We start from the raw sequence: 49893 nt of genomic DNA, 5'->3' as shown, positions 1-49893 counted from the left end.
TTTTGACTACTAAATACCCGCCTGCTAAGCGTTTTCTTTTGTTGATCGATAAGCGCTTGTTCTGCATTTTGTAAGTGTGCAACCATTTGCAATTTTGTTTCTTCATTTTGGATCATGGCTAGCATGCTTTTTATACGCGCCTGTAATTCAGCAATATTTTTTAAATCCGCTGTTGCATTTATTTTTTTTACGAGTTTTGAGATTTGTTGAAAACGATTTTCTGCTTCCTCAAAAACTTGCAAACTTATGGCTTTATCAATCGCTGCTGCACGTCTGATACGCTTAGTGATAGCAGAACGGTCGGCTTCATTTTCTTGGTGCAGAATCTTTGGAAGTAATTGAGCTACATCTGGATGATTGTCATAAATTGACTCTGGCTTCTTAAGAAAAAAACTGTTGAGAGTTACCAGCATATTTGCAAGTTCTTCAGCACTTAGTTTTTGACTTCCCGTTATAGACCCATGTATCTTCTCTAGTTGAGCAAGTTGTTTCTTTAAGACTTCGAGGAAGGCAGGGGTTGTTTGCACTTTCGGTGGTGGTGGTGCTGGTTTTTTGGGAGGCTGTGGGTTTGAAGATTGGAAATAATGCCACCATCCAATCGCAGCCATCGGTATTAACTGAGCTATTGCTAGATTTGAACTCCCCAAAGTTAAAGTTACTGCTACTATTATTGAAATGACCTGTTCCTTCATGCTTCCCTACTGCCATTTTTTATGTGATGGAAAAAAACTGGTAATCATTTTGTATGGCTTTTGCATTATCTCAAGTTGTCTCTTTAAGAGCTCGTAGGTCTTTTCCAACAGTAATTCCTCTTTTGAAACTAGGCATTCATAACGATAGTTCCGAGAATTCCAATCGTATTTGGAGCACGCATATACCAAATTCTGCCCCCCCAAAATTATTRCTACTGCTATCRAAATAACCTGTTTTTTCATRTTYCTCTCCTGTCGCTTTTTGCGTGATGTAAAAAAATCGGYAACYATATTGCYGRATCATCACCYACTTCTGCGATAATGCTTTCAGCTAATTCTGCGTTATCCGGTGTTCCTGATAACACTAAGAGCTCGTCACTAAAGTCGTGTTCAATGGYCGTTCCATCRCTTGTCATACGGAATTTACCGAGATCCAATTCCGCAAGCGCAGATTGATCTCCCTGCTTAATGAGAAATTGGCGACTAAACTCACCAAGCCCTTTAACGAGTTMAAATTCAGTATYTGTTAATTTAAAGCCTTTTGTATAATCTTCATAATTTGCTTTGRGGTTGGCTAGAAAAATATAAGTCGCACATTGYTGAATRAGTRTYTTGGCAATATTACTTYCCAAAGCATYGCTAGGCTCTTGTGTTGCGTAAACAAAAATACCATTTTGTTTACGGATAGTCTTTTGTTTATTTTTCGCCAAATCTTCAAAGTATGGATCTTGCAAAGGCTTCCAAAACTCATCAAAAATATACATAAACCGCTGCCCGCTAATCATACCTTCTGTACGGTAAAGCAGATACATCATCACCGGAGTGCGCGTTTCCAAGTTATCTAAGAACTCTGTGATATCAAAGCCGTAAATTTGATGGCTTGAGAGATCGAGAGCATCATGAGGATTATCAAACAACCATCCATAATCACCCCCTTCACACCATTTAAGTAAGCGAGCGTGCACAGATGGTGTTGCATTATAATCACTTAAATGCGGATTTGGTAAGAATTGTATCAGAAAAGATAAACGACGCAGCGATGGGTCAATGTTATTGCTCATAACAGACATAACAGCTTTATCAATTTCTGTCTCGTCGTGATGTGTGATCTCGCCACCAGCTTCTACCAATTTTTTAACAAACTGTTTCAGAAAAATCAGATTTTCTTGTGTGGGAGGAAGTTGAAATGGATTAAAACCACTTGATTTGCCCGGTTTGAATGCTAAATACCTCCCGCCCATCGCTCGAATGGCAATTTCCATACCGCGATCTTTATCAAAAACAACGGTTGTCGGCTTAAATTTTTGCGCTTGTGCTAACAAAAAACTGAGCAGCACAGTTTTACCAGACCCAGATTGTCCGATAAGCGCGGTATTACCGAGTAATCGCTTATCGGTTGAATCCTCTTCAAGTTTGGAGGCATGAAAATTAAAATAAAGTGGCGTTTTACTGGTTGTTTTAAGAATTGTAACTGCTGGTCCCCACGGATTTTCAGCAGGCTTTCCCGACATAAAGTTATGAAAAGATGAAAATGATAAAAAGTTCAATGATGTAATTGGGGCGGGGCGGGGTCTCCATTTCCAATTGCCAGGAAGCTGTGCCCAATAGCCAGCTTCTATCGCTAAATCCACAGGCTTAGGTAACACTGCAACGTCTAACAGTATTGCACTTGCTTTGGCCATATAGTCGCGAACTTTTTGAATTGTATCACCATAGATGGTCAATGTACAATGATGTTCTCCCATGACAAAATGACCACTGATAAGTTGATTTAGTGCTTCGTCAATTTGTGCAATTTGGCTTGTTGCCACATCACGTGCATCAATAAGATTGCGCTGATGCCTCTGTAAATAGTCTTTAGCAGCATGTCGAGAGAGCACCGAAAAACTCTGCGTCAATATGAACTCGAAGTCACTTTCCAGCAAAACATTCAGCTGTCCTGGTTTGGTTGTTGCGTCGTATTCTTTAATTTCCAACATTCCAAAGCGACGCATCCCATTGGTTGTGTGCAGCTCACCAAAAGCACCCCATTTGGAAAAAAATGGTCGATTGATAGACATGTAGTCAGAAAAACGATCATGGCAAATTGGCATAGGATGATGTTCACCATTAACAAGCATTCCAAGGAACTCAAGAGCAGAAGAATAAACATGCCCATTGTTTTCATAAACACCAAGAAGCTCTACACCATAATGCTTTAAAGATTGCCCTAAAGCATGATTAATGTCGTTAAGTTCTTTGATACATGAGTCTTGTCGCCTTTTTTTTTGATCAAGGGGTTCGCGCTCATGTTTAGAAAAGAACGACATAACTTTATCTGCTATCGGTTGGAAAACGACAGTCAGATATAGATCATTGACCATCAAATTGTAACCAGAAAAACTTTTTCGATACTTTTCATCCAGTTGATAGCAAAATATTTGATCAAATGTTGAATCAGGATATTCATAAACACGGCGGCGCACGATATGCGTCCAAAATGATAAATTAGCCGATGCAATACCCCGTAGAGTATTATTAAGCTCTTTTGTCCATTGAAAAATATCCTCTTCTGAAGCGCTTTGATGTGAACGTCCGTCAATTTTCCAAACTGATAAATATTCCGCATTCTTAGTAGAGATAATCGTATCGGTAATATGATGTGAATAAGGGAGGAACAGGCTTACAGGTGTCTCTGATGCAAGACGCTTGCTGTTTTCAACAGCTGTCATGTTTATCTCCTTTTACTATAGTTAGAGGGACTATAACTTGATGCGCCCCAAAAACCTTTATTGCGATTGCGAAATTTGGTGTCGATCCATAACCACCAGATACGAAACGCTTTATCATCGTTTTTAGTGATTTGAGCCATAATGAAGCACAGCGGTGGTGCAATAACCCACAAAAAGATATTTATTGTCATAGCAATAACAGCTACGCCCATAATCATAATAATAAGCGGCATCATAGGAACACCCCACATTGTTGGAACACGCGTTGCTCCTTTGAATAAGGGAAATTCTTTTTTCTCTTGTGAATGCATAGGTCTCTCTTACGACTGGAGATAAAATAATATGTTAGTAATATAAAAGGCTGCACCAGCAATAATGACACTGAATGCCCATCGCATAAATGTAGCTCTTGTAATGATGCGAAATAAATAAATAAGCAAAAAAAATAAAATAAGAACGGCAGCAACAATAGGAATAAGTACACTTAATCCGTATTGCATCCCTATGAAAACCTCTAAATTCTTTGTTATCGTTTGAGCATGTACAAATCGAGATATTAATAACATCACTAAAGTGACGACAATAATGCTAATTTTGTCGCATCTCTCTAATCGAAAAATGTCCAATTTTAATCGAAAAATGTCCAATTTTTTCATACCCTGTACCACTCTTTAATTTAAGCCGTTATAAATAAAACCATCTTCCTAATACGGGTATATTATTACTACTATACACCCATAATCAGCAAACATTTGAAAACATTATGTATTATATAGATTCACATCTACGACTTGAAGAACAGCGCAGCAAGTTGGGTCGCTGAGCCTGCGATGATAACACCAATAGCCCACCGTATAAATGTATCCTTTTCAATATAACGCCCTGCATAACCAATTGCTAGGCACAAAAGTATAACAGCAGCAGCAACAGGAATAATGTTTTTAAAAAGATCATCTCTCAGAGCCTCTAAGGCATCTTTAGCATGATCTAAACTTGCATATGCAGGTTGTATTATAAAAAATACAATTATAACTGCAAAAATTACTATGTTTCTATTTATATTTTGTAATGAGACATCAATCAACTTTTTCATATTCTGCTCTTATCAAGTTTCACGAACACTTCACATTTTTTAATACAACAAAATATTAACATAATATATTCAAATTTATTAAATATAAAGGCTTATATTAAAAACATTATGTATTATATAAATTCACACCTACGGCTTGAAGAACAACGCAGCAAGTTGGGTCGCTGAGCCTGCGATGATAACACCAATAGCCCACCGTATAAATGTATCCTTTTCAATATAACGCCCTGCATAACCAATTGCTAGGCACAAAAGTATAACAGCAGCAGCAACAGGAATAATGTTTTTAAAAAGATCATTTTTCAAAGTCTCTAAAGCATTTTTAGCATTTGTTAAGCTCGCTTGAGCACACGCAGAATTATTCGTAAAAAATACCGTTAGAGCCGCAGAAATTGCCGTTATTTTGTTGTTATTTTTTGACTGGAGGTTAATTAGTTTTTGCATATTGTTTAATCTCAACAAATTATATTTGATATAAATAACTTCTTTATGGAATAAAAAAATTCTATTGATGTGTACCTAAAGCATCGAAATCTATTTTACGAAAAAATACCTCATACTTCAAAAGACTTATGAATTTTTAAGTAATAAACTGGCAAGTTCAGCCGCTGAACCTGCAACAACAACCCCAATCCCCCACCGTATAAACGTCTCTTTTTCGATATAGCGTCCTGCATAACCAATTGCTAGAAACAAAAGTATAAGCGCAGCAGCAATAGGGACAATCTTCTTTAAGTCTGCCTGGAGCGTTTCTAAAGCCGTCTTTGCGTTTGTTAACCCATTTGCTAACACAGGATTGGACATAAAAAATACTGTTATAACTGCAAAAAATATAGCAATCCTATTGTGAGCTGTTGTGTGAAAAATATTTAACTGTTTCATGCTTTTTATCCCAATTAAGATTAAAACTTCCACAAATAACCCCTCTTTCATGAAGAAACTTAAAAAGATATTTGGGATCGGCCCAAGTTCTTAGTTTTCCTCTTTGTGTAAGCAATGTATATTTATTTGGTTTTCCGGTAACCGGATCATCGGCAATAAACGTAAAATACCACTCCCTTTCAGAACGCATTACAACTGTAATCTCACGCGCTTCCCCCCGACTAAGTGCTATATCAACGCTGTTTTGCTCTATCATTTTCATTTTTTGCCCTCAATTAGAATAGATTCTATCCAATCTTACTAATTAGAGCTTTAATATTTTCTTATCTAGCCCTCATTATACCATCCTATTCAAATTCTAGTTTTTATTTGTTAAAATACCAGTTATCACCTTAGCTGCTTTGTCGACGAAGAAGAATCTTCCGCAGAAAAAGCATCACGACCACTACTTTCTTTATGCGTAAACGCATCCTCTAATTCCTCTGAAGAAAGAGGAAGGGAACCCACTTGAGTTCCTACTTCTTCTTTTTTTAGCCTTATAGATTCTTGTAAATCCTCACCTCTTTGTTTATCAGCCTTCACCTTAGTATATGAATTAACTATCTGCGCACCAGCACTACCGTTTAAGTTTTCTGCGTTGTAAAAACTTAACGCGGACTGCAAGCTTACCTTTCCAAAAAAATAATTCGATCTTGTCTGTTCATAACAGTAAGTTAAAGTATTTTGCTCAGCTGCAAGATTCTTGTAAAAATCAAATACCTTAAAGAAAGAAAACCATTCCACATCTTTGACATCAATTTGCTCAAAAACTATGTCAAAATTATGTCTATTTCGTTTAAACTGTTCAGTTGTTGCTGTTTCTTTGGTTTTTTTTCTAAGCGAAGATAGTTGACAGAATAGTTTATCATCATGACCTATTATATAAACACAACCCCGTGCTCTTTGTTCAATAGGAGTTGAAAATACTGGGTGCGGGGCATTGGGTATGTATGCCGCAGCAGATATTGTGAAATCTGGGACAATCATCAGCAATACACCTTATTATAAAGAATTTTATTGATATAAATGCCAGTTTTACTGGGCACGTTTTCTCGCTGTTTCTTGATTTTACAAATTTGCAAAATGGAATTGTTTAGCTTAGAATATTCCCTGTTATTATTGTTTTTTTCTTTTCTAAGAAGATTGCTAATATCTTTGAATATCCAACAAACAAGATCAATCGATGGTATAAAATAGGTCAAACGACGCCAATCAATATTATTGATATGACGGAAAAAAATGCGGGCTTTAAGTAATAATGGTCCTTGAAATTTTATTGAAGTTGCTTGTTTTATATGATTTTTTAGTTGTAAAAAACGTTTCAAAGAGCATTTATAAGAAGTGAAAATTTGTTTTATAAGAGAGTACCTCTTATTATTATAATGAATTATACCCTCATTATAGGGGGAGGGCTTGTTCTTTGCTGCATATTGCCATAGTTTATAAAGCGATAATATATATTTACCTTTGACTACTGATTCATGAGAGTCAGAGAGGTGTGATGACGTTTGCGTACTACATTTTATAATTTCAGTCATTGAACTGAAAAAAAATGCAGTGCTGGAAACTGCGACACGAATAAATAATTCTTTGTGGTACACAACACATCTCCGTCAAAGTGATATATTTATCGCAATTTTAATTTCGATAACAAATGGACGAAAATTGTCTATAATTGTGTTTAAAATATGACAAAAAATAATTCTTTTTTGCAAGGGGAGTAAATTAAGGTGAATGATCTCAAAAATATGAATTTTGATGAACTACAAGAGATGCGTACACAAATTGATGTGGAATTGAAAAAACGCCAAGCAAAGGAAAAGCAAAATGCACGAAAAAAAATTCTTGAAATTGCTAATATCCATGGAATTGATATCGCTGATCTTGTGAGCAAAGAGCGTCATTATAGGAATCCCAATAATCAATGGGAATTATGGAATGGGCGTGGACGTAGACCTAAGTGGATTAAAGAGTGGTTGGAGAATGGGTATACACTTGATGAACTCGAAGTAACATAACACATGTGCGATATTTATAAGGAAAGGGAATATCAAGAGATATGTATGTAAAAAATAGGCTTTTTAGCTCATTTGATTGTATAAACATACTGAATGGATGTATGAGCCTATTGAGTTGTCACATAAAATAGTAAAAAATATGGACAAAGCTATCTGAATGTAAAAGGTATTGTTGTCGTGAGTCGGCATCATCATTATGTTTGCCAGTTTAAAATGTTATAATTGCTTTTGGCTTTTTGAAAGAGGGGGATGTTTTAATTCTTTGTGTATAATTTTACGTTGCCCTTTTTAGTCTAGGCAAATAAACGGTTTTATTGATTTTTTACAAAAAGGTTGAAATCAGAAGAGTTTATTGCGTCAGAAACATACAAACATCGTTGTTATAACAGCATTAAATCGCATACACATGCTTGTACCATTGAAGAGGCAGATCAACATTTGTTAGCTTAAATATTGTGACAGTTCTTTGTCTAGACGGTTTATAAAATGCATTTTTAGTCCTTGTCTATACAGTTTTACCCACATGCTCCATCTGCTTGTGATGTGCAAGAGACATGAGATTGGAAATGAGAACTCTTACGGTATTCAGGATTCTAAGTAACGATAAATGATCGTTATAAATCGATTTGTTATTTGATTCTAATCCAATATGTAAAATAATAATTTTATCAATCAATATGTTAATAAATTAACATTCTTATATTTTTACAATACTTATTCTATAGAGTAAAAACCTGATGTTCTGGATTTTGTTGGTTTTTTTTCTGTAAAATTATTATGTGAGGCATTCGCTTTATTTATGATCGTTCGGATGATTGTGATGAGTGAGCGTATAGAAAATAAAAATCTTCTATGGTGGGGTAGGGGGTTAATAGGATTTTGCGGTATGTTTTGAAGTGTCTGTGATTAAAATTCATTGATGGGCATTTATGAATGAAAAGTGCACTGAAAATAAAAAACTGGATCGTTTTTTATTTTTTCTTTTATGCTGTGGAATTTAAGAGAAAATACACAAGTTTACAATTGTGTGTGATGGTGTAGAGTGTAGAAAACTTTGTGGTATATCGAAATGTTTTTTCTAAAATCGCATAGCATTTCACAATAAGTTTTACAGGATTTGTCTGATAAATAGAACGCCATTATTTTTGCAAATTTACAGGCTTTTTAAAAGAAACGTCTTCAATGCAATTTAGCTTATTTTATGGCGCTTCTCATGAATAGTATAACGTAACAGTCTTTACAAATAATATAAAATCCATTGTTCATCATCATTTTTACTTCAATAAAAAATATAAGTTTGCGTTATGATACATTTTGCTAACTTTCAATGTTTGGGTAGTCCTTGGCACAAGGGATGTGGCATGAGAGGCTTTGTTTACTTTCTTCAATGACCTTTTATCCATATGCTAATCGCATTTGTGATGTGGCAAAGGGTGATTTTGATTGCTTCAATAGGAGATAGATTAGACATGAGGGTATTTTGCGAACTACAGCTTTCTCATTCAGCATGAAAACAATATAGTCTTCATTATTAAGTCAAAGTTATGTCTTATAAGAAAGTATTGTTTATTTTGTTATGCCTTGAAAGAGCGTCATTTGAAGTGTGATAAGATCGCTTTCATGATATTTTTGCAGGGTATGGTGAATATTCTTAAAGTATGGCTTGCTTGTTTTGCTTTATGGTAAGTGATGGAATACGGGAGGGGAAAATCAAGGGAAACTTACGCGACAAGAAACCGGATTGTTTACAGATCGGATTGAATGGGAGTTTTTGTTCTTTGAGGGGGAAGAAACCAAAGGGTGTAAAAAAGTGAAAGGGTGTGAATTTTTACTTAAAGTGGAAGGCCGTGTAGGAGACGGGGCGCGTTTGGGGTAAGGCCAGCAGCTTCTTGAATGAAATATTTTTTTATTTTTGGCATTTGATTGACGATTCCAAGACCAGTATCGCGAAGCATCCGTAAGAGAAGGTTATCGTTAGAAAAGAGTTTATTAAGCCAATCATTGCTTAAAGCCATACGAACAATTTCAAAACGTCTCCAGTTTTGGTAGCGCTCTAAAGCGGTGAGGGAACCAATGTCAAGACCCAATCGTGCTGTTTCAATAATCACTTCAGAAAGGGCAGCGCTATCGCGTAATCCTAAATTGAGTCCTTGTCCTGCAATGGGGTGGATGGTATGGGCAGCATCTCCGACGAGAGCAAAACGGGGCTTAATATATTGACGTGTTAAAGAAAGGTTTAGGGGAAAAGCTTGACGTTCACCATTCCAAGAAAGTTTTCCTAATCGATGACCAATGCGTCTTTCGAGTTCTGTTTCAAAAATAAGTGCATCAGCTTTGAGGTAATATTGCGCAGTTTTATGGTCTTCATTCCATACAATGGCGGATCGGTTTCCCTTGAGAGGGAGAAGAGCGAAAGGGCCGGCAGGCAAAAAATGTTGAATTGCTTGACCATTATGGGGTTTTTCATGCTCAACTGTGCAGATGATGGCTGTTTGTTTATAGGCATGAGAAAAGTTTTTAAGACCTGCTTTTTGGCGTAATTTCGAATGGGCTCCGTCGGCTGCAATAAGCAATTTTGTTTGCCAAACCTCTTCATTATTTAAAGTGGCAGTTGTGTGTTGGTTGTCTTGATGAAAATCAATGACACGCGTGTTTGCTATAACAGGGATATTGAGATCTTTTACACGTTTTTTTAAAGTGTTGATGAGTTCTCTATGTTCTATCATAGTTGCAAAGGGCTCATCGGGGGTGATGTCGCCTTCAAAGGTTAAAAGAGTTGGTTTGACAGGATCACTTATGCTTGTATCTGTGATGATCATTGAGTGAATGGGTTGCGCATAGGGTTTGATAGGTTCCCAACACTGCAATTGTTTTAACATACGAACAGCAGCAGCAGCAAGGGCTATCGTTCGTATATTAGAAGCAGGAATATCTCCTTGTGGAGCAGAATCAACGATTTTTATTTTCAAATTAGGAGCTGTTTGCTTGAGTGCTATTGCGAGTGTTAAACCGACAGCCGCTCCCCCTGCAATGAGAAGATCACATTGCTTGATTTTATGAGCTTTTATTTTTTTATTGGTTTTTACATCTTTATGGTGATTAGAATACACAATATTTCTTCCATTATTTACGGGGCTTTTTCCATTATTTACGGGTTTTTTCCCATTGTTTCAAGTTTTCTCCCTGCTTTATAAAGATGAGGTTTTTCTTTGGGTGTCAATCTGATGACAGATGAGCGTTTTAGAGTTTTTTTGCTTGACTTGTGTGACTCACTTTACAGATTTATCGGATCAGCCTTTTTTGAATGTTTCCTTCATCTCTTTTTACACTTGGTTGATAGAAAAGAAAACTAAAATTAGAAAAAGATGGGGGGCTTTTTAATTTGTATGAATGTCCTTTAATATACTTGTGCTGAAGGGTACATTGAGGAGGATAGATTAAGGAAAATTTGTTCATTCGTGATGGTTAAAACAGTATTAATATTTTACTGTTACCGTAGTGTAATGTGACCTTTTGTTTAGGAGAGTGATAGGGCTTATGTAAATCTTACAACCCATGTAAAACTTTACACATGAGGTGTTTTTTTGTTGTGCGTGTAATAAATATTTTAGGGTAGGACTTTTTTCGTGCTTTATGAAGGATTGTTCCTTACGGTGGTGGTGTATGGGCGACATAAAGTGGAAAGAAGTGGAAAAAATAGAACGCGTTAGATTAGAAATTGGATTGTTGACAGATGACCATGGACAGATCGGCGCTGAGTGTGAGCTTCGTCCTTTTTTAGGAGAGGGAGAAAGTTATAACTCTTTAAATGTGAAAGTTTTGTATTTGGGATTGATGGATGCACCGAAACTCTTCTCCTTATGATTCATTGGAAGCGCGAGATTCTCAAGGTTTTCGGCTTATTGAGATGTTTTTACGTCAGATTGGCGTGTTTATTGGGCTTGGGCTTTTGGGCTTTATTATTTTTTGTGTGTTTGCTTTGGCGACGTGGAATGTTGCTGATCCCTCTTTAACCCATGCAAGTACAAATGAGGTTACAAACTTTATGGGGTGGTTGGGGGCGATTTTTTCAGATTTTATTATGCAGTTTTTTGGCTTGGCAAGTCTTGCTGTTTTATTGCCACCATTATTTTGGTCTTTTCTCTTATTGGCACAAAAAAATATCTACAATTTGTCTTTGCGCTTTTTTTTGTGGGTGATATCAACAATTTGTTTTTTAATGGCTTTTGCTCTTATAACGCCTGTTGCTTCTTTTACTTATTGGCCATTACCCATGGGGTTGGGAGGGGTGTTAGGGGATAAAGCTTTAAGTGTTGCTTCTTCAATCTTTCCTCTTTTTCTGTCTCCGTTTTATACGGTACTCTTCAGTGTTGTTTTTATCCTTTTAGGCTTTTTCACTGCCGCTTTTGCTGGGAATGTGATATGGCGGCGTCGAACAAAGAAAAGAAAAGAAAAAAGCATTCCAAAAAGCAAAATCGTTGAACCGGTTTTTGAGATAGAGGAGGATGTGGAATATGTTGCTGAGGAAGATCGTGAGAAACACAGTTTTTTTGCGACAACTTTTGGTGCTCTTTTACATCTTTTTTATTGTTTACAAGCGCGTTTTTTTCGCCTTTTCTGTTTCAAAAGGCCTTTTCAGAGTAAGGGGCAAGGCAAGGCATCTGATCGGATTGAACCAACTTTTGGGGGCGAAGAAGAAAAGTGTGCGGAAAATCAAAATAAAGCCTATGCTTCTTCTTCTGTTAAAAGTCGAAAGTCTTTAACAGCTTTTTCAAATGGTGGTTTTGTTCTTCCACTTTTGGATTATCTATCAGTTCCGCCTCTGTCTGTGAGGGATGCAAAACTTTCTCCAGCTGCTTTAAAAGCAAATGCTCAGGAACTTGAAGGTGTTTTGTTAGATTTTGGGGTCAAAGGAAAAATTATAGATGTTTGTCCTGGACCTGTGGTCACTTTATATGAATTTGAACCGGCAGCAGGCATTAAGTCTTCTCGTATCATTAGCTTGGCAGATGATATTGCGCGTTCGATGCGTGCGATTTCTGCGCGTGTTGCTGTGGTTCCAGGGCGCAATGTGATTGGAATAGAATTGCCCAATGCAAAGCGTGAGATGGTTTATTTAAGGGAGATTGTGCAAGCGCAGGAATTTGTTGAAAGTAAAGCAAAATTAGGGCTTGCTTTGGGCAAGACAATCGGGGGGGAAGCTATTATAGCGGATTTAGCAAAAATGCCGCATCTTTTGGTTGCTGGTACAACAGGATCGGGAAAGTCTGTTGCTATTAATACAATGATTTTATCATTGCTTTATCGGATGACGCCTGAACAATGTCGTCTTATTATGGTGGATCCGAAAATGCTTGAACTTTCAGTTTATGATGGCATTCCCCATTTGTTAACACCCGTGGTGACAGATCCTAAAAAAGCAGTGATTGCGCTTAAATGGGCTGTTCGTGAAATGGAAGAGCGCTACAGTAAAATGTCAAAACTTGGTGTTCGCAATATCGATGGGTTTAATACTCGTCTTAAGGAGTCGGAAAGTCAAAAAGAGACAATGGTGCGTACAGTTCAAGTGGGCTTTGATCACGATACTGGTGAACCTCTTTATGAGACGGAAACGCTTGATTTTAGTCCTATGCCCTATATTGTTGTTATTATTGATGAAATGGCTGATTTGATGATGGTCGCTGGTAAAGATATTGAAGGCGCGGTTCAACGTTTAGCACAAATGGCACGTGCCGCCGGTATCCATGTGATTATGGCGACACAGCGTCCTTCTGTTGATGTTATTACTGGAACGATTAAAGCCAATTTTCCTACACGTATTTCTTTTTCCGTCAGTTCAAAAATCGATAGTCGAACAATTTTAGGCGAACAGGGGGCAGAACAATTATTAGGGCAGGGAGATATGCTCTTTATGATGGGAGGAGGACGTATTCAGCGTGTGCATGGACCTTTTGTTGCAGATGATGAAGTGGAGCAGGTTGTTGCGCATCTTAAAGCGCAAGCACGACCGGATTATTTGGAAACAATTACCCAAGAAGTTGAAGAAGATGGTGCGGATGTTGCTTCAGATTCTCCTTCAGCAGATGATCCCTATAGTCAAGCTGTTGCTATTGTTCTTCGTGATCGTAAGGCTTCAACCTCTTATATTCAACGCCGTTTGGGTATTGGCTATAACCGTGCTGCAACATTGATTGAGAGGATGGAAGAAGAAGGTATCATTAGTCCAGCAAATCACGCAGGGAAACGAGAAATTTTAGTCCCTGCCGAAGAAGAACGCTTTTGAAAAGTTTTTATAATCGCCTTTAAAAAATATATTATAAAACAGTCCATTATTTTTCGTTATCTTATGACACTATAAAATCCAGTGTCGTTTGACAGTTAGGTTTTGCATTAAGTGGGAAGAGGTGGGATTAGTGAAAAATACGTGATAATTTATTGTTTTTATGTATAACTTTTACCATTAAATGCGCGTTTTGTCAAAATAGATTTTGACACCTAAAATGGTCAAAAAACGCGAAAAATGGTAGAAATTGTGATTTTGTAGAAAAAATAAGAGAAGGCTTTGAAAACCCTTTGAGAACCTCTTAAAAACCCTTCGAAAAAAATAAATTGATGCAAAACTTGCTGTCAAATTATGCAAAATCCGATGACAAGCTGCATACTGTATCTATAATATATGCGTTTTCAATATTTAACAGCCTTTAGCACTTGAGGTGATTCACAAGAAGCTATTCTTTATCTTATATCATTTTACCTACACGTTAATCTTGTTTGTAATGTACAAGATAAGTAATTTGAATTAATTTAATATGAGAGAGTATGTGGTGAGAGGATGTTACAGTATTTGGTGTTATGATTTCAGTTAAATAATGATTTATGATGATAAATCATTATGTTATGCATATAAAATAGTGTCATTGTGGGAAGAAAGCATGCGAAGCTCGATATTTCAGTGTTTTTGCTGTTCTAGATCTTTCGATCTTACGGCAAAACCAGTTGCGTCATGTGATTTTCCAGTCTGCTTTTATATAATACATTAATTTATAATGATAGTTTAATTTCTTGTATATTGGGTGAGAATACCGAATATCGTAAGGTTCTCTTATTTAAAACCTATTCCATGTTGAATCAACCAAAACCATTTTCTTGCACGCCATAATGGGATGAGTATGTGGATAAAACTGTACAAGAAAAGACTAAAAATGCTTTTTATGAACGCTCTCAAGTGCCAAGAGCTGTCGCAATATCCACGAGTTGGCAAAGTGTGTGATGGTGCCAGCTCATTCCTTCTTAAGCGTAAAGATGGAGGTGCTTAATGGATTTTATACCATTCACAGACACCGTTTTGAGATGGGCTTGGGTGCATTTTGAGACTTGCGTGCGCTTTAAGAGATGTTTTTTTAAAAAAAGCCCGTGAATGTGCAACTGGATGGCGTTTTGTTTTTTGCTAAAGTCATGATTCCATTAAAGAGCGCGATAAACAAAAGTGTGGGGCAATAAGCAATTTTCATTATTTAAAAGATATTGCTTTGGGCACTTTTGAAAGCTGTAAAGCTGAATTAAAAGGAGATGAGAAAGATGGTCAATGGTTTTTACTTTTATGCCTGTAGGACAAGGGCGTGTCTGTCGCGTCCTTAGTTTAAGTGAATGATATGGAATGGGAAGCCAAGTAAAACCTGCTAAAATTTAAAAAATTTACAGAACGGTTCGGTTGAGAATTTCTATTCTTTTTTGGGGGAGGAAGTCAAAAAAACGTTTTTGCTCCTTAAAAGAACTTTCAGGTTCGTGAGCAATATGTTTAGGATTTAACTCCGTAGGTGTATTGTCTATAATGCATATTTTTTCAAAGGTTAGGGGAGGGAAAGAATATATTATGCGTTTAGAAAATTGGAAAAAAATAGAAAATTTGAGTGTTTTTTGAAACTCAAAAGCAGACTGGTTATTTGGAAACGATACCGTAAGAGATTACAAGAAATAAATAAAGATGTTTCTTTGGCTTTTTCTTTAGCAGATGATCCCTATCGTCAAGCTGTTGCTATTGTTCTTCGTGATGGTCAAGCTTCAACTTCTTATCTTCGACGCCGTCTGGGTCTTGGTTATAATCGTGCCGCGACATTGATTGAGAGGATGGAAGAAGAAGGTATCATTAGTCCAGCAAATCATATGGGTAAGCGGAAGGTTTTAGTTTCTGCCGAAGAAGAACGTTTTTGAAAAATCTTTTGATAGTTTTTTTAAACAATATCTTTATCTTATAAAGCAGGGTATTTATTCACTATGGGTGGCTTAATTATAAATGATAAAGTCAATTGAATATTGTTTGGGAGCATTTTTTATGAAAAAATCTTTTTTACCGCAAAGAAGAGTCTTTGGGTTTGTGGGGTTTCTTATTTTTGGGTGTTTAACTTTTCCTGCTTTTTCACAAGCATCTAATAAGGTGGCAAAAGCGCAAAATATTGCCAACCACTTTGCGGCAATCAAAACAATGACAGGTGACTTTATTCAATTTAGTCCGAAGGGGAAAATGTCTCAAGGAACATTTTATCTTGAGCGTCCAGGAAAAATTCGCTTTATTTACAAGAAAATGCCTTTACAAATCATTGCAGATGGTCAATTCGTGGGCATTAACAATCGGGCTTTAAATACTTGGAACTTTTCACAACTTTCGCAAACGCCAATGAAGTTTTTATTGGCTGATAAAATTGACGTATCATCTGGGCGTTTGTTGGCATTTCGCGAAGATCCAGGCGCCGTAACGCTTGTTCTGCGTGATAAAACAATTGGGGCAGGGCAAATAAGGATGGTGTTTGATTCTAAAGGATCTGCTTTGCGGCAGTGGACAATTGTTGACCAACAAAACTTGGAAACAACAGTGCAGATTATGAATGTGCAAACAGGCGTTCGTTTTGCTCAAGGAATGTTTACACTTCCTTCGAAAAAATAAAATAATAGGGTCATATCATTGGGATTGAAATAGATGTTTTTTCGTATTACGACTTGGAATATTAATTCTATTCGTTTGCGCCTTGCACAGGTTTTTCAGTATTTGCAACTCTTTCCTGCCGATGTTTTGTGTCTACAAGAAACAAAATGTCCTGATGCTTTATTTCCAGTGGAGGCTTTTGAAGCAGCAGGATATAAGTATATCGCACTGAATGGACAAAAATCTTATAACGGGGTGGCGATTGTTTCTCGTTTGCCTTTTAAAAAGGTGAACAAGCGTTTCTTTTGTCAAAACCAAGATTGTCGCTATATCTCAGTGATTGTGGAAGCCTATGGGAGAAGCTTGCGGATTCATAATTTTTATGTTCCTGCTGGAGGTGATATTCCTGACGCTTTGGTGAATGAAAAATTTCGTTATAAGCTTGATTTTTTGGAAGAAATGTCTTGTTTTCGCGCCGATCAGGAAAAGGGGGTGTCTTCTCTCTTGCTAGGTGATTTGAATATTGCTCCTTTAGCAGAAGATGTCTGGTCCCATCAGCAACTGTTGAAGGTTGTAAGCCATACACCCATTGAAACTAAGCGTTTACAAAATTTGCGCTGTCAAGGTGGATGGGTTGATCTTATGCGGTTGCATATTCCTGTTCCTGCTAAACTTTACACATGGTGGAGTTATCGTGCTCGCGATTGGGCTCTTACGGATTATGGGCGGCGGCTTGATCATGTTTGGTCCTCTCAAGATTTAGCGCCTTTTATGGCGAATCTTTCAACTTTTCGTGATGCGCGCGGGTGGGAACGTCCTTCAGATCATATTCCTGTGCAAACTGTATTTGATTTTTCACGTTAATTTTGAGATAACAGGTAAATAAAATATTAATATTACATAATGATTCTGAAAAAATGCGGGAGACTTGATGCATATAAAAAATCTCAAAAGGGGCGCTTCTCGCGGATTATTTTCTAGTGTTTTGCTGTGTTTTCTTTTGTCGGGATGTATGGTTGGTCCGAATTATCATAAAACATCTTTTTCTGTTCCAGCGCGATGGGGACAGCAGTCTACACAGATATCAGGGCATTCAATTGCCCTTGCAGGATGGTGGCAGCGTTTAAATGATCCGGTTTTAAATGCGTTAATGGATCAGGCAATTTCTGGAAATAATAATGTTGCGGTTGCCAAAGCTCGGGTTCGTGAGGCTCGTGCAAGCTTAGGGCAAGCGGTGGGATCTTTGTTGCCAAGTGCGTCAAACACAATTTCAGGAACCCGTAGCGGATCTGGACAATCTGATACATTAAATCAATATCGTAGTGGATTTGATGCAAGTTGGGAGCTTGATTTTTTTGGAGGGCATAAGCGAGGTGTTGAAGCCGCACAGTATGGTCTTGAAGCGGCAGTGGAAGATATGCGTGCGACGATGGTTATATTGTTAGGGGAGGTGGCAACAAATTATGTTCAAATGCGCGGTTGGCAACAAAAATTGTTGATTGTACGGCAAATTGCTGCGGCACAACGCAAAACATATGAGTTGATGCGTGCTAAATTAACAGCTGGTGATGTTTCAGAGCTTAATGTTTCAAATGCAAAAGCGCAAATGGCTAATACAGAAGCCGATATCTCTCAGATGGAAGCAAATGTAGCCATGAGTATGCATCGCCTTTCTGTCTTAACAGGTCATGTCCCTACGGCTTTAAAGGATCTTTTGCAAAAAAATGCCAAACACGTCAAAATTCCACAACCACAATGGCCAATACCAGCAGGAATTCCAGCAGATATTTTGTTGACGCGTCCTGATTTACGACGGGCAGAGCGCCAATATGCACAAGCCACAGCGCGCATTGGTCAACGTGAGGCAGAACGTTATCCGTCGCTTACATTAACGGGGAATATTTCAACAGCAGCAACAGCAATGGACCAATTATGGAAAAGTTCAACCATTGGTTGGTCTTTTGGCCCCGGTCTTCGTTTTCCCTTCTTTAATGGAGGACAGATTGCAGCCTCTGTTGCGATGGCAAGGGCACAGCGTGATCAGGCCTTTATTACTTATCGGGCGGCTGTGTTGGGGGCTTTGGAAGATGTTGAAAACGCGCTCGTGCGATTAACAAAGGAACATCAGCGTCTTGAAAAGCTGGTCGTTGCAAATAAAGCTTTTTTGCATTCTTTAAAACTTTCACAAAGTCTTTTTGAAAATGGTAATACCAGTTTTCTTGAATTATTAAATGCTGATCGTTCCTATTATTCTGCGCAAATGGCACTTAAAGATAGCCGCATTGCTCTAGCTACCCAATATATTGCTCTGATGAAAGCATTAGGGGGTGGATGGGATGGTGTTGTTGATGTATCACGTCCAGAAGTTGTTGATGGTGTTCCCCATTCGCTTGCAAAGGTAAGGCAATGAAAAAAAGTTTCATCAAAAATTTCATTACAAAACGCAAAAAACTTTCATTTTTTCTTATTTCTCTCTTCATTATCATTTTATTGTGGCTGCGTTCTGTTTTTTTGGGAACATCTACACCAGTGTATATGACAGCTGTGGTGAAGCGTGGTGATATCGAGAAAAGTGTTTTGGCTTCTGGACTTGTGCGTCCTTATCGGTTGGTGGCGGTTGGGGCGCGTGCTACGGGGCGCGTGGTTTCCATGCATGTTTTTCCGGGTAGTATTGTCAAAGAAGGGGATCTATTGGCAGAAATTGATCCTACAGATCAAGAAAATGATCTGAAGAGAAAAAAAGCAGTATTATCGCGTTATTATGCGAATTTAGTAGAACAAGAAGCTTATCTTTCTCTTGCACAGAAAAATTTAGAACGGCAAAAAAAGATGATCGAATCACGTGCAATTTCAAAAGCTAATCTTGATGATGCGGCAACACAAGTGAAAATACGTGAAGCACAAATTGCTCAACTGCGTCAGCAAATTGTACAAGCCCAAATTGATGTGGAGAGCGCAGAGGTTAATCTCAGTTATACACGGATAACTGCTCCTTCAGCGGGCACGGTTTTAGCAACCGTTGTTGAAGAAGGACAGAATGTTAATGCTGTTCAGTCGGTGCCTACAATTGTTATTTTAGGCGATTTATCAAAGATGACAGTCAAAGCGAAAATTTCGGAAGCTGATATTCTTAAAGTTCGCGTTGGGCAACCTYTTTATTTTACGGTACTGGGAAATTCAAACCGCCGTTATAAAGGGAATTTAGAAAGGGTTGATCCGGCTCCTGAATCCATTCGTGCTGATGTAAGTATTAACCCTGGCGCAGGAGGTTCTAACTCTCTCTCACCTTCAGCGATTTATTATAATGGGATTGTGCATGTTGATAATAAAGACAACTTTTTGCGAACTTATATGACCGCTCAAGTTCATATTATTTTAGGACGTGCTCGGAATGTTTTATTGGTTCCAAGTGATGCTTTGCGTGATGAAACTAAAGAACACAAAGCATGGGTTTCATTGTTGGTGGGGGGCAATAAAGTGGTGTCAAAACAAGTGACCGTGGGGCTTAATAACAAAGTGATGGCAGAGATTGTTTCAGGGCTTGAGGAGGGGGATGTGGTTATTACTGGTTCGCGTGATGGTGTGATGCTAGAAATTCCTGATGAACACAGTGAAGATGAGAATTAAGCTATGAAAACAGAAAAAGCAGATGCTATTTTCGTTTTAGAAAATATTGTGCGCAAATTTCCTGCGGGTGAAACATTTGTTACTGTTTTGAAAGAGATTAATCTAACCATTAAACGTGGTGAAATGGTGGCGATTGTAGGGGCTTCCGGTTCTGGAAAGTCCACATTAATGAATATTTTAGGCTGTCTTGATCGACCAAGTTCTGGTCGTTATTGGATTTCAGGAAAAGAAGTAGATTCTCTTTCTGCTGATGAATTATCCGCTTTGCGGCGCAATCATTTTGGATTTATTTTTCAACGCTATCACTTGTTGAATGAATTAACGGCTCTTGGCAATGTTGAAATTCCAGCTATTTATGCAGGCTATGCACCGGATGTGAGAAAAAAACGTGCTCAGGATTTGTTAGTACGCTTAGGGATGGGAGAGAGAGTCAACCATCGTCCTAATCAGCTTTCAGGAGGGCAGCAACAACGGGTATCTATTGCGCGAGCATTGATGAATAATGCGGAGGTTATTCTTGCTGATGAGCCAACCGGTGCTTTAGATAAACATAGTGGGCAAGAGGTCTTGCGTATTTTGGATGAGCTGCATCAAGAAGGGCGCACTATTATTATCGTAACACATGATATGCAGGTGGCTAAAAGAGCAGATCGTATTATCGAAATCAGTGATGGGGAAATTATTGCTGATAAGCTTTCAAAAGGCGCAAAAACAAAAACGAATGTTCAACCTCTTCAGGAGCAACGGAATCTAAAAGATCAAAAAACACTGGGGTATTTTCGTTCTTTTGTTGAACGTTTTCGTGAAACGTTTGTGATGGCTTTGTTGGCGATGAATGCACACCGGATGCGGACTTTTTTAACAATGCTCGGGGTCATTATCGGTATTGGAGCGATTATTGCCATGGTGGCTTTGGGAAATGGAACGCGGGAAAAAATACTAGAAAATTTTAAAAGCTTGGGCTCCAATACCTTGACAATCTTCCCTGGGAAAAGTTTTTCTGATCCACAAGCAGTGAAGATAACGAGTTTGGTGGAAGCCGATGCAGAAGCCCTTTCTGATCTCCCCTATGTTTCTGGTGTGACACCTCAGATTTCAGCGAATTCTACCGTTCGTTTTGGTTCTATTGAAGTGAATGCTGTGATTTCTGGGGTGGGAGAACAATTTTTCCAAACACAAGGGCTTAAGGCTGTGGAAGGGCAGTTGTTTGATCAAGAAAGTGTGCGTGAGCGCGCTGTTGATCTCGTCATTGAAAAGGAAGCTGTTGCTATTCTTTTTCCTCATAGCCATGAGAGCCCACTTGGAAAAGTGGTGCATGTGGGAAAAGTGCCTGCCCGTATTGTTGGGGTGGTTGATCCGAAAAATACTGGAGGTAACTCAAATACGTTGCAGATTTATTTGCCCTATACAACCGTGCAAACGCGTTTTCTTGGAACAACGCGGGTTCGTGCTATTATGGTTAAAATTGCCGATGAGGTTGATTCACATCTTGCTGAGACTATGGTTAGGCGTTTTCTCATTATGCGTCATGGTGGGGAAGATTTTTTCATTCGAAATTCAGAATTTTTCCGTGAACGTATTAGGGAGAGCACACATATCCTAACGCTTTTAGTGTCTTCAATTGCAGCGATTTCACTGATTGTAGGGGGGATTGGGGTGATGAATATTATGTTGGTCACGGTTTCTGAGCGGATCAATGAAATTGGGGTGCGTATGGCTGTTGGGGCACGCCAAAGTGATATTTTACAACAATTTCTCATTGAAGCAATTTTAGTGTGTATGATTGGAGGTGGCTTGGGAATCCTCTTGGGATTTTCTATTGGGGGATTATTTTTGCTTTTTAAGGCGCCGATACATCTCATTTATACACTTGATTCAATTATTATATCGCTTACTTTTTCCACCCTCATTGGAATATGTTTTGGCTTTTCGCCAGCGCGACAAGCTTCACGGCTTGATCCTGTTGTTGCACTCTCGCGTGATTAAGTGCTCATTAAGGCATGTTTGTGGTTCTATCTGCTTGGGTATAAGCGTTTTTGAAGCAAAATATGGATGGGCAAAAGTTTGATTATCCGCTGCTTTTCTCTTAGAAAAAGCTTCGTTCGTTCAGTGAGATATACCATTAGACTTATGAAGTTTTTTTAGCATAATACTTCATGTGAGGTGTTGCTGATCTAAGATCTGTAAGACTCCTTGAGGAATTAAGTGTTTTGAGAATGTGTGATGAATATTCTTGAATCTTACTTGTCTTTTTTTATAGGGTAATTCCGTTAAGGGAAAAGCTAAGTGGAATTTGCTAGAATTAAGACTATTGATGACTGAATTGAGTTAAGAAATTTCGTCTTTTGAGATTTAAAAAGAAAGCTAAATAGAGTGCGCGATGACTTTTAAGATTTAATCTAAAAAGGAAGGGGAAGTGGAATATGTATCTGCTAACAAACAAAAAAGTTGAAAGCAAAAATAGCTTAAATCTCGCCTTTCTAAAAAAACGAATTGATATATGAGGCATGTTGATTTCTATACTTTTCTTTTTGTTTATTCGTAGATTGGTTCTTTTTTTCACAAATTGTATGGCATTAGGAGGGGCATTGACTTTTTATAGCAGTCGAAGGAGTGTTCGTATGCGTAACTTGTTTTTATGAAAGTGTGGAGCGAAAATATGGGTGCCTATGAGGATCTAGCTTTCTCTGGAAGATGAGATGAACACACCTATGGGCTTATGATGGTGAGAATATTAATCACTGTATTTGTTATTTTGTGTATCGGTATCGCAGGACATTGGTTTTACAATATATTTTTATTGTGTTGAGCACCAGACGATATTGAACTTAAACTTTTTAAAGAGAGACCCCTTAAAAGAAGTTTGCAAAAATAATGAAACAAACCTCCATATTCTCGTGAATGATATACATTGCCTCATGTTTTTTTAGGGCGAGACGCTTTTTGCAGGAAACAGAACACTGCAAACAGAATATTGTTGTACATTCATGCGCTTGTTTTGGGGAAACGTCTTTCAATGGACTCTAATTCATTTTTCGATGATGTTGGTGAAGGGTATCATGGTAAAGTCATGAAGCCCACCATCTTTATGCTTGATCAGGAATAAACAGGCATCGTCATATACTGCCTCAGAATGTTGCAGTCCTTAGTATCAAAAGGGTGTAAACTTGAAACTCTTAAGAGGCATTTCTCGTTCTTTCTTTATGGTTTTATTTACAAGCCCGTCCCGTTTGTAACGAGAAAGCAAGTATTCAATATACATGGATTTAATATGAGAGAACCTAAGATATTCGAGACTCTTATTTTAAGATGCTTGATTTTTATCTTTATTAATCAAGGTGTTGCCTTATGGTAAAAATATGATTGCAAAATTTGGCTTATTTGTTATTGAGTTTGTGGGGTGGTTTTAAGATTTTCTTGTATAGCCTTTTTAAAAGATTTTCGGAAAAAACGTTATGAAGATTTATCTCTTGTGGTTTTGTAAAGGATCAGTGCAAATTGCAGGTGTTTAAGCTTTATGCAAACAAATTATGATGGCACTCAAGTTTTAAAACGTAATCTGATATGTCGCCATTTTTTGTTTCTTCATGCGAGATACTTATCTTTCTTTAGAATATTTATTTAAGACACCGCTTTTTTACTCTCTCTCATAACTTGGGAGATGAAGGATAAACAAGCTGTTTTAGTTTTGGGGATAAAGATATTGTTAGGTGTTTCGTAGGGAGGTGTAATCTTAAAAACCAAGACTTGTTTGTTTTTTCATGAGATGCGGGTTTCATTTCATGATTTTGGTAAGTGGGATAAACAAGTTTGAGAGGCGGAAGGCTTCTCATTTTGAGTGATGTGTGAATGAAGAGAGCTCTATTTAATCAAAAAGCATAATCTCATATTTAGCAGGAGCGAGACGGAGTAAGAGAGCATCATAAAACCAACTAGCAGTTAGGCTACCGAAAAGAAAAATAACCATGCCAATGATTATTATTGGGGCGTCTTTGCCTAATATTTCTGATCCTATCATGCTTCCAAAAAAGAAAAAAAGTAACGATAAAGCTGAAGCTCCTGCGAAAAAGTTTAATACGGAAAGAACCGGTCTGCGAATGAGCAAAAGAAAAAGAAAGATGTAAAAAATTAATATTTTGGATTTTCCGACGAATATTATACGCATTGTTTTTTGTAGAATGCGATGTTTTTTGTGTAGAGTTTCTTCCTTAGCATTTTGTGTGTTTTCAGGTATCGTGTCCATTTCCCCCCTCTCATTTCTTAAGCTAAATCCTAAAATTATCGCGCATTCTATTTTGTCTTTTTACAAAATGCAAAAAATATTTTTAACATCATCACACACTCTTTTTATTTCCATAAGAGGGCAAACATCATGAAATACATCATATGGTTTGGTGGGGGATATCAAGCGATTCCTCATATCATGTCGCCAAGGATAGAAAGAACGTCTTAAAATTAAGGTATTTTAAATCTTTTGGGTAGAACAAGAGGCATTTATGAATTTGTCTAGATTCTATAATTGAAAGTATTTAAAATTGGGGGAGAGAGCATGACGCTACAATCGCTTTTACAGACCTATCGTGATGAAGCGCGTACAAAACGGGATAAGGGCACGTATTTTGAGCGTTTGGCTTTTGCTTATCTGACACATGATCCTCTCCAGTCTGGGTGTTATGAAAAGGTTCAAACCTTTAAAGACTGGGCGCATGAAAATGGTTGGGATGGTCGTGATACCGGCATTGATCTTGTAGCAAAACTTCGTAATGAAGGGGGATTTGCGGCAATCCAATGTAAATTTTATGATGCAGAATATCGAATAAAAAAAGCAGATATTGATAGTTTTATCTCAGCATCCGGTAAAGAGCCGTTCAAGCGGCGTGTGATTATAGACAGTACCATCAATGCTTGGACTGATAATGCGGAAACAATGATACGGGGGCAAAAAATTCCTGTTACACGGATTAATCTTTCCGATTTGCAAAAAAGTCCAATTCGTTGGGAGACTTTTGCTGCTAAAGGCAAAATTGTTTTGGGGGATAAAAAGAAGCTGCGTCCCCATCAGCAGGAGGTATTGCGTTTTGTGCGTGCGGGGCTTGTGCAAGCAGATCGTGGTAAGCTTATTATGGCTTGTGGAACCGGTAAGACATTTACCAGTCTTAAAATTGCTGAAGATTTAGTCGGTAAAGGGAAGTTTGTTTTATTTCTTGTTCCCTCTTTGGCTTTGATGTCACAGACGGTGCGTGAATGGACAACGGATGCAGAAATTGGATTGCGCTCTTTTGCTGTCTGTTCCGACATACAAGTGGGTAAGCGTCGTAAAAATAGTGATGATGTTGCTGAAATTGATGTGTTTGATCTTGCTTTTCCGGCGACAACTGATGTAGCAAAACTAGCAGAACAGGCGGGCAAGAGTGTTGCAGATAAGATGAGTGTTGTGTTTGCAACTTATCAATCTATTCAGGTGATCGCGGATGCACAGAAAAATCATGGTTTTCCAACATTTGATCTTATCATTTGTGATGAAGCGCATCGTACAACGGGCGCAACACTGGTTGGCGAGGATGAATCCAATTTTGTGAAGGTGCATTCCAACGATATCATTCGTGCTAAAAAGCGCCTTTATATGACAGCAACACCCCGTATTTTTGGTGATAACGCAAAAAGTCGAGCTTCTGAAGTCAATGCTGTCCTTGCTTCAATGGATGATGAAAAGCTTTTTGGTAAAACACTTTTTTATCGGAGCTTTTCATGGGCTGTACAAAATAACCTTTTAACGGACTATAAGGTTATTGTCTTAGCAATGGATGAAAAATTGGTCAGTTCCGCTGTTCAAAAACGCCTTAGTGATCGCGAGTCTGGGCTTATTCTTGATGATGCAACAAAAATTATCGGCTGTTATAAGGCTTTTACCAAACAAGATATGAAGGCTGATGTTGGGGCTGATCCATATCCGATGCATCGTGCTTTGGCGTTTTGCAAAACGATTGAAAGTTCTAAAATGGTTCATCGTGAATTTTCAGCGGTTGTTGAGGAATATCTTGAGTATACTCAAGGAAATTATACTCAAGGGAATGCGGAAAACGAGAATTTTTTAAAGTGTGAAATTGAACATGTTGATGGCAAGTTTAATGCGAAGGATCGTAGTGCACTGCTTGATTGGTTGAAAGCGGAGAGTGGGGATGATGTTTGTCGTATTTTGACCAATGCGCGTTGTTTGTCTGAGGGGGTGGATGTTCCAGCTCTTGATGCCATTATGTTTTTAAATCCACGCAAGAGTCAGATTGATGTTGTGCAAGCGGTTGGGCGGGTGATGCGTCGCTCTGAGGGCAAAAAGATGGGGTATGTCATTTTGCCAATAGGTATTCCCTCTGGGATTCCAGCAGAACAGGCTTTAAATAATAATGATAAATATCGGGTTGTTTGGCAAATTTTAAATGCTCTGCGTGCACATGATGACCGTTTTGATGCGACGATTAATAAGGCATCCTTGGGGCAAGATATCAGCAATGTGATTGAGATTATTGGGGTGACGCAAAGCACTGAGTTACAAGCTGTTACAGCTGTTGTCGATAATCTTCCTTTTCGCTCACAACCTGCACATTCGGGAATTGGAAGTGCTGAGTGTGATTTCCTTTTTGCAGAGAACCCGCAAGGAGAGTTTTCTTTCTCTGTGGATGAGTTTTCGCGTGCCATTATGGCAAAGATTGTCAAAAAATGTGGGACACGGGATTATTGGGAGGATTGGGCAAGTAATATTGCGGAAATTGCTAAGAACCATATTGCACGCTTAACAGGTATTCTTGCGGAACCAGAGACTAAGGCGCGTCAAGCTTTTGATCGGTTTTTATCAGAATTGCGTGATGACTTAAACGATACGATTACAGAAGCTGATGCGATTGAGATGTTGGCACAACATATCATTACGCGTCCTATCTTTCAGGTTTTGTTTGAAGGCTATGAGTTTACGCGTGAGAACCTTGTCTCGCGTGCTATGCAACGGATTCTTGATGTGCTTGATGAAGCCAATCTTGATAAGGAATCCAAAGATCTTGAAAAATTTTACGCCAGTGTAAAATTACGCGCCAGTGGCATTACCGATCCACAAGCAAAGCAGAGGTTAATTGTAGAGCTTTACGATAAATTTTTTCGTTATTCTTTTCCACGAACAGTAGAAAAACTAGGTATTGTTTATACGCCCGTTGAGATGGTGGACTTTATTCTGCACTCCGTCAATGATGTCTTGCAAAGTGAATTTGGGCAAACGCTTGGTTCATCGGGTGTGCACATTATGGATCCCTTTACTGGAACGGGGACTTTTATCACACGGCTTTTGCAATCAGGCTTGATCAAACCAGAAGAAATGAAGCACAAATTTTGTCATGAAATTCATGCCAATGAAATCGTGCTTTTAGCCTATTACATCGCAGCCATTAATATTGAGACAACTTATCATGGTCTGATGGGGGGTGATTATGTTCCCTTTGAAGGAATTTGTTTGACCGATACATTCCAACTTTATGAACAAGATAAAGATCTGATAAGCGATTTGCTGATAGCCAATAGCACCCGCAGGTCATGCCAGAAGGAACTGGATATTCGTGTTATCGTTGGTAACCCCCCTTATTCTTTTGGGCAAAAAAAGCGAAAATGACAATGCTCAAAATATTGACTATCCTAAATTGGATCGTCGCATTCGTGAAACTTATGCCGCTCAATCCAAAGCAACCTACGTAAAAACGCTTTATGACAGTTATATCCGTGCCATTCGCTGGGCAACTGATCGCATAAAGAGCAGTGGTGTTATTGGTTTTGTAACCGGTTCGGGTTATGTTGAAAAATTAGCAATAGATGGTCTTAGAAAAAGTTTGAGTGAAGAATTCTCAAACATTTATGTTCTTAATTTGCGGGGCGATATTCGCAAAAATATGTTGAGCAAAGGGCGTGCGCAAGAAGGGCAAAATGTTTTCGGAAATGGAAGCATGACAGGAATTGCTGTGACCTTGTTTGTCAAAAATCCAAATGCCACGCGACCTTGTAAAATTTATTATCATGATATTGGTGATAATCTCACAACAAAAGAGAAACTCCGTGAGCTTCAACGATTGGGCAGTGTTGGTGGTATCAAGCGTGAACATGGTTGGCAGATGATTACACCAGATGCGCACGGCGATTGGCTGAATCAACGCAACAGTGATTTTGAAAAATTTTTAGCCTTAGGTGATAAGAAGGGTAGTGATAAAAAGCTCTTTGAAAAATTTTCTTGCGGTATTGTAACCAGTCGTGATGCTTGGGCTTATAATTCAAGTCGTAAAGCTTTAGCGGGCAATATGAGCGATATGATTTCTTTTTATAATAGTGAAGTCCAGCGTTTTAATGTTGCGTATGGACATTCTGACCGCAAAGTCCGTGCAAATTCTGTAAATGATTTTGTTAACACGGATGCTAAAAAAATTAGTTGGAGTCGTGCTATCAAACAACAATTAGCTAGAGGAAAAATTTCCAAATTTGAAAGTGATTGCATAGTTCAGAGTTTGTATCGTCCTTTTACACGACAGTGGCTCTATTATAATCGCATCTTTAATGAAATGGTTTATCGAATGCCGCGTATCTTTCCAATCGGGGAAGCAGTTGAAAATAGGGGTATACAAATTACAGGAACTGGAGCAAGAAGCGGTTTTTCTGTCTTGATGACTAAAAGTTTACCGGATTACTATGCAATAGATAATGGACAATGTTTTCCACGGTATATTTATGAGAATGCTGAGTCTTTAGAAGGGAAAGATGATAGTCAGTCCCATTTGTTTGCAAATTTTGCAGAGGAAGGTAAAAAATCTGGTCTGCAGCGGCGTGATGCACTGACCGATGAAGGGTTGGCATATTTTAAAGCAGCTTATCCTGGTGAAGTAATTACAAAGGATGATGTGTTTTATTATGTCTATGGAATCTTGCACTCTGAAGATTACCGTGTGCGTTATGCACATAATCTGTCTAAAGAATTACCACGAATCCCAACGGTCAAAAGAGTAGAGGACTTTTGGGCTTTTGTGACAGCGGGGCGTGAATTGGGTTATTTGCATATGAATTATGAGGAGGTTGAACCCTATTCTGTGACCTATAAACAGGGTGATCCAAAAACTTGGATGATTTCTGATGCGGAGAGTTTTTATCGTGTTCAAGCAATGAAATTTGCGGGTAAACGCGGTGCTGTTGATAAAAGTACCGTGGTTTATAATGCGCATATTACGATGCAGAATATTCCTCTTGAAGCTTATGAGTATGTGGTGAATGGTCGATCTGCTCTTGAATGGGTGATGGAGCGGCAGGTTGTCAAAACGGATAAAGCGAGTGGACTTGTTAATGATGCTAATCGTTATGCCGTTGAGACAGTGGGTAATCCAGCCTATCCTCTGGAGTTGTTTCAACGGGTTATTACGGTCAGTTTAGAAACAATGAAAATTGTGCGCAGCCTTCCAAAATTAGACGTGAGAGAAACTGAAAAGGTTAAGTTATCTATTGTGCGGTAAAAAAGTGTCGAGTCATAACACGCTGGAGCTCTCATACATTTTGCTCGTTCGTGGGTGTTGCGATAAGCTCTTGGCATTTAAGATGGGTCATAAGAGGCGTGTCTTTCTTGTATCGTTTTACGCTACACAATTCTTTTTCCTTGAGATGTGCAAGAAAATGGGATTCAACAGAGTGAGAGAATCTTACGTTATTCAAGATGAAAAACACTTATCTTTATCAATCAATATAAAACACCCTACGCAATAAAGCCGCTAAAATTTTGATACATGAGCTTTAGCGACAGGGGTGAATATTTGGGGGCAGGGTTTGCTTGTCGAGCCTTGTAGGCGTGGAGCATATAAATGGGGAAGTCCAGAGGAGCTTTTCCAGAGAAAGTGGGCTGTTTACAAACCGTTGCTGATCGGCATTTTCGTTCTTTGAGCGGTTGGAAGGAACTCATAACTCTCATGAAATCTATCTTTTGAGTGCGGGTAATCAGAAGTGAGCCGGTGGAATGCGTTAGATAAAAAGCCGGTTGTTATTGTTTACAGATCTGTGGGGGTTAAAGTGTCCTTTGAGGTGTGGAAAAAAAACCAAACAAAAAGTAATCGTAGAGAGAGAAATGATTTAAAAAAAGAGTGCAATAAAGAGCGTGGGATTTTTGTGGCGGTGTGCGTTTTGAGCTTATTGTATCTGTGATCTAAAATGCTCTTATGAAGATGCGTTATAGAATGAAGAGATTGTTAGTAATCTATTGATTTATAATGATTGTTTAATGTTCTCTCTGTTGAATGAGAATTCTAAGAATCATCAATTTTCTTACTTTTAAGCCTTTAAAATGACTGCCTTGCAGGTGATACGAGGTTGGTTTGTGAATCCAGTCAAAGGCATAACGCATGCCCCTCACTCATTATCCGAAGTGGTTTTTAAGAGTTATCGTCATGTTGGGGGATGGCAAAATGTAGGATGAGCTGTTCTGCATTTTTTATGGAAGCGTAAAGATGGTGGTATAAAGAGATTTTTATGACACGTCTGGAGATCTTATAGCTATCTGGGGAGCTCTATTTACGAGAGCTGTCTAATACTGTTGGATGTCATCGGTAGATCTGTGTCGTGAGATCAAGTTTGGGCTGTAAGAGATGTCTTTGGGTGAATGTGCAAAACAGTGACACGTTTCTTGGGGCGTTTTGCTTTGTATGGGGGGAAGCTCTGCGGGCTTTTATAGCGGTAACTCGTGTGGAAGAGTATGGAGAGAAGGGTATGAAGCAGTTAGAAGATGGCAAGATTTAAAGCCACAAGAATAAAGATCGGGGGGGAAAGATCAGGGGGATAAAGATCAGAAGGCGGTTCTGATATAGACTTGCAGTGTTTTAATATATTGGAATATAAGAATGCGGGCTTGCTTGATCTGTTGTATTGTGCTTTCAGCTTTGCTCTTCTTCACAGGATAAGCAATGAAATGGATATCAGGCATGAGATATTTAAGTTCACGCATCGAGCGCCATATGTGGTAATCATGGGTGACGATATAAAGGGTTTTATAGTGGTGCTTTTTGATCCAAGCGGCGCTTTCTTCAGCATTTCCTCTGGTGTTAATCGCTTGATGACCAATGTCAATACAACAAGAGATAAGTCGTGAGCTAATATGCATGTTATGCATAAAAGCCTTCAGATTGGTTGAGGTGTTTACACCACTGATGAGGAGTCGTGAACCAAGCCCCTTTTGTAAGAGATGAAGCCCTATCTCTATTCGGTGTTCTCCGCCTGTAAGCACGATGATGGCATCAGCTTTGGGGAGGGGCGTTGGCGGGACAAGTCGTTCGGTTTTTTCAGAAAAAATGATAAAACCACCCCAAAAAATGAAAACAATGACCGCAAGAGTCAGTGTTGTGGGGGGAAAATAGCGAAATAAGCAGCGGGGAGACCAACTATAATGGGGCCGTTTTGAAACAGGATACTCTAAATCATTTGGTGTCTCTAAATGGTTTTGCGTCAATGAGTTGGGGCTGTTGTGAGTCATAAAATTAAAATAAACCGTTTTCACATTGATCGATTTTTTTCAGTTGCGCTAAAATAGTCATGCGGTTTGTAAGGGTGGTGAGAAAGGAAACGAAAATAATAAGGAGAATGATTTTTCCATAAGGAATGGAACTTATGGAAATGCGTCCAAATAAAGCTGTTATTTGGCTGGCTTCTGCTCTTCCTAAGTTATAATTTGTCCAGAAACAAAAGGCTGAAAACAGAAATATGCTTATGAGACCACCATATAAAGCACCACGCAGTGCCGTTTTAAAAAAATGCCAATCAAATTGACGCGCAATGAAAAAAGTTTCAGTGCCAAGAAAATATAACACATTAATAATATGCGCATTTTCTGCCAATGCATTGCGGGTGGCAAAAATGATGGTGAGGATAAGAGAACCTAGAACCAAGGCTAAAATTGAAAAACCAATAAAAACTGTGGTGTATGCCATGGTCGCAAAACGATGGACCCAAACACGGTGATCATCAAATTGTCCCCCTGGAATTTGCGTTTTAATGGCATGATTGATGGCGGTAAAATTGATTGTTTCATCTTCCTTCAAGGTGACAATGATAAGACGAGGAAGAGGGAGTTCATTGACATTGAAACCTGTTCCAAGCCATGGCTCCAGCAACTTTTCTGTGGCTTTTTGGTCAACAATTTTTGCATCTTGGACACCAGAAAAGGTTTTAACCAATGTTACGGCATCATGAAGTGCTTTGTTGATATCAACATTGTCAACAGGGCGTATTTGTATTGTTGCTTCATAGCTAATTTGATTGCTCCAATTTTTGGCAGCACGTTGGACTAAATCAACACCGATTAAGGTGAGACTTGAGAGAAATGTCATAATAGCAATCACGGCAACCAACGCTTGTCCAGAAATGTTGCTACTAGGAATAATCGCTGTTGTGTTTTTTTTATTGCTGGTAAAAATGGAGAAAAATTTATTCATGAATCGTCATCCGTCCGTTATGGAGAAGCATACGCCGTGCTGCAACTTGTTCCATTAAGGCGATATCATGGGTGGCAATGATAACAGCCGTTCCAAAACGGTTTAATTCAATAAACAAACGCAGCAGGCGTTTTGCCAAGGGTGGATCGACATTTCCTGTTGGTTCATCTGCAAGTAGAATTTCTGGTTGATCAATAAGCGCGCGTGCAATGGCGACTCTTTGTTTTTCCCCACCGGAAAGAACTGGGGGTAAAACATGAATATGATCTCCAAGTCCTACCCAACAGAGAAGATCTTCTACTTCACTGCGATAGGTTGCTTCTTCTTGCCCTTTAATGCGTAAAGGTAAAGAAACATTTTCATACGTGGTCATGTGGTCAAGGAGACGAAAATCTTGAAAAACCACACCGATGCGTTGTCTTAGTGCTGGGAGCTCTTGTCTTTTCAGCAATGCTGTGTCTGTTCCAAATAAATCAATATGACCACGGGTGGGTTTGAGTGCCAAAAACATCAGACGCATCAATGATGTTTTCCCCGCTCCAGAGGCACCCGTGAGAAATTGAAATGATCCAGCAGGAATATGAAAGCTAATATCGCGAAGGACCTCTGGGCCCATTCCATAGCGCAGACCGACATTTTCAAAATGAATCACTTTTTGTTACCACTTCCGTTTTTATTGTGTATTACTTTCAGGACTTTTGCTCCTATTATTTTCAATCTTGTTCATACTTCACAACGCGCAATATTTCTTCATTTGTGCTTGGAGAAATATTGTTTGTAAAATATCTCTTATATTTCTTTATTTTATCTTTATTTATGATTTTAGCAGGAATTCCAAGGTGTTTCTAGCAGAAACATAAGAACTGCTTATACCTGCTTTTTGACTTAATCTTAATCTTACTCGTTTTGTGGTTGATGAGGCTTGTGCATTTTTCGCTTTAATGTGCGTTAAATTGCACTTTTTATAATTTTTAAGTTTTGTTTGTTGTTTTTTCTTTTGGCAAAATAGATTAATCTATAAAAATAATTTGTCATCTTGCAATTTGATAAATTGGTAAAAAAGTTTCACCGACAGTAAAACCATGGCAAGTCTTTTATGGCATTCGTTTGCGGCTTGAAATGTGTGTGTGGATAAAAACATTTGACGTTTAAATATATCGCTTATGAAGGATTATGCGATAAGAGGGGTGGCAATATTTTGGATTGCAAACAGAATAGGGGTGCTGGCTTGGATTGTTACCGGTAGCTTTAGCAAGAATGTGGGGATTATTTCACGTAAAAGGATAAAGCCTACCGGTGATATTATGCGTTAAACCATGGTGTCTTTAATTTTGTCGGTTGGCAATCAGATCTTCAACAACTTGTGGTTCGGCAAGGGTTGAAATATCTCCTAAATTATCGAAATTATTTTCAGCGATTTTTCGTAAAATACGTCTCATAATTTTTCCTGATCGCGTTTTGGGAAGCTGCGGAGCAAACTGAATTTTATCCAATATAGCAATGGAGCCTATTTCCTTTCTGACATGCTTGATAAGGTCTTTTTGCAATTCTTCACTTGGCGCTGTTCCTTCCATGAGGGTGACAAAACTGTAGACCCCCTGTCCTTTAATGGGGTGAGGGTAACCAACAACAGCAGCTTCAGAAACAGCAGGGTGCAAAACAAGGGCTGATTCAATTTCTGCTGTTCCTAGTCTATGCCCTGAGACATTGAGAATGTCATCAACGCGTCCTGTAATCCAATAATAGCCATCACTATCGCGTCTACAGCCATCGCCTGTAAAATATTTCCCTTTATAGGTGGAAAAATAGGTTTCGATAAAGCGCTCATGATCCTTATAGAGCGTGCGCATTTGTCCTGGCCATGAGTCAATAATACAAAGATTGCCTTCTGCTTCTCCTTCCAGAATATTTCCTTGCTCGTCTATGATTTGCAGTTGAACCCCAAAGAAAGGATGTGTGGCGGAGCCTGCTTTAAGGGGCGTGGCACCGGGGAGGGGGGTGATCATATGTCCCCCTGTTTCTGTTTGCCACCATGTATCGAGAATCGGACAACGGTCATTTCCAACGGTGTGATAAAACCATTCCCATGCTTCTGGATTAATTGGTTCACCTACCGTTCCTAAGAGCCGTAAAGATGTTCTTTTCGAGCGTTCAACAAATGAATTTCCCGCACCCATTAAGGCGCGGATAGCGGTTGGCGCTGTATAGAGCGTATTGACTTTGTGTTTGTCGACAATTTCCCAAAATCTTCCCTTATCAGGAAAGGTTGGTGTGCCTTCAAACATTAAAGTGGTGGCTCCGTTGCATAAAGGACCATAAACCAAGTAAGAATGCCCCGTAATCCAACCAATATCAGCTGTACACCAGTAAATTTCACCAGGGTGATAATCAAAAACATATTTGTGGGTTATTGCGGCATAAACAAGATAGCCCCCTGTGCTATGCAAAACACCTTTGGGTTTACCGGTTGAGCCTGAAGTATAAAGAATAAAAAGCGGATCTTCAGCATTCATTGGTTCTGCTGGACAGTCTGTTTTTGCATGAGCGATTTCTTCGTGGTACCAAAAATCACGCTCCTCTATCCAATCAATTGGTCCGCAAGTCCGCCGTATAACCATAACTTGATCGACACACACATTTTGGCGGGCGGCTATTTCAATAGCATGGTCAACATTGTCTTTTAAGTTAATTCGTTTGCCACCCCGCAAGCCGTGATCAGCAGTAATGATGAAGGTCGATTCACAGTCAACAATGCGTCCTGCTATGGCTTCAGCAGAAAAGCCTGCAAAAATAACCGAATGAACAGCACCAATGCGGGCACAAGCGAGCATGGCATAGGCTGCTTCGGGAATCATAGGAAGATAAATGGTTACTTTATCGCCTTTTTTGACACCGTGGTTTTTTAAAAGATTGGCAAAACGACAAACATGTTCATAAAGTTCGTTATAGGTTATTTTTTTATCATGATAAGGATTATCCCCTTCCCAAATGAGCGCAATTTGATCGCCATGGGTTTTCAGATGACGATCAATGCAATTATAGGCTACATTTGTTATCCCATCCTCGTACCATTGAATTGGTACACCATCGTTAAAAGAAGTGTTTTTTACTTTTGTAAAGGGTTTAAACCATTCAATACATTGACCATGTTTTGCCCAGAAGCTTTCTGGATCATTGATGCTTTCTCGATACCATTTTTGATAAGTTTCCTCATCGAGCAAAGTGTTTTTTTTGATCTCTTCTGATATCGGATAAATTTTTTCAGTCATGTTTCCCTCTTTTGATTTATCTTAGGGAAAATCAGCCCACTGTATTTTTAGGCAAAACTTCCCCGTAAGCTTTTCATTATGAGGGTAGACTAAATGACAAAGATTGGAATAGTCAATTTTTAAAATCTGATACTCTTGTCTTCAAGTGAGTATTTTATGCTCATTTAGGATACTCAAATGCAACAGAGCCTTGTCGTACAGAGCTTTTTATAAAAGCATAAAGATATTAAATATCATATAAGAGGCAGATGAAGAGTACTTCATAGGTGATCAATTCGGATATTTTTTGTACTCACTCATTTTTAAAGAATAAATTCAAAAAAATTAATATAAACCAAAATATCTACATAAACTATCAGAAATAAAAAATAGAATTCCCACAAATAATCCTGTTATTATGGATTTTTTCCAACTCCAACCACCGAATGTTTTAACAAAAGTAGCATATATAGGGATAAATACAATGAGGATGCAAAACAGCCTTATTATTTCATAACTAATATTCATTATAAAATATTTCTCACAACTTGATATAAACCAATATGGTTAAATAAAAGACTAACCATAAAGAATATAGAGCTTATTAATAATGAATTTTTTAGAGAATCTTTCCAACTATTATAATAAATAAATCTATAATAAAACATATATAAAAAGCCAAAGAAAAACGTTGCTATAAGCGATTCAATGATTTTATAAGCAAAATCTAACATTACAYTATAAATAATCACTCGTTATCATTACTAAAAACTATATTATTCTTTTTTTGCAATTGATTTAATAAATATCAATATAAACCAAAGTATCTACGCAAAAAATCAGAAATAAAGAACATAATAACTGACGATAATGCCATTATAATAGACAATTTCCACTCCACACCACTGAATATTTTAAAAGGAATGGCAATTATAGGAGTAATTACAATTAGCATGCAAAACAATCTTATGATTTCATAATTAATATCCATTATAACAAAATCCTAGTTATAGTATATAAGATTAATAGACACCTTTGAAGATTATTTTTTCATTGTTCTCGTAATTCATCCAATAAAGATTAATATAAACAAAATTATCTACACAAACTATCAAAAACAAATAGCGCAACTCTTCCCGATAATGATGTTATGATAGCTAACTTCCAACTCCGACCAAAAAATACTTTAATAATAGTAGTATAGAGAGAGACAAATACAATAAGCATGCAAAACATTCTTACGATTTCATAACGAATATTCATTATAACAAAATCCTGATTATAAGACGTGATCCATGATAGATATCTCTGAAAACTATTTTATCTACAGATGTAGATATTTAACTTTGATATACTCTTTCGAATATATTTACAAAACTACTAATTTCAGAGATATCTTTGTCGCTATTTTCTATAAATTAGAACCAACATTCCAAAGCTTTTTCTCCAAAGCCCCAAATATAACCTCCTAGGAATCCCGCTGTGAAAGCTCCCACTCCACCTGTCAATGCACCCCCGCTGGTCCTCCACTTATACCACCTAGAAATGCACTACCTATTCCTGCTGGCCCCGCTATGTTGAATCCTTGTACATTCATGTGATTTATAAAATCACTAGGTCTACATGCATTTCCATAAATGATAGGTGTTGAGTCATTTATCGTATAAGTTAAACCTGAACCAAAATTTCTCATATTAATCCTCCTAATATTATTTACATTAAAATAGTATCACAGTGATACATTTCAAATTGTTATCACGCATTTTATAGTAGCGTCAAATATATTTTTAAAAATTTAAATAAAAATACTTTGATAAATAATTAAACAAATTATCTGTATACGAGATATTCTTCCTAATCATATAAGAATATTGCTAAAAATATTCTAAATTATAAGGAATATAATATTATTTTTTCTTAATTAAAATTTAAAGTTAGAAGGATTTTACATCTGAAAAGTTGATTTTTTTTAATTTACAAGAATAACAAGGGAATATATTTATAGTTGAACTCAGTTGTGTTGTTATTGTGTGTACGCATGGATTAAGATTAATGCTTTTTAGCGATTGTTGATTGCATCTTACTTCTCTCTGTGTGTAGAAAATTTCTATGCTATCGTTTGTCCTTATGATTGTTATCATATTGTTTAGCACTGTTTTTTATGTTCGCTTTTACATTTAAGGTGCTGATTGTGCTCAAGTGACTTATCCGAGAATTGAAGAGCCGTATTGATAGTCTTAAGGCTTTTCCTTCTGCTGTACGCTATTGGTAGGTGGGGAAATTGTTTATGCGTATTGGACAAGTTGAGAGAATTCGTGGTTTTTAACGGCAATCATTGCGGTAAGCGTGTTGAATATTCTTTTGCGATTATTTATTTCACGACAGTTTTTTCATTCATGCGCAATACTTCTTTTATCATTTTGCCTTTATATGTAGGATTTCTTTTGTGGTGCTTTAAAGAGACCTTTCTCAAGGCAGCCAAGCCCATGGCACTTGAGAGCGTTCATAAGAGCTATTTTTATTTCTTTTTTATACAAATTTTATCCATACACACACCCCACTTGTAATGTGTAAGCAAGTGGTTTTGATTGATTTAATATAAACATATTGGGAATAAGAGAATCTTACGTTGTTCGGGGCTTTTATTTAATATGAATAACGCTAGATTGTCATTATAAATCAATGTGTTGGTTTTTATGAAGAGGTGGTTAGAGGGGGAGAGTAAAGAAGAGCTAAAGTGTGAGATGATGCAATCCAAAGCAGGGTTGTCTTGAAGTCATTTTTGCTCATTTTCCTCATAGGATGGCAAGAGGGATGGCAAGGAGAGGCGGGCGTTTTTTYTGCTAGAGTTGTTCTTTTAGTGGTCGTGAGGGGAATATTTTTCTCATTTCTGTTGTTTTTGGCTTGTGCGTAGAGTTTTCAATGGGAATTTATGTGAAGGGAAATTGCTCTATACAGGGCGTTTGCCAAATAAAGCAGAGCCAATGCGAAGGACATTCGAACCAAATTGTAGAGCTGTTTTAAAATCATTGGACATGCCCATGGAAAGCTTTGGAAGACCGGCTTGTTTTACTAATTTTGCTAGAAGAGCGAAATAGGGACCAGGGTTCTCTTTGAGAGGGGGAATGCCCATAAGACCAATGATATCAAGTCCATAGTTGTTTTTGCATTGAGAAACAAAGGGGATCACTTCTTGTGGTGCTATACCACTTTTTTGCGGCTCTAAGCCAATATTGACCTGAACATAGCAGGGGAGATGCCTTTTTTGTTTTTGCATTTCTTCTGCCAAAATTTTGGCTATTTTTTCACGATCAACCGTTTGAATGACATCAAAAACCTTTACAGCTTCAGCAGCTTTATTGGATTGTAGGGGACCGATGAGATGAAGTTTAATATTTTCAAATTGTTGACGTAACCCGAGCCACTTTTGGGCTGCTTCTTGCACGCGGTTTTCTGCAAATTGAGATTGACCTGCTTGTAAAAGAGGGCGTATATCCTCTATGGAAACAGTTTTTGAAACAGCGATAAGTTCAACTTCTTCCACGGGGTGTTGTAGCTCTTGGCATTGTGCTGCAATGTCCTTTTGAATGTTTTGCAATGCTTCAATAGAAGAGTTATGAGGGGGAATGTGTGTATTCATGTTTTGTGTTTTACCGTTTTTATTCAAGTTTTATTTAAGGGGTGGTGTTTTTATAAAATACTTAGGGAAATATTTCACGAAAATGTTGACGATGAGGTTAATCCATGGTCAAGCATAATAAAACAAGTTTTTGGTTCAGTTTTATTAAAAGAGTATAATGGGAATGACGATTGAGCATTATAAGATAGGCGAACGCTATAATCCACGTGCGAGAGAAAAAAAATGGCAAGAAGTTTGGGATGAAAAGAAAATTTTTCAGACTGTCCAAGAAGATGGTCGTGAAAAGTATTATGTTTTAGAAATGTTTCCTTACCCATCAGGGCGCATTCACATGGGGCATGTGCGCAATTATGCCATGGGAGATGTGGTTGCACGCTATAAACGTGCAAAAGGCTTTAACGTGCTTCATCCTATGGGGTGGGACGCTTTTGGTATGCCGGCTGAAAATGCTGCCATGCAAAATAAAGTGCACCCTAAAACTTGGACCTATCAAAATATTGCGGTAATGCGTGGGCAATTAAAGCAATTGGGGCTCTCAATCGATTGGGCGCGCGAATTTGCGACTTGTGATGTGGATTATTATCATCGACAGCAAATGCTGTTTCTTGATTTTTATCAAAAGGGGTTGGTGGCGCGAAAAGTGGCTAAGGTCAATTGGGATCCCGTTGACCACACGGTTTTGGCCAATGAGCAGGTTGTTGATGGACGGGGTTGGCGTTCAGGCGCGTTGGTTGAACAGCGGGAATTAACCCAGTGGTTTTTTAAAATTAGCGATTTTAGTGAAGATTTACTGGCGGGGCTGGRGGTGCTTGAACAGTGGCCGGAAAAAGTCCGCATTATGCAAAAAAATTGGATTGGTAAGTCACAAGGACTTTTGATTCGTTGGGCTTTGAAGGCAATAGCTGATGATGCAAGTGGCGCTGATGAGCTTTGTAAATCCTTTAATGAGGTTGTCTGTTATTCAACACGACCCGATACGCTGTTTGGCGCTTCTTTTATGGCTTTGTCTGTTGATCATCCCATTGCACAAGCTCTTGCACAAAAAGACAAAGCCTTAACGGCTTTTATCGAAAATTGTCGGTGCGGTGGAACGACAACAGCAGCACTTGAAACAGCCGAAAAACAAGGGTTTATCACCCCTTTTGTGGCGGTGCATCCTTTTGATTCAACGGTGCATATTCCTGTTTATATCGCTAATTTTGTGCTGATGGAATATGGAACGGGGGTTGTTTTTGGTTGTCCGGCTCATGATCAGAGAGATTTTGATTTTGCGCGTAAATATGGACTTCCGATAAAACCGGTGGTGTTGCCTTTAGGGGTTGAAAAAGAAGATTTTGTCACATTTGAAACGCCTTATGTTGGTGATGGTGTGATGATCAATTCCAGCTTTTTGGACGGCTTGACACCCCAACAAGCCTTTGAAGAAGCCGCCAAAAGGCTTGAGCAACAAGTGCTTCATGGGCAGCCGCAAGGGAAAAAAACCGTGCAATTTCGATTGCGTGATTGGGGAATTTCGCGTCAACGTTATTGGGGATGCCCGATTCCCATGATCCATTGTACATCTTGTGGGGTGGTGCCTGTTCCGCGTGCTGATTTGCCGGTTGTATTGCCGGATGATGTTACTTTTGATCAACCGGGCAATCCTCTTGCGCGGCATGAAACATGGCAGCATGTTGCTTGCCCAGCCTGTGGTCAACCTGCCAAACGCGAAACCGATACAATGGACACTTTTGTTGACTCTTCTTGGTATTATGCGCGTTTTACTGCTCCTTTTGCATCAGAACCTGTTGAGAAACAAGCAACCGCTGAATGGTTGCCTGTGCAACAATATATTGGTGGAATTGAGCATGCGATTTTGCATCTTCTTTATGCGCGCTTTTTTATGCGTGCCATAAAATTGTTAGGTTATGTGACGGTGGATGAGCCCTTTAAGGGACTTTTTACCCAAGGCATGGTGGTGCATGAGACCTATCGAGATGATCAAGGGTGGGTTTCACCTCAAGAAATTTCCATTGTTGAAAAAGATGGAAAGCGGTGCGCTCATAAATTAACCGATCAAAGCGAAGTGACAATTGGTTTGATTGAAAAAATGTCCAAATCAAAAAAGAATGTCGTGGATCCTGATGATATTATTGCATCCTATGGCGCTGATACTGTGCGCTGGTTTGTGTTGTCTGATTCTCCACCGGAACGGGATGTTATCTGGACAGAATCGGGTGTTGAAGGCGCACATCGCTTTGTCCAGCGTGTTTGGCGCCATGTGGCTTTGAGTACTGCTGTTTTAAAGGGTGTGGCGCCCCGGGCGGGGCATCAGGGGGCGGCTTTGGAATTATCAAAGGCAGCGCATCGCACGCTCCGTGCTGTAGAAGATGATTTAGAAAAATTCGCTTTTAATCGCGCTATTGCACGTCTTTATGAATTCTTGAATATTATGGCACCTTTGCTCAATAAGGTGGCAGATGTTGAGGATGAAATGAAAGCGGCTTTGCGTCAAGCCATGGATTTTTTTCTTGCCATGATTGCACCTATCATGCCGCATTTAGCGGAAGAATGCCATGCTGCTTTAGAGGAGACAACTTTAATATCTGAACTTGCTTGGCCTGTATACAATCCCGCATTAATCGTGGCAGAAAACTATATTTTGCCGGTACAGATTAATGGTAAAAAACGCGGTGAGGTAACCGTTGCAGCAACAGCAAGTGAGGCGATGATTAAAGAAGCGGTTTTGGCTTTAGATTTCATCCAAGCGCAGTTGGTTGAAAAGCCTATGAAAAAAATTATTATTGTTCCACAAAGGATTGTGAATGTCGTTCTTTAAAAGTTTTCTGCTTGTCGTTTTAGCGGGTGTTTTCACATTGTTGTGTGGATGCAAAGTTGAATCGCTCTACCGTCAAGAGTCGCAGAGTTCAAGGGCAATGAATTTTGCTTTTTATGGGGACTCTTCTGGGCAAGCTTCTTTGGGGCTTGCGCAAAAGCTTGCCTCTATTGTGGTGGAAGAGCCTTCGGATCGTTTTGGACAAATGGTGCGCAATCATCTGCTGTTTCTTTTGTCTGGAAGGGGTGGTAAACCTTCTCTACCGGCTTATCGATTGGCATTGCAGATATCTATCTTTATAAGAGAATCGATGCAGATAGAGGTTGATCTTGAGAAAAAAAGAAAGGGACGACCTTCTGTTGGAACTGTTATGAGTAAAGCTTCCTATACCTTGCAGGATATGAAAAATATACCTGTTGCAAAAGGAACAGCGACAATGAATGCATCTTTTGAGCGGCTTCGTCAAGAATATGCAACGATGCAAGCAGAAGAAGATGCTAAAAAGCGTGTGGCAGAAGAGCTCGCTGAACAGATTTTTTTGTTACTTTCAAGAGATCTTTCCAATAAAACTTTTAGTCCTTAGGCAATATTTTGCCCTGTTTTTTTCCAGTCGCTGAGAAAGATTTGCAACCCTTTATCAGTCAGAGGATGCTTGACCAAGGCTTTTAAGATTGCTGGTGGAACTGTTGCAACGTCAGCACCGCTTAGGGCTGCTTCTTTGACATGATTAACGGTGCGGATTGAAGCGGCCAAGATTTGTGTTTCAAAGTTATAGTTATCATAAATTGTGCGAATTTCATGTAGGAGTTCACTTCCATTTATTCCACAATCATCGAGTCTTCCGATAAAAGGTGAAACAAATGTTGCACCTGCTTTGGCAGCAAGTAAGGCTTGATTGGCAGAAAAACAAAGTGTGAGATTTGTTTTTAAGCCTTCTGCTGTAAGAGCTTTACAAGCTTTTAATCCATCAAGTGTTAAAGGAAGCTTGATGCAAATATTGTCAGCAACTTTTGCTAAAACAGCCGCTTCTTTCATCATATCTACAAATTCTGTTGCTGCAACTTCAGCAGAAACAGGTCCCCTTACGAGAGAACAAATTTCTTTTGTCACTTCAAGAATATTGCGTCCTGATTTTAGGATCAGAGAGGGATTGGTGGTCACACCATCAACAAGACTTAAATTCTGTAATTCTCGTATTTCTTCAATATTGGCGCTATCCACAAAAAACTTCATCTCTAACCTCTTCTTTTTAACTTTTTTATTCAAAGCTTTTCATATTTTATCCTGTGTTTTGTTATGCGCTATTGTTGATGGCAAAAGCAAGAGCAAGAATGAATATCTCTTTAGAAAATAGGAATGCTATGGTGTTAATGAAAAAGAATACCATGGTGTTCATCATATATCCACTTTTTGTAAAGAAAGATGTGTTGTTTCTATGCCTCTTTCATGGCGTTGTTTGTAATAAGGTGTAGGGTTCATTGCGCATTATTATCTTTGTATTTTAGCATCTTTATACCTTGGCATTTTTTCGTGATGATATCTTAATACTTATGGCAATAAGCCAGCATTATCATACCGTTTGCTCATTTTCTATTGGTGATTGCTCTTGATATTTGAGAATTTTTAGAAGACTTCTCCTTTTTTCACGAGATTGACGTTTAATTTTTCTTGTCGCATGTTAGTGAATGGATTTTTGTGTCGTAAAACACCATTGAAGAAGGCATGTAAGGTTTTATGTATGAACTGTTTTATATGATCAACGCATTGATTTATAATGATAAATAATTACTTTAACTTGAACCATAATGCTTGAGACAGTAAAAATTTCCTTATTACACAATTTGCTTTATGTTGAATCAATCAAAACCATTTTCTTGTACGTTATAAAAGGAGCAGGAATATGGGTCGCGAATATTTAAAAAAGCATTCAAGATATTTTTTATGAATCATCTCAAGTCCCAAGGGCTGTCGCAACACCCTCGAGCTGGCAAAGTTGTGATAATTCCGGTTGATTGTTTGTATTGTTGCGTATTCTCAATCAAAATGAAAGATGGACATATTGTTTTCGCTTTTTGGCAAGGAGCAAGGCGAATATTGCAATGGTTCCGCGTGCAATATTATTCTATTTGCTATCAAAAAACATGGGATACGCTCTTATCAGTAAAGCTTAAATGTTCCTCGATGGGTTTCAAATGAGAAAAAATTCTCGTATTGAACGTTTTGATTACGGTATGTAAAAATAATTTATCTTTGTAAATCAATCTATTAATGGTAAATTGATGTATGAGGTGGAAAGAAAATAAAAATGTGTATCGTGAGAAGAAGTCACACGATAGGACCGCTTTGTTGAGAGGCATATTTGCGATATCATGTTGAATACTTAATCGTAATGGACTTTATTTGCACAGAAGAATGGTGCTTTTTTTGTGATAGCGGATGCCCTTGTGTTCATTGTTGGTGTTTTGGTGATGGAATGCGTATTAAAAAGAATTTTTGTGAAAAAAATGTTGTTTTGTAAAGACAATTTATTGATTTATAATGATAATATAGCGTTATTCAACTTGAATGAGAGCCTCGAATATCGTAAGATTCTCTCATTCTAAACCTGTTTTATGTTGAATCACTCAAAATCATTTGCTTGCACGTCACAAGTGGGATGAGCGTGTGGATCAAATTTTTATAGACAAGGACTAAAAATGACTCTTATGAACGCTCTCAAGTGCCAAGGGCTGTCGCGATATCCACGGGTTGGCACAGTTATGTGATGGTGCCGGCTTGCTTTTCCTTAAGCGTAAAGATGGAGGTGAGCAACGGATTTACCGTCATACCCTTTGCAGGCGCCGTTGTGAAATGGGCTTGGGGACTTTAAGAGATGTCTCTTTAAAGGAGAGTGATTGAATTTCGTGATGAATTTTACTTTCAATAAGTTTTATATAAGCGTGTTTAAAGATAAGGTATAGACCTTTTGGTTTTCAAGATGATCTTAGACGAGATGACCTTAGATACGATGATTGCAGACAAAAGGGGGATTGTAAATTGGTTAAAAAGATGAATTCAAATATGATAGAGGAAAAGGTTGTTTCTGTGTTGGTTCCTCTTCCTGTTGCGCATGCTTATAGTTATAAAGTTCCGTCTTCTATGGAGGTGGAACTTGGTTCTTTTGTTCGGGTTCCTGTTATGGGGCGTGAGCTTTGCGGTTTTATTGTGGATGTTGGAGAGCAGACAAAGGACGGGCAACGGACTGTTTCGGTGGCGCGTGAAAAATTACGCTTTGTGCTTCATGTTTTTGATTGTCCCCCGTTAAAGGCAGAAATGATTACATTTTTGCGTTTTGTTAGTCGTTATACAATGACGCCTTTTGGTCTTGTTGCACGATTGGTTTTGTCTGTACCGGCTGCTTTAGAGCCGGAAGCGCAGATGCTGGGACTACGTTATTGTGGTGGAAATGTGGAACGTCTCACACCAGCGCGGTCACGGATTTTGGAATTGGTGTGCAGTGAGAAGATATGGACACGTGTGGCGCTTGCGCATGCGGCTGGAACTTCTGTTTCTGTTGTTGAAGGTTTAAAAGCGCTAGGAATTTTTGAAGAGGTTAAGATTCCTGCTCCTGATCTTGTGGGTATGCCGGATCCGGATTTTTGTCCTCCTCAGTTGCAGGGTGTACAAAATAAAGCGGCAACAATGTTGCGGGAGGGTGTTTTATCTTCTCAGTTTCAAGTTTTTTTGCTTGATGGTGTTACGGGTTCAGGAAAGACAGAAGTTTATTTTGAAGCGGTCGCTCAAGCTTTCAAAGGAGGTAGCCAAGTTTTAATTTTATTGCCGGAAATTGCTTTAACACAGCAGTTTTTAGATCGTTTTTATGCACGCTTTGGCGCTGCGGCCGCAGAATGGCATTCTGACTTAACACCGCGTCGTAGAGAACGCGTCTGGCGACAAGTTGCAGAAGGGCGGGTGCGTGTCGTTGCAGGGGCTCGTTCGGCACTTTTTCTTCCCTTTCACGCGCTTGGCTTGATTGTTGTCGATGAAGAGCATGATAGCGCTTATAAACAAGAAGAGCGCATTTTTTATCATGCGCGTGATATGGCTGTTGCACGGGGCTCTTTTGAACATTTTCCTGTTATTTTATCTTCAGCCACTCCGTCGATTGAAAGCCAAGCCAATGTTTTTAAAGGGCGTTATCAAAAGGTACATTTACCCTCTCGTTTCAAAGAAGTAGCTCTTCCACAGTTGCGGGTGGTTGATATGCGTCAAGGAGGGGTGCAAAAGGGGCGCTTTATTTCCTCTTCCCTTGAAAGGGCTTTAAAACAAACGCTTGAAAAAAGTGAGCAGGCGCTGCTTTTTCTTAATCGTCGTGGTTATGCGCCTTTAACGTTATGCCGAGTTTGTGGACATCGTTTTCATTGTACCGATTGTTCAAGTTGGTTGGTCGAACATCGTGCGCAAGGGCAATTGAAATGTCATCATTGTGGCTATCATCAACCCCTGCCTCAAGCCTGTCCTGAATGTGGAACATTCGATCATCTTGTGGCTTGTGGACCGGGGGTGGAAAGAATTGCAGAAGAAACAAAAGCGCTTTTCCCTCAAGCACGCTCATTGATTCTTTCAACAGATCTCAAAGGCGGGATTGGGCAGTTGCGAAGCGAATTGCAAGCCATTGCTGATGGTGATGTGGATATTATTATTGGGACACAGTTGGTCGCTAAAGGACATCATTTTCCCAAGCTCTCTCTGGTTGGCGTTATTGATGCTGATCTTGGTCTTGCCAGTGGCGATTTACGCGCCAGTGAACGTACTTTCCAGCTGCTTTCTCAAGTGACTGGAAGAGCAGGGCGGATAGGATTGGAAAGTTTAGGATTATTGCAAACCTATCAACCTGATCATCCGGTCATAAAAGCTTTACTTTCATGCCAACCAGAAGATTTTTATACACGTGAGATTGCAGCACGCCAACATTATCATTTGCCCCCCTATGGGCGTCTTGCCTCTTTGATTGTGTCTGCACAACAGCGCCAAGCCGCAGAACATTATGCGCGGGCTCTGCGTCAAGCCGCACCACGGGAAAAAAATATTTCGGTTATGGGACCGGCAGAGGCACCTTTGGCTCTGGTTCGGGGACGTTATCGTTTTCGGCTTTTACTGCAAGGACAGCGCTCTTTTGATATCCAAGGGTTTATTCGTGCAATGCTTAGCAATAGTCCCAAAATGCCAAGCTCTGTTCGCGTTCAAATTGATATTGATCCGCAAAGCTTTTTTTAAAAATCAATGCACTCTTAAAGCGAAGCTATGCGGGCTTCATAAAAGTCATGTTTTTGTTATTCTTTGACCTTCAAACCTTATGCCGCAGCGTTCATGAGATGGATCAGAGTTGTAAGAGTCGTATCTACTTCTTGTATGCTAGATTAGAGTGAGATGATTGCATATTTTGTTTTGTTCTAGGTTTTTCAAAAGTGTTCATAGTAATATTTGTTATTAAATAATAACAAATTAATTTATAATGATAATAGTCTATTCTTCATATTAAGTAAGAGTCTCGAATATTGTAGAATTCTCTCATATCAAATCTGTTTATATTGAATCAATCAAAACCATTTTTGTACGTTACGGGCGGGGAGCTTGTGTCGTGTGAAATTGTGCAAGAAAACCATACCTCTTATGAACCATTTCAAGTGTTAAAGGCTATCTCAACATTGAGATCGTGTGTGATGATACTGGTTTGCTCTTGATCAAGTGTAAAGATGAAGGTGCTCAATAGATTTACCATTATACCATTCACGGGCGCGATTGTGAAATAGGCTTAGGAGCGTTAGAAAATATTCCACTAACATGAAGCCCGTGAATATGCAACGCAAGTATACTCCGTTGGGGGACTATATTGCGTGAAGGGCATGATCCTATAAAAGAACGAGAGTTATAAAAACGTGAGGGACTGCCCGATCTCCATTCTTTAAAAGATATGGTTTTGGACGTTTTTGAAAGTCGTAAAATAGAATCAAAAAACGATCATTTTTTTGATATGAAAATGCAAAATAGATAGAATAACATCTCTTGAAGAAATCGTAAAAATGTGTTGCACGAGAATTACGGTGTAACACATTAAATGGTGGCATAATGGCTGAAACAACAATTTATTGTTCGTATTGAGGATGTATTAAAAAATGAATTTTCTAAAATAGCAAAAATATGCAATAGATCCGGTGCACAATTGTTGCGCGATTATATACGTGATGTCGTAAAAGAACAAAAAGAAAAAAGTGCACGCGGTTTATGGTTTTGGAAACAAGTTCAAATTGGGATAATTCCTGCTCATGCTGGCGACATAATATCTTTTGGCTTAATTGAAAGCAAAAGAACGGTGCTTGGAAACATAAAGTAACTAGATAGCATCTTTATGAAGCTCATTTGAAAACACATAGCACACGTTGATTGCAAAGAGAGACGCAAATATAGAGCACACGATAATCTTTATAATCTTTCTGCGGCCTTAAAATTTGATAAACTTTTATCTGAAAAGGGGAAAACTTTATGAAACTTCTTAACTTTTGATTGTTTTACGACGAATTAATAAATACATACGAATTTGTTGTACATCAAAATTACATCATAATTTATGATATTTTAAATGGCATTAATTTCCGAAACTAGCTGTATTTTTATTTATTCGGTATATATGATGCGGCATTTAGTAAAAAATGCTTCTATGATTATATTGTAGCAAATTATTTGCTACAATACCGCGCTTTGTATCAGCAAATAATAATAAATCATTATTTTTCCGATGTTGCAAATATGATTGCACAAGCACTTCTTACACTCCTTAGTTTATTATTCGTCAAAGAGATGATGATAGTTTTGTAAAACGGCGTTTTATGATTAATGATACAATGGTAGAAAAGCTTAAGAAATGACTCTATGAATTTCTCTGTGGTCTCTTGTTGATACGCGATAAATTGGCTGGATTTTTTTCTCAAAAGGAGATTATCCATTTCTTATACTTTGTTTGTATTCTTTGAATAGGTTAATGGGGGAATAGGCTTTAATGGGGGCAGATTTCTCATGCAAAGCAGAACGTTGAAAATAGCATATTCCCAAAACAAAATGTTATGATAGTTACCTTCATGGTGTTTATTTTAGCAAATTCTTTTCAGAATGCTTGAATACATTTTATGATGTTGGTCGTGAATCATGTAAATGCTTTTATAAAGGTATAAGTTGACACCATTATTAAGCTTTTAGAAACTCTTGATACTTGAGTGTGTTTGTTTATAGGCAGTGTTTTTCCTCAATCGTTTCCTCTTTTGCTTGTGAGAAAAGCAAGGAAGTGATTTTGATAAAAAGCTATGAAATGAAAGAGTCCTAAGATACTTGGAGAGGGTATCTGGAATGAAAAATGATGCATTATCCTTATAAATCAATGCATTTTATGCGTAAAAGTGTTTTCACAAGGCAATATATTTGGGCAATATACTTATTAAAATTTTTTAAAAAGAGTGGATATTTAAGGAAAAAGGATCATTTTTCTTAATTTTATGGGGATATCCATTATTATTTCTTGCTTATCCGTTTGAAATAAAAGACTTTTTTCAGTCGCAGTCGCAGTCGCAGTCGCAGTCGCAGTCGCAGTCGCAGTCGCAGTCGCAGTCGCAGTCGCAGTCGCAGTCGCAGTCGCAGTCGCAGTCGCAGTCGCAGTCGCAGTCGCAGTCGCAGTCGCAGTCGCAGTCGCAGTCGC

The 49893-nt window shown here is 38.5% G+C and carries 34 protein-coding genes and 3 pseudogenes; 18 read left to right on the top strand and 19 right to left on the bottom strand.

Annotated elements, in window-relative coordinates:
* The 10 genes from CEV08_RS04360 to CEV08_RS04310 form a co-directional block, all read right to left on the bottom strand.
* Positions 1 to 692, bottom strand: a 692-nt coding sequence (locus tag CEV08_RS04360) for a type IV secretion system protein (RefSeq protein WP_100130530.1), incomplete at its 3' end; no start/stop codon positions are given.
* Positions 693 to 931: 239 nt separating this feature from the next.
* On the bottom strand, positions 932 to 3403 hold the full coding sequence (locus CEV08_RS04350; protein ID WP_100130525.1) for a VirB4 family type IV secretion/conjugal transfer ATPase: 2472 nt from the start codon (positions 3401 to 3403) through the stop codon (positions 932 to 934).
* A gap of 2 nt (positions 3404 to 3405) precedes the next feature.
* A complete protein-coding gene (locus tag CEV08_RS04345) occupies positions 3406 to 3714 on the bottom strand; it encodes a type IV secretion system protein VirB3 (RefSeq protein WP_100130524.1) in 309 nt (102 codons plus the stop codon).
* Between the two features lie 9 nt (positions 3715 to 3723).
* Entirely contained in the window at positions 3724 to 4059 is a 336-nt protein-coding gene (locus tag CEV08_RS09895; RefSeq protein ID WP_100130523.1) for a conjugal transfer protein, read from the bottom strand.
* Positions 4060 to 4187: 128 nt separating this feature from the next.
* Complete coding sequence (trwL, locus tag CEV08_RS04335) at positions 4188 to 4496, bottom strand: VirB2 family type IV secretion system major pilin TrwL (RefSeq protein WP_100130522.1); 309 nt, start codon at positions 4494 to 4496, stop codon at positions 4188 to 4190.
* 129 nt (positions 4497 to 4625) lie between these two features.
* A complete protein-coding gene (trwL, locus tag CEV08_RS04330; RefSeq protein ID WP_100130521.1) occupies positions 4626 to 4940 on the bottom strand; it encodes a VirB2 family type IV secretion system major pilin TrwL in 315 nt (104 codons plus the stop codon).
* Between the two features lie 126 nt (positions 4941 to 5066).
* Positions 5067 to 5378: a VirB2 family type IV secretion system major pilin TrwL gene (gene trwL, locus CEV08_RS04325; RefSeq protein ID WP_100130520.1), complete on the bottom strand. Its 312-nt coding sequence runs from the start codon at positions 5376 to 5378 to the stop codon at positions 5067 to 5069.
* Positions 5338 to 5640: a KorA family transcriptional regulator gene (gene korA / locus CEV08_RS04320; protein WP_100130519.1), complete on the bottom strand. Its 303-nt coding sequence runs from the start codon at positions 5638 to 5640 to the stop codon at positions 5338 to 5340. The genes trwL (CEV08_RS04325) and korA overlap by 41 nt, the downstream gene beginning before the upstream one ends.
* A gap of 125 nt (positions 5641 to 5765) precedes the next feature.
* Positions 5766 to 6404 carry a TrwN protein gene (locus tag CEV08_RS04315; RefSeq protein ID WP_100130518.1) on the bottom strand — a complete coding sequence of 213 codons (639 nt, stop codon included), beginning with the start codon at positions 6402 to 6404 and terminating at the stop codon, positions 5766 to 5768.
* Positions 6404 to 7018: a hypothetical protein gene (locus tag CEV08_RS04310; RefSeq protein ID WP_100130517.1), complete on the bottom strand. Its 615-nt coding sequence runs from the start codon at positions 7016 to 7018 to the stop codon at positions 6404 to 6406. The genes CEV08_RS04315 and CEV08_RS04310 overlap by 1 nt, the downstream gene beginning before the upstream one ends.
* A 129-nt stretch (positions 7019 to 7147) precedes the next feature.
* Between CEV08_RS04310 and CEV08_RS04305 the strand changes: the two genes are divergently transcribed.
* A complete protein-coding gene (locus CEV08_RS04305) occupies positions 7148 to 7435 on the top strand; it encodes an H-NS family nucleoid-associated regulatory protein (protein WP_100130516.1) in 288 nt (95 codons plus the stop codon).
* A gap of 1832 nt (positions 7436 to 9267) precedes the next feature.
* Here the strand turns inward: CEV08_RS04305 and CEV08_RS04300 are convergent.
* The gene (locus CEV08_RS04300; protein ID WP_100130515.1) at positions 9268 to 10545 is read right to left on the bottom strand and encodes a ubiquinone biosynthesis hydroxylase; all 1278 of its coding nucleotides are present in this window, start codon (positions 10543 to 10545) and stop codon (positions 9268 to 9270) included.
* 553 nt (positions 10546 to 11098) lie between these two features.
* Between CEV08_RS04300 and CEV08_RS04295 the strand changes: the two genes are divergently transcribed.
* From CEV08_RS04295 to CEV08_RS10120, 12 genes and pseudogenes are all read left to right on the top strand, one after another.
* Entirely contained in the window at positions 11099 to 11299 is a 201-nt protein-coding gene (locus CEV08_RS04295; protein ID WP_100130514.1) for a hypothetical protein, read from the top strand.
* Positions 11274 to 13718 carry an FtsK/SpoIIIE family DNA translocase gene (locus CEV08_RS04290; RefSeq protein ID WP_100130513.1) on the top strand — a complete coding sequence of 815 codons (2445 nt, stop codon included), beginning with the start codon at positions 11274 to 11276 and terminating at the stop codon, positions 13716 to 13718. The genes CEV08_RS04295 and CEV08_RS04290 overlap by 26 nt, the downstream gene beginning before the upstream one ends.
* Positions 13719 to 15415: 1697 nt before the next feature.
* Positions 15416 to 15646, top strand: a pseudogene (locus CEV08_RS04285) (DNA translocase FtsK); the annotation flags it as partial.
* Between the two features lie 121 nt (positions 15647 to 15767).
* Complete coding sequence (locus tag CEV08_RS04280; RefSeq protein WP_100130512.1) at positions 15768 to 16376, top strand: LolA family protein; 609 nt, start codon at positions 15768 to 15770, stop codon at positions 16374 to 16376.
* A gap of 33 nt (positions 16377 to 16409) precedes the next feature.
* Positions 16410 to 17219: an exodeoxyribonuclease III gene (locus CEV08_RS04275; RefSeq protein WP_100130511.1), complete on the top strand. Its 810-nt coding sequence runs from the start codon at positions 16410 to 16412 to the stop codon at positions 17217 to 17219.
* A 67-nt stretch (positions 17220 to 17286) separates the two neighbouring features.
* Positions 17287 to 18765, top strand: a complete 1479-nt coding sequence (locus CEV08_RS04270) for an efflux transporter outer membrane subunit (RefSeq protein ID WP_100130510.1) — start codon at positions 17287 to 17289, stop codon at positions 18763 to 18765.
* Positions 18762 to 19982, top strand: a complete 1221-nt coding sequence (locus CEV08_RS04265; protein ID WP_100130509.1) for an efflux RND transporter periplasmic adaptor subunit — start codon at positions 18762 to 18764, stop codon at positions 19980 to 19982. Before CEV08_RS04270 ends, CEV08_RS04265 begins: the two co-directional genes overlap by 4 nt.
* Before the next feature lie 3 nt (positions 19983 to 19985).
* On the top strand, positions 19986 to 21968 hold the full coding sequence (locus CEV08_RS04260) for a MacB family efflux pump subunit (protein WP_100130508.1): 1983 nt from the start codon (positions 19986 to 19988) through the stop codon (positions 21966 to 21968).
* A 1979-nt stretch (positions 21969 to 23947) separates the two neighbouring features.
* Positions 23948 to 24106, top strand: coding sequence for a hypothetical protein (locus tag CEV08_RS09510; RefSeq protein ID WP_180753550.1), 159 nt, complete (start codon positions 23948 to 23950; stop codon positions 24104 to 24106).
* A 425-nt stretch (positions 24107 to 24531) separates the two neighbouring features.
* Positions 24532 to 29506, top strand: a pseudogene (locus tag CEV08_RS04250) (DEAD/DEAH box helicase).
* Between the two features lie 342 nt (positions 29507 to 29848).
* Positions 29849 to 29971 (top strand): hypothetical protein, encoded by a 123-nt coding sequence (locus CEV08_RS10125; protein ID WP_280951720.1) that lies wholly within the window; start codon positions 29849 to 29851, stop codon positions 29969 to 29971.
* A 353-nt stretch (positions 29972 to 30324) separates the two neighbouring features.
* Positions 30325 to 30456, top strand: coding sequence for a hypothetical protein (locus tag CEV08_RS10120; RefSeq protein ID WP_280951719.1), 132 nt, complete (start codon positions 30325 to 30327; stop codon positions 30454 to 30456).
* A gap of 366 nt (positions 30457 to 30822) precedes the next feature.
* On the opposite strand, the gene CEV08_RS04245 is transcribed toward CEV08_RS10120, so the two are convergent.
* Genes CEV08_RS04245 through ftsE form a run of 3 tightly spaced genes read right to left on the bottom strand, consistent with a single transcriptional unit; the run spans position 30823 to position 33116 of the window.
* Positions 30823 to 31506, bottom strand: a complete 684-nt coding sequence (locus CEV08_RS04245; protein ID WP_100130529.1) for a YdcF family protein — start codon at positions 31504 to 31506, stop codon at positions 30823 to 30825.
* Between the two features lie 4 nt (positions 31507 to 31510).
* Positions 31511 to 32464 carry a cell division protein FtsX gene (locus tag CEV08_RS04240; protein ID WP_100130506.1) on the bottom strand — a complete coding sequence of 318 codons (954 nt, stop codon included), beginning with the start codon at positions 32462 to 32464 and terminating at the stop codon, positions 31511 to 31513.
* The gene (gene ftsE / locus CEV08_RS04235) at positions 32457 to 33116 is read right to left on the bottom strand and encodes a cell division ATP-binding protein FtsE (RefSeq protein ID WP_012232498.1); all 660 of its coding nucleotides are present in this window, start codon (positions 33114 to 33116) and stop codon (positions 32457 to 32459) included. Before ftsE ends, CEV08_RS04240 begins: the two co-directional genes overlap by 8 nt.
* Positions 33117 to 33651: 535 nt before the next feature.
* On the opposite strand from ftsE, the gene CEV08_RS10115 reads away from it, so the two are divergent.
* Positions 33652 to 33777 carry a hypothetical protein gene (locus tag CEV08_RS10115; protein WP_280951718.1) on the top strand — a complete coding sequence of 42 codons (126 nt, stop codon included), beginning with the start codon at positions 33652 to 33654 and terminating at the stop codon, positions 33775 to 33777.
* A 12-nt stretch (positions 33778 to 33789) separates the two neighbouring features.
* Here CEV08_RS10115 and acs read toward each other — a convergent pair whose 3' ends face one another.
* The 3 genes from acs to CEV08_RS04200 form a co-directional block, all read right to left on the bottom strand.
* On the bottom strand, positions 33790 to 35733 hold the full coding sequence (gene acs / locus CEV08_RS04230; protein ID WP_100130505.1) for an acetate--CoA ligase: 1944 nt from the start codon (positions 35731 to 35733) through the stop codon (positions 33790 to 33792).
* Positions 35734 to 37216: 1483 nt separating this feature from the next.
* Positions 37217 to 37405 (bottom strand): hypothetical protein, encoded by a 189-nt coding sequence (locus CEV08_RS04210; protein ID WP_245407033.1) that lies wholly within the window; start codon positions 37403 to 37405, stop codon positions 37217 to 37219.
* Between the two features lie 1257 nt (positions 37406 to 38662).
* Positions 38663 to 39352 (bottom strand): YggS family pyridoxal phosphate-dependent enzyme, encoded by a 690-nt coding sequence (locus tag CEV08_RS04200; RefSeq protein WP_100130501.1) that lies wholly within the window; start codon positions 39350 to 39352, stop codon positions 38663 to 38665.
* Between the two features lie 163 nt (positions 39353 to 39515).
* Here CEV08_RS04200 and leuS point away from each other — a divergent pair, with 163 nt between their 5' ends.
* Both leuS and CEV08_RS04185 read left to right on the top strand, forming a co-directional pair.
* Positions 39516 to 42170, top strand: coding sequence for a leucine--tRNA ligase (leuS, locus tag CEV08_RS04190; protein WP_100130499.1), 2655 nt, complete (start codon positions 39516 to 39518; stop codon positions 42168 to 42170).
* Complete coding sequence (locus CEV08_RS04185) at positions 42157 to 42750, top strand: LPS assembly lipoprotein LptE (protein WP_100130498.1); 594 nt, start codon at positions 42157 to 42159, stop codon at positions 42748 to 42750. Before leuS ends, CEV08_RS04185 begins: the two co-directional genes overlap by 14 nt.
* On the opposite strand, the gene fsa is transcribed toward CEV08_RS04185, so the two are convergent.
* Complete coding sequence (gene fsa / locus CEV08_RS04180) at positions 42747 to 43400, bottom strand: fructose-6-phosphate aldolase (protein WP_100130497.1); 654 nt, start codon at positions 43398 to 43400, stop codon at positions 42747 to 42749. The two genes, CEV08_RS04185 and fsa, sit on opposite strands and share 4 nt — an antisense overlap.
* Before the next feature lie 1506 nt (positions 43401 to 44906).
* Here fsa and CEV08_RS10265 point away from each other — a divergent pair.
* Both CEV08_RS10265 and CEV08_RS04175 read left to right on the top strand, forming a co-directional pair.
* A pseudogene (locus CEV08_RS10265) lies at positions 44907 to 45059 on the top strand (integrase); the annotation flags it as partial.
* A 156-nt stretch (positions 45060 to 45215) separates the two neighbouring features.
* Positions 45216 to 47423, top strand: coding sequence for a primosomal protein N' (locus CEV08_RS04175; RefSeq protein ID WP_280951721.1), 2208 nt, complete (start codon positions 45216 to 45218; stop codon positions 47421 to 47423).
* Between the two features lie 2239 nt (positions 47424 to 49662).
* Here the strand turns inward: CEV08_RS04175 and CEV08_RS09505 are convergent.
* Positions 49663 to 49893, bottom strand: a 231-nt coding sequence (locus CEV08_RS09505; protein WP_180753549.1) for a hypothetical protein, incomplete at its 5' end; no start/stop codon positions are given.

Origin of the sequence: Bartonella tribocorum, assembly GCF_002778015.1 — a bacterium.
GTDB classification, from domain to species: Bacteria; Pseudomonadota; Alphaproteobacteria; order Rhizobiales; family Rhizobiaceae; genus Bartonella; species Bartonella tribocorum_B.
Note: the sequence above shows the minus strand (reverse complement) of the source record. Positions and strands in the feature narration are given on the sequence as shown.

Coding starts and splice junctions, on each gene's coding strand:
- CEV08_RS04345 (WP_100130524.1), bottom strand. CDS start 3,714: ATGCATTCACAAGAGAAAAAAGAATTTCCCTTATTCAAAGGAGCAACG.
- CEV08_RS09895 (WP_100130523.1), bottom strand. CDS start 4,059: ATGAAAAAATTGGACATTTTTCGATTAAAATTGGACATTTTTCGATTA.
- trwL (WP_100130522.1), bottom strand. CDS start 4,496: ATGAAAAAGTTGATTGATGTCTCATTACAAAATATAAATAGAAACATA.
- trwL (WP_100130521.1), bottom strand. CDS start 4,940: ATGCAAAAACTAATTAACCTCCAGTCAAAAAATAACAACAAAATAACG.
- trwL (WP_100130520.1), bottom strand. CDS start 5,378: ATGAAACAGTTAAATATTTTTCACACAACAGCTCACAATAGGATTGCT.
- korA (WP_100130519.1), bottom strand. CDS start 5,640: ATGAAAATGATAGAGCAAAACAGCGTTGATATAGCACTTAGTCGGGGG.
- CEV08_RS04315 (WP_100130518.1), bottom strand. CDS start 6,404: ATGATTGTCCCAGATTTCACAATATCTGCTGCGGCATACATACCCAAT.
- CEV08_RS04295 (WP_100130514.1), top strand. CDS start 11,099: ATGGGCGACATAAAGTGGAAAGAAGTGGAAAAAATAGAACGCGTTAGA.
- CEV08_RS04290 (WP_100130513.1), top strand. CDS start 11,274: ATGCACCGAAACTCTTCTCCTTATGATTCATTGGAAGCGCGAGATTCT.
- CEV08_RS04280 (WP_100130512.1), top strand. CDS start 15,768: ATGAAAAAATCTTTTTTACCGCAAAGAAGAGTCTTTGGGTTTGTGGGG.
- CEV08_RS04275 (WP_100130511.1), top strand. CDS start 16,410: ATGTTTTTTCGTATTACGACTTGGAATATTAATTCTATTCGTTTGCGC.
- CEV08_RS04270 (WP_100130510.1), top strand. CDS start 17,287: ATGCATATAAAAAATCTCAAAAGGGGCGCTTCTCGCGGATTATTTTCT.
- CEV08_RS04260 (WP_100130508.1), top strand. CDS start 19,986: ATGAAAACAGAAAAAGCAGATGCTATTTTCGTTTTAGAAAATATTGTG.
- CEV08_RS09510 (WP_180753550.1), top strand. CDS start 23,948: ATGCCAATGATTATTATTGGGGCGTCTTTGCCTAATATTTCTGATCCT.
- CEV08_RS10125 (WP_280951720.1), top strand. CDS start 29,849: ATGGGGAAGTCCAGAGGAGCTTTTCCAGAGAAAGTGGGCTGTTTACAA.
- CEV08_RS10120 (WP_280951719.1), top strand. CDS start 30,325: ATGACTGCCTTGCAGGTGATACGAGGTTGGTTTGTGAATCCAGTCAAA.
- CEV08_RS04245 (WP_100130529.1), bottom strand. CDS start 31,506: ATGACTCACAACAGCCCCAACTCATTGACGCAAAACCATTTAGAGACA.
- CEV08_RS04240 (WP_100130506.1), bottom strand. CDS start 32,464: ATGAATAAATTTTTCTCCATTTTTACCAGCAATAAAAAAAACACAACA.
- acs (WP_100130505.1), bottom strand. CDS start 35,733: ATGACTGAAAAAATTTATCCGATATCAGAAGAGATCAAAAAAAACACT.
- CEV08_RS04210 (WP_245407033.1), bottom strand. CDS start 37,405: ATGAGAAATTTTGGTTCAGGTTTAACTTATACGATAAATGACTCAACA.
- CEV08_RS04200 (WP_100130501.1), bottom strand. CDS start 39,352: ATGAATACACACATTCCCCCTCATAACTCTTCTATTGAAGCATTGCAA.
- CEV08_RS04185 (WP_100130498.1), top strand. CDS start 42,157: ATGTCGTTCTTTAAAAGTTTTCTGCTTGTCGTTTTAGCGGGTGTTTTC.
- fsa (WP_100130497.1), bottom strand. CDS start 43,400: ATGAAGTTTTTTGTGGATAGCGCCAATATTGAAGAAATACGAGAATTA.
- CEV08_RS04175 (WP_280951721.1), top strand. CDS start 45,216: ATGAATTCAAATATGATAGAGGAAAAGGTTGTTTCTGTGTTGGTTCCT.